The organism is Aeromonas sp. s11 (assembly GCF_040907945.1).
GTDB classification, from domain to species: Bacteria; Pseudomonadota; Gammaproteobacteria; order Enterobacterales; family Aeromonadaceae; genus Aeromonas; species Aeromonas veronii.
The window spans coordinates 1-57671 of sequence record NZ_JBFOCU010000040.1 but is presented as its reverse complement, the minus strand read 5'-3'; the positions used below and the strand labels follow the sequence as shown (position 1 = coordinate 57671).

46 protein-coding genes and 4 tRNA genes (1 of these 50 running past the window's edge) are annotated in these 57671 nt (G+C 58.9%); 28 read left to right on the top strand and 22 right to left on the bottom strand.

Annotation, left to right across the window (positions count from 1 at the left end; genetic code table 11):
* The 4 genes from frdA to mscM form a co-directional block, all read right to left on the bottom strand.
* On the bottom strand, positions 1-798 hold the beginning of the coding sequence (frdA, locus tag AB5Y84_RS11580) for a fumarate reductase (quinol) flavoprotein subunit (RefSeq protein ID WP_005362288.1). Its footprint begins 987 nt before the window's first position; 798 of the gene's 1785 nt are visible here — the first part of the coding sequence; it begins with the start codon at positions 796-798; the stop codon falls past the left edge of the window.
* A gap of 509 nt (positions 799-1307) precedes the next feature.
* Complete coding sequence (locus AB5Y84_RS11575) at positions 1308-3185, bottom strand: methyl-accepting chemotaxis protein (protein WP_106842805.1); 1878 nt, start codon at positions 3183-3185, stop codon at positions 1308-1310.
* Between the two features lie 154 nt (positions 3186-3339).
* Entirely contained in the window at positions 3340-4023 is a 684-nt protein-coding gene (locus tag AB5Y84_RS11570) for a glycerophosphodiester phosphodiesterase (protein WP_257725274.1), read from the bottom strand.
* A gap of 24 nt (positions 4024-4047) precedes the next feature.
* The gene (mscM, locus tag AB5Y84_RS11565; protein WP_368176973.1) at positions 4048-7329 is read right to left on the bottom strand and encodes a miniconductance mechanosensitive channel MscM; all 3282 of its coding nucleotides are present in this window, start codon (positions 7327-7329) and stop codon (positions 4048-4050) included.
* A 155-nt stretch (positions 7330-7484) separates the two neighbouring features.
* On the opposite strand from mscM, the gene AB5Y84_RS11560 reads away from it, so the two are divergent.
* Positions 7485-8822: an MATE family efflux transporter gene (locus AB5Y84_RS11560; protein ID WP_100647208.1), complete on the top strand. Its 1338-nt coding sequence runs from the start codon at positions 7485-7487 to the stop codon at positions 8820-8822.
* Positions 8823-8895: 73 nt separating this feature from the next.
* On the opposite strand, the gene AB5Y84_RS11555 is transcribed toward AB5Y84_RS11560, so the two are convergent.
* Positions 8896-9717, bottom strand: a complete 822-nt coding sequence (locus tag AB5Y84_RS11555) for a peptidoglycan DD-metalloendopeptidase family protein (RefSeq protein ID WP_100653144.1) — start codon at positions 9715-9717, stop codon at positions 8896-8898.
* Positions 9718-10019: 302 nt separating this feature from the next.
* Here AB5Y84_RS11555 and AB5Y84_RS11550 point away from each other — a divergent pair, with 302 nt between their 5' ends.
* Positions 10020-10799 (top strand): BPSS1780 family membrane protein, encoded by a 780-nt coding sequence (locus AB5Y84_RS11550; RefSeq protein ID WP_368176972.1) that lies wholly within the window; start codon positions 10020-10022, stop codon positions 10797-10799.
* 65 nt (positions 10800-10864) lie between these two features.
* Here AB5Y84_RS11550 and AB5Y84_RS11545 read toward each other — a convergent pair whose 3' ends face one another.
* On the bottom strand, positions 10865-11764 hold the full coding sequence (locus AB5Y84_RS11545; RefSeq protein WP_204419451.1) for a LysR family transcriptional regulator: 900 nt from the start codon (positions 11762-11764) through the stop codon (positions 10865-10867).
* Between the two features lie 126 nt (positions 11765-11890).
* Here AB5Y84_RS11545 and AB5Y84_RS11540 point away from each other — a divergent pair, with 126 nt between their 5' ends.
* The 4 genes from AB5Y84_RS11540 to oxyR all read left to right on the top strand — a co-directional run bounded on the left by AB5Y84_RS11540 (position 11891) and on the right by oxyR (position 16341).
* Complete coding sequence (locus AB5Y84_RS11540; RefSeq protein ID WP_368177000.1) at positions 11891-12751, top strand: Vmh family MBL fold metallo-hydrolase; 861 nt, start codon at positions 11891-11893, stop codon at positions 12749-12751.
* Positions 12752-12826: 75 nt separating this feature from the next.
* Entirely contained in the window at positions 12827-13471 is a 645-nt protein-coding gene (locus AB5Y84_RS11535) for a DsbA family protein (protein WP_368176971.1), read from the top strand.
* Positions 13472-13647: 176 nt separating this feature from the next.
* Positions 13648-15285 carry a methyl-accepting chemotaxis protein gene (locus tag AB5Y84_RS11530; protein WP_021229786.1) on the top strand — a complete coding sequence of 546 codons (1638 nt, stop codon included), beginning with the start codon at positions 13648-13650 and terminating at the stop codon, positions 15283-15285.
* A 156-nt stretch (positions 15286-15441) separates the two neighbouring features.
* On the top strand, positions 15442-16341 hold the full coding sequence (oxyR, locus tag AB5Y84_RS11525) for a DNA-binding transcriptional regulator OxyR (RefSeq protein ID WP_257725279.1): 900 nt from the start codon (positions 15442-15444) through the stop codon (positions 16339-16341).
* A 49-nt stretch (positions 16342-16390) separates the two neighbouring features.
* Here the strand turns inward: oxyR and AB5Y84_RS11520 are convergent, their stop codons facing one another.
* Positions 16391-18862 (bottom strand): penicillin-binding protein 1A, encoded by a 2472-nt coding sequence (locus AB5Y84_RS11520; protein WP_257725280.1) that lies wholly within the window; start codon positions 18860-18862, stop codon positions 16391-16393.
* 300 nt (positions 18863-19162) lie between these two features.
* On the opposite strand from AB5Y84_RS11520, the gene tapM reads away from it, so the two are divergent.
* The 19 genes from tapM (at position 19163) to AB5Y84_RS11425 (ending at position 37470) form a co-directional block, all read left to right on the top strand.
* Complete coding sequence (gene tapM / locus AB5Y84_RS11515) at positions 19163-20224, top strand: PilM family type IVa pilus assembly protein TapM (RefSeq protein WP_308218875.1); 1062 nt, start codon at positions 19163-19165, stop codon at positions 20222-20224.
* Positions 20212-20790 carry a PilN family type IV pilus biogenesis protein TapN gene (gene tapN / locus AB5Y84_RS11510; RefSeq protein ID WP_005353997.1) on the top strand — a complete coding sequence of 193 codons (579 nt, stop codon included), beginning with the start codon at positions 20212-20214 and terminating at the stop codon, positions 20788-20790. Before tapM ends, tapN begins: the two co-directional genes overlap by 13 nt.
* Complete coding sequence (gene tapO, locus AB5Y84_RS11505; RefSeq protein WP_019446350.1) at positions 20787-21386, top strand: PilO family type IV pilus biogenesis protein TapO; 600 nt, start codon at positions 20787-20789, stop codon at positions 21384-21386. The genes tapN and tapO overlap by 4 nt, the downstream gene beginning before the upstream one ends.
* A complete protein-coding gene (locus AB5Y84_RS11500) occupies positions 21383-21916 on the top strand; it encodes a pilus assembly protein PilP (RefSeq protein ID WP_005335020.1) in 534 nt (177 codons plus the stop codon). Before tapO ends, AB5Y84_RS11500 begins: the two co-directional genes overlap by 4 nt.
* A gap of 16 nt (positions 21917-21932) precedes the next feature.
* Positions 21933-24164, top strand: coding sequence for a type IV pilus secretin PilQ family protein (pilQ, locus tag AB5Y84_RS11495; protein WP_257725282.1), 2232 nt, complete (start codon positions 21933-21935; stop codon positions 24162-24164).
* Between the two features lie 191 nt (positions 24165-24355).
* Complete coding sequence (gene aroK, locus AB5Y84_RS11490; protein ID WP_005335014.1) at positions 24356-24874, top strand: shikimate kinase AroK; 519 nt, start codon at positions 24356-24358, stop codon at positions 24872-24874.
* Between the two features lie 14 nt (positions 24875-24888).
* Positions 24889-25971, top strand: coding sequence for a 3-dehydroquinate synthase (aroB, locus tag AB5Y84_RS11485; RefSeq protein WP_005335012.1), 1083 nt, complete (start codon positions 24889-24891; stop codon positions 25969-25971).
* The gene (locus AB5Y84_RS11480) at positions 25961-27541 is read left to right on the top strand and encodes an SPOR domain-containing protein (RefSeq protein ID WP_368176970.1); all 1581 of its coding nucleotides are present in this window, start codon (positions 25961-25963) and stop codon (positions 27539-27541) included. The genes aroB and AB5Y84_RS11480 overlap by 11 nt, the downstream gene beginning before the upstream one ends.
* A gap of 70 nt (positions 27542-27611) precedes the next feature.
* The gene (locus AB5Y84_RS11475; RefSeq protein WP_005335008.1) at positions 27612-28484 is read left to right on the top strand and encodes a Dam family site-specific DNA-(adenine-N6)-methyltransferase; all 873 of its coding nucleotides are present in this window, start codon (positions 27612-27614) and stop codon (positions 28482-28484) included.
* 188 nt (positions 28485-28672) lie between these two features.
* Entirely contained in the window at positions 28673-29347 is a 675-nt protein-coding gene (gene rpe, locus AB5Y84_RS11470) for a ribulose-phosphate 3-epimerase (RefSeq protein ID WP_005335006.1), read from the top strand.
* Positions 29334-30002 carry a phosphoglycolate phosphatase gene (locus tag AB5Y84_RS11465; RefSeq protein WP_257725285.1) on the top strand — a complete coding sequence of 223 codons (669 nt, stop codon included), beginning with the start codon at positions 29334-29336 and terminating at the stop codon, positions 30000-30002. The genes rpe and AB5Y84_RS11465 overlap by 14 nt, the downstream gene beginning before the upstream one ends.
* Before the next feature lie 42 nt (positions 30003-30044).
* Positions 30045-31049 (top strand): tryptophan--tRNA ligase, encoded by a 1005-nt coding sequence (gene trpS, locus AB5Y84_RS11460; RefSeq protein ID WP_005362251.1) that lies wholly within the window; start codon positions 30045-30047, stop codon positions 31047-31049.
* A 118-nt stretch (positions 31050-31167) separates the two neighbouring features.
* Positions 31168-31383: a hypothetical protein gene (locus tag AB5Y84_RS11455; RefSeq protein WP_005334997.1), complete on the top strand. Its 216-nt coding sequence runs from the start codon at positions 31168-31170 to the stop codon at positions 31381-31383.
* A gap of 21 nt (positions 31384-31404) precedes the next feature.
* Positions 31405-31986 carry an aminodeoxychorismate synthase component II gene (locus AB5Y84_RS11450; RefSeq protein WP_064335705.1) on the top strand — a complete coding sequence of 194 codons (582 nt, stop codon included), beginning with the start codon at positions 31405-31407 and terminating at the stop codon, positions 31984-31986.
* A gap of 276 nt (positions 31987-32262) precedes the next feature.
* Complete coding sequence (locus AB5Y84_RS11445) at positions 32263-33480, top strand: aspartate aminotransferase family protein (protein WP_058055649.1); 1218 nt, start codon at positions 32263-32265, stop codon at positions 33478-33480.
* A 76-nt stretch (positions 33481-33556) separates the two neighbouring features.
* A complete protein-coding gene (gene astA / locus AB5Y84_RS11440; protein WP_005334994.1) occupies positions 33557-34576 on the top strand; it encodes an arginine N-succinyltransferase in 1020 nt (339 codons plus the stop codon).
* A 72-nt stretch (positions 34577-34648) separates the two neighbouring features.
* Positions 34649-36118: a succinylglutamate-semialdehyde dehydrogenase gene (gene astD, locus AB5Y84_RS11435; RefSeq protein ID WP_368176969.1), complete on the top strand. Its 1470-nt coding sequence runs from the start codon at positions 34649-34651 to the stop codon at positions 36116-36118.
* 59 nt (positions 36119-36177) lie between these two features.
* A complete protein-coding gene (locus AB5Y84_RS11430) occupies positions 36178-36975 on the top strand; it encodes a DUF1338 domain-containing protein (protein WP_368176968.1) in 798 nt (265 codons plus the stop codon).
* 234 nt (positions 36976-37209) lie between these two features.
* Positions 37210-37470, top strand: coding sequence for a hypothetical protein (locus AB5Y84_RS11425; RefSeq protein ID WP_139410741.1), 261 nt, complete (start codon positions 37210-37212; stop codon positions 37468-37470).
* A gap of 85 nt (positions 37471-37555) precedes the next feature.
* Here AB5Y84_RS11425 and AB5Y84_RS11420 read toward each other — a convergent pair whose 3' ends face one another.
* Positions 37556-38158 (bottom strand): HAD family phosphatase, encoded by a 603-nt coding sequence (locus AB5Y84_RS11420; RefSeq protein ID WP_182963402.1) that lies wholly within the window; start codon positions 38156-38158, stop codon positions 37556-37558.
* 173 nt (positions 38159-38331) lie between these two features.
* Between AB5Y84_RS11420 and AB5Y84_RS11415 the strand changes: the two genes are divergently transcribed.
* The gene (locus tag AB5Y84_RS11415; RefSeq protein WP_368176967.1) at positions 38332-39708 is read left to right on the top strand and encodes an MDR family MFS transporter; all 1377 of its coding nucleotides are present in this window, start codon (positions 38332-38334) and stop codon (positions 39706-39708) included.
* A gap of 111 nt (positions 39709-39819) precedes the next feature.
* Here the strand turns inward: AB5Y84_RS11415 and nifJ are convergent, their stop codons facing one another.
* The 3 genes from nifJ to AB5Y84_RS11400 form a co-directional block, all read right to left on the bottom strand.
* Positions 39820-43365, bottom strand: a complete 3546-nt coding sequence (gene nifJ, locus AB5Y84_RS11410) for a pyruvate:ferredoxin (flavodoxin) oxidoreductase (protein WP_368176966.1) — start codon at positions 43363-43365, stop codon at positions 39820-39822.
* Between the two features lie 227 nt (positions 43366-43592).
* Positions 43593-45233: an alpha-glucosidase gene (locus tag AB5Y84_RS11405; RefSeq protein WP_368176965.1), complete on the bottom strand. Its 1641-nt coding sequence runs from the start codon at positions 45231-45233 to the stop codon at positions 43593-43595.
* Positions 45234-45433: 200 nt separating this feature from the next.
* The gene (locus AB5Y84_RS11400) at positions 45434-45823 is read right to left on the bottom strand and encodes a DUF1622 domain-containing protein (RefSeq protein WP_368176964.1); all 390 of its coding nucleotides are present in this window, start codon (positions 45821-45823) and stop codon (positions 45434-45436) included.
* 189 nt (positions 45824-46012) lie between these two features.
* On the opposite strand from AB5Y84_RS11400, the gene AB5Y84_RS11395 reads away from it, so the two are divergent.
* Entirely contained in the window at positions 46013-47686 is a 1674-nt protein-coding gene (locus tag AB5Y84_RS11395) for an Hsp70 family protein (protein ID WP_368176963.1), read from the top strand.
* Here the strand turns inward: AB5Y84_RS11395 and AB5Y84_RS11390 are convergent.
* The 7 genes from AB5Y84_RS11390 to pnuC form a co-directional block, all read right to left on the bottom strand.
* The gene (locus AB5Y84_RS11390; RefSeq protein ID WP_368176962.1) at positions 47683-50454 is read right to left on the bottom strand and encodes a J domain-containing protein; all 2772 of its coding nucleotides are present in this window, start codon (positions 50452-50454) and stop codon (positions 47683-47685) included. The two genes, AB5Y84_RS11395 and AB5Y84_RS11390, sit on opposite strands and share 4 nt — an antisense overlap.
* Before the next feature lie 3 nt (positions 50455-50457).
* Positions 50458-51207, bottom strand: coding sequence for a DUF1266 domain-containing protein (locus AB5Y84_RS11385; protein WP_257725293.1), 750 nt, complete (start codon positions 51205-51207; stop codon positions 50458-50460).
* Positions 51208-51280: 73 nt separating this feature from the next.
* Positions 51281-52201, bottom strand: coding sequence for an alpha/beta hydrolase (locus AB5Y84_RS11380; RefSeq protein WP_257725294.1), 921 nt, complete (start codon positions 52199-52201; stop codon positions 51281-51283).
* An 87-nt stretch (positions 52202-52288) separates the two neighbouring features.
* The gene (yqfB, locus tag AB5Y84_RS11375) at positions 52289-52615 is read right to left on the bottom strand and encodes a N(4)-acetylcytidine aminohydrolase (protein WP_150995642.1); all 327 of its coding nucleotides are present in this window, start codon (positions 52613-52615) and stop codon (positions 52289-52291) included.
* Positions 52616-52657: 42 nt separating this feature from the next.
* Entirely contained in the window at positions 52658-53329 is a 672-nt protein-coding gene (locus AB5Y84_RS11370) for a Crp/Fnr family transcriptional regulator (protein WP_257725295.1), read from the bottom strand.
* Positions 53330-53434: 105 nt separating this feature from the next.
* Entirely contained in the window at positions 53435-54160 is a 726-nt protein-coding gene (locus AB5Y84_RS11365) for a nucleoside phosphorylase (protein WP_257725296.1), read from the bottom strand.
* A gap of 3 nt (positions 54161-54163) precedes the next feature.
* Positions 54164-54880 (bottom strand): nicotinamide riboside transporter PnuC, encoded by a 717-nt coding sequence (gene pnuC / locus AB5Y84_RS11360; RefSeq protein WP_236319162.1) that lies wholly within the window; start codon positions 54878-54880, stop codon positions 54164-54166.
* Between the two features lie 263 nt (positions 54881-55143).
* Here pnuC and AB5Y84_RS11355 point away from each other — a divergent pair, with 263 nt between their 5' ends.
* The gene (locus AB5Y84_RS11355; RefSeq protein ID WP_342401071.1) at positions 55144-56976 is read left to right on the top strand and encodes an SLC13 family permease; all 1833 of its coding nucleotides are present in this window, start codon (positions 55144-55146) and stop codon (positions 56974-56976) included.
* A gap of 219 nt (positions 56977-57195) precedes the next feature.
* Here AB5Y84_RS11355 and AB5Y84_RS11350 read toward each other — a convergent pair.
* The 4 genes from AB5Y84_RS11350 to AB5Y84_RS11335 form a co-directional block, all read right to left on the bottom strand.
* Positions 57196-57279, bottom strand: a tRNA-Leu gene (locus tag AB5Y84_RS11350).
* Positions 57280-57287: 8 nt separating this feature from the next.
* Positions 57288-57364, bottom strand: a tRNA-Met gene (locus tag AB5Y84_RS11345).
* A gap of 39 nt (positions 57365-57403) precedes the next feature.
* Positions 57404-57478, bottom strand: a tRNA-Gln gene (locus AB5Y84_RS11340).
* Positions 57479-57488: 10 nt separating this feature from the next.
* Positions 57489-57565, bottom strand: a tRNA-Met gene (locus tag AB5Y84_RS11335).
* Between the last annotated feature and the right edge of the window lie 106 nt (positions 57566-57671).

Genomic DNA, 57671 nt, shown 5'->3' with positions numbered 1-57671 from the left:
GTCTTGCAGGTAGCGGTAGCCATCCTTGTTGAGCAGAACGCCACCCTCACCACGACAACCTTCGGTCATCAGGATGCCGGTACCCGGCAGACCAGTCGGGTGATACTGAACGAATTCCATATCACGCAGCGGTACGCCGTGACGGTAGGCCAGTGCCATGCCGTCGCCGGTGACGATGCCACCGTTGGTGTTGTAGCGATAGACACGGCCAGCACCGCCGGTTGCCACGATCACGGATTTGGCCTGGATGAAGCGGGTGATACCGTTCTGGATGTCGAAGGTCAGTACGCCCTGAACGCGGCCGTCGTCCACGATCAGATCAAGACAGAAATGCTCGTCGAAGCGCTTGATGCTCGGGTATTTGACGGAGGTCTGGAACAGGGTGTGCAGAATATGGAAACCGGACTTGTCTGCGGCGAACCAGGTACGCGGAACCTTCATGCCACCAAACGGACGCACGTTGGCTTTGCCATCCGGCTTGCGGCTCCAGGGGCAACCCCAGTGCTCCAGCTGGATCATCTCTTTGGTTGCGTTGTTGACGAAGTATTCCACTACGTCCTGCTCGCACAGCCAGTCACCACCGGAGACGGTGTCGTTGAAGTGGTTTTCGAGGGAGTCGTCATCACGGACGACACCGGCGGCGCCGCCTTCTGCAGCAACCGTGTGGCTGCGCATCGGGTAAACCTTGGAAATCAGGGCGATGTCCAGGTCTGGCTGTGATTCGGCTATAGCGATAGCGGCGCGTAAGCCGGTACCGCCAGCACCGATGATGGCCACATCGGTCTTGATAATATCCACATCTGCCTCCTTAGGGATAGATTTGCTGGGCACGATTTTGCTCTATGAAAAAAATTCAGGCTTGATGCAAGTCAAACTGCTAGGTTTTATTCCCTTTTTATTGGTTATTTTTCTATAAAACACCCAAATCCCTGGATGAAAATGTCGTTATTATCGTCATTTTTTGGTGTTACTGAGCAGTTGAACACCTAGCTACGAGTACTTTAACTTCTGGATTGTACGTAGTTTTCTTTCAATAAAATGCGAATCACCTCTCTTTTTAGGTACTCGCGAAAAAAATTTTAAGTTTTTTATTGTAATTTTTTAATGAGAATTATTGGCATTCATTTGTTCGAATAAGATTATGTAATCCTAAATTCGGCAATGACCACGGCGGTGATTTGATAATTCCAGACGAATAGCAAGGATTTCAAGGCGGGGAATTTAGCGGGTAATATGAGATTACTCACTGAAAATTAAGCGCTATTTAGAAAAATAAAAGGGGCCTGTACGGCCCCTTTTGCTCATGCTCAAATGCGGAACATGCCGACCTGATTGCTCAGTTCACCCGAAATATTTTTAAGTTGTTCAGAGAGATGGCGTGAGCTGTCTGCATCCACGGCCAGTTCGTCCGAGACATCTTTCACCGCCTGAATGTTGCGGCTTACCTCGTCGGTGACGGCCCGCTGCTCTTCAGCCGCGCTGGAGATCTGGGTCGCCATGTCGGAGATCTGGTTGATCGAGGTGGTGATCTGCTCCAGCGCATGGGTGGCGTTGTTGGCGTCATCCACGCTGTTCTGGGCCAGCAGCTGGCCTTCGTGCATGGTGCTGACCGCCCCCTGGGTATTGCGTTGCAGGGTTTCGATCATATTGCGGATCTCGACGGTAGAGCTGTGGGTACGCTGTGACAGGACGCGCACCTCGTCGGCAACCACCGCAAAGCCGCGGCCCTGTTCACCAGCACGTGCCGCTTCGATGGCGGCGTTGAGTGCCAGCAGGTTGGTCTGCTCGGCGATGCCCTGAATGGTGGAGAGGATGGTGTTGATCTCCTGAGCGTTTTTCTCCAGTTCCTGAATGATGTTGGAGGCCTGTTCCACCTGGGTGGCCAGATCGGTGATGGAGCGCTGGTTGCGGGCGATCACCTGTTTGCCATGCTCGCAGCTGCTGGAGGAGCTGCGGGCCGCTTCGGCGGTCTGCTCGGCGTTGCTGGCAACCTCGACCGCGGTGGCCGACATCTCGTGTACCGCAGTGGCGATCTGGGAGATCTCGTTTTGCTGGCGTGCCAGCCCCTGATTGGCCTTCTCCGCCATGCTGTGGGAGGACTTGGCCTGCTGATTGAGTTGGCCGGAGGAGTTGGAGATATCCTGCACCATCACATGGATCCGCTCGATGAAGGTGTTGACGTGTTTGGCAACCGCACCCACCTCATCCTCACGTTCAATCTTGATGCGGCGGGTCAGATCGCCGTTGCCACGGGAGAGATCGGCAATCGCTTCGCCCAGGGTTTTCAGAGGGGCCAGCGAGCCGTTGATGGCGACATAGGAGAAGCCTGCCACGATCAGTATGGTGATAAGCCCCTGAATGAGGGAGGAGGTAACCATGCGGCGTACCGACTGGTAGGCGATCTCTTCATCCACCATCATGCCGTAATACCAGTTGGTATTGGGAATGGCATTAAAGTCGTAGACCTCTTTCTTGCCGCTGATCACCAGCTCGTTGATCATGCCGTCATGGGCGACCTGATTGATGTAGGCTGCAGTCAGCTCCGGTGCCAGTGCGGTGGCGGATTTCAGGCTCAGGGAGGCATCGGGGTGCGCGATGATGGTGCCATTGCTGTCCACCAGCATGGCGTAGGTGCCCTCGGTGGTGACCGCCAGAATGTCCGAGATCAGTGAGCTGATGGAGACGTCACCGGCGATGACCCCCTGGGTATTGCCACGCTGGAACGGCTCGGCAATGGTGACAATCAGCTGGCCGGTGGAGATGTCGGCATAAGGGGAGGTGATGGTCATCTTGCCAGCAGCCATTGCGTCTTTGTACCAGGGGCGTTGACGTGGGTCATAACCGGCGGGCAAGTCGGTTGGTTTGCTCTGGATCATTTTGCCGTCTGCGGTACCGGCATAGACCAGGTCGAAGCCACCGGCATTCATGGACTGGGCCAGATGACTGATGGGCTCATCTTCTTTGGCGAATGCTTCCTTGGTGGTGCTGACCATGCTGATCCGGGCGTCGACCCAGCGGGAGATCCCCTTGACGTTGGCCATGGAGCTTTCGTCGATGATGTTCCAGACCAGTCGCTGGGTCTCGCTGCGCAGTTGCGAGGTGTTGTACCAGACCTGCAGGCCGGTGATCACCAGAATGATGACCCCGATAGCCAGAACAAGCTTGTTTTTAATGGATAAGTTCATAGTTACATCCTTGATGAGCGTCAGTCTGAAGTGTGTGGCATCTGATTATTGTTATAGCCTTGTTACTATCGGCCGTAGTCGAACTTTTTTTACCCCGGTCAACAAATTAAAGTTAGTGCCTAAATGGGGGCTTATCCATACGCGTATCGTCTCATCATGGTGAGATAAAGCGATCCGGTCGATTGGTGAAGATTCCATCGACCCCCATGCTAGAAAGCGTTTGATAATCTTCTGGATAATCAACGGTATAAACCAGAACTTTGAGCCCCCGGCGATGTGCATCATCGACCAGCGCGGCGTCGATGAAATCAACATCGCAATTGATGGACCAGGCCCCCAGCTCGTCGGCAAACTGCGCCAGGTTGAGCGGCAGGTTGGCGGTCAGGGCTCCGAGCCGGATATCGGGCCGCGAGGCGGCAAATCGGGCCAGCTCCGGGTGATGGAAGGAAGAAACCACCCACTGCCCGGGAGTAAAGCCCAGCTCGGCCTCTGCCCGTCGGGTCAGGGCTGCCACCGCATCGGCGGTATGGGTGCCTTTGAGCTCGATGTGCAGCTCGCAGCGTCCGGCGATGATCTCCATCACCTGCCACAGGGTCGGGAGCACCTCTCCCTCACCGGCATCGAGCTGCTCCAGATAGGAGCGCGATTGCTCGGTCAGCACCCCCTTGCCATTGGTGCAGCGCTCCAGCCGCCGGTCGTGGAAGACCCACAACTCGCCATCGGCCGCCTGCACGTCGATCTCGATGGCTGATGCTCCCAGCTCCAGCGCTTTGGCCATCGCCTTGAGGGTGTTCTCCGGTGCCAGACCGCTGGCGCCACGGTGGGCAATAATCTGCATGTTCTGCTCCTTTTACCTCGCGGATCAGCCGCGGCTCAGGTGAATGTCGATCTGTTGATGGGGCAGGGGAAGTCCCTGCTGCTGCATCTTCTCCAGCACCAGCGAGTGAACCTCGTGAGTGATGGGCATCCGGTGATCCATGTTGTTGACGTAGAGGCGGATCTCGTAGATCAGTGCCGAGTCGGTGAATTCGATCAGGAAGACCTCTGGCGTCGGCGTCTCCAATACCAGGGTCGATGCCTGGATGGACTCCTCCAAAATGCGCTGCACCAGTTTCGGATCCCGGGTCAGGCCAATCCGGATCCGCAGTTTGACCCGGGTGATAGCATCGGAGAGCGACCAGTTGATGAACTGTTCGGTGATGAAGGCCTTGTTGGGCACGATGATCTCCTTGCGATCCCAATCCACTATGGTGGTGGCCCGGGTTTTGATCTTGGTGACGGTGCCGGTGAGATCGCGAATGGTGACGGTGTCACCGAGCCGGATCGGCTTCTCGAACAGGATGATGAGGCCGGAGACAAAGTTGGCGAAGATCTCCTGCAGACCGAAACCCAGCCCCACCGAGAGGGCGGCGACCAGCCACTGGGTCTTCGACCAGTCGATGCCGAGCATGGAGAAGCCGGTGAGGGCGCCGATCAGGATCACCAGATACTTGCTGGTGGTCGTGAGGGCAAAGCCGGTACCCGGGGAGAGGCTGAGGTGTTGCAGCAGGGTCAGCTCCATCAGCCCCGGCAGGTTGCGGGCAGTCACCACGGTCAGAATGAAAACGAAGGCGGTCAGCATCAGATCCTGCAAGGTGATGGCCGAGAGCTGCTCGATGCCGCCAATCTTGCTGCTCACCTGCCACACCTCGATATTGCTGAGGAAGCTGAAGGCGGAGTTGAGATCCGACCATTGCACTACCACCAGCATGGTAAAGCCCAGCATCAGCAGGGTGCGCACCAGTCCCAGCGACTGGGCGCTGATGGTATCGAGATCCAGTTCAGTCTCTTCCACCACGTCCGGGGTCTCGGAGCTGAGCTCGTCATGCCCCTCTTCCCGGCCGCGCTGGGCCAGGATCTCGGCCCGCTTGCTCTTGGCGCGCTCGAAGGCAAGGCGGCGGCGCTGGATCAGCATCCAGCGTCTGGCCAGATAGTAGACCAGCAGGCAACCCAGCCCCATCAGCAGGCTAAGCTCCAGCTGGCGTAGCAGGGTGCGCGAGGTATAGAAGTAGCCAAACAGGGCGCCGATCACTGCCAGCAGCGGCGCCAGCATCAGGCTGTTCCAGATGAAGTGGTGCAGCAGATGGGGCTTGGTCATGTCGGTCTGGCCCCAGGTGAGCGGCAATCTCTCTCGGTTGAGGCGGGCGAAGAAGAGCAGCAGCCAGAGTGCGCCGATCATGAAGGCCATCCGGCCGAGGGAGTCGTAGAAGGCGTGCTCCTGATAGCTGTTGGCCATCCCCTGCACGAAGAAACTCGGGATCAGCACCAGCAGCAGGGTGCGAAACTGCCCCCACACCTTTTGCACCTGTTCCCGGGGCCAGCGGAAGTGGTGGATCAAAATCCCCCGCTCCAGTGTCAGGTGGCGGGCCATCACCAGCGCCAGCAGCAGGAACCAGATCTCGCCAAGACCACGCGCCACCGCCACCGCAAACGGGTATTGCCAGGCCCCTTCGAGCAGGCCGCGCACCATCAACACCATGGCGGGCAAGGGGAGGGCGGCAAGCAGGGAGCGCAGCAGCAAGCGGCTGGTGAGGCTGAATTTGTCCTGAGTTACCTTGCCGATCCGCGGCGCAATATGGTCGCAATAGAGGTTCAGGTGACGGGCCAGTTTGAACCAGCTCCAGGCCAGCACCAGCAGACCAATACCGGCCAGCGTGAGGCTCAGCGGGCTGTTCTCGGCGATGGCGTAGGGCAGTTGCAGCCAGTTATCCGGGTTGAAGGCCAGGGTCAGCGCGGCAGGAATGCCGAGCATGACCTGCGGGGTAAAGGGGCGCACATCCGGCATCCAGAACAGGTGGCTGGCGCTTATTTCGCGGATCTCGTCGATCTTGCTGTTCTGGCGGCTGTAGAGCAGTTTGAGGCGGGTCTGCTCCTGAATGAGGGTGTCGGAGGCGTCGTTGAGCCGGGTCAGCAGTTGGCGCCGGGCCTTGAGCAGGTTGTCGAGCACCGCTTGCTGTGGCCGATCCAGCGTCACCTCCTCTTCGGCCATCAGCTTGTCGCGCAGCTGGCGGGTATCCTTGAGTCCATCCTGCTCGCTCTCGTACTGGTACTTGGCCATGCGGGCGCTGACGATGGCGGACTCCAGCTTGTCGAGGGGGAACTGGGGAGGCAGATCGGAGAGTTTGCTGCGCAGGTTCTCGCCGTAGGCATTACTGATCTGCAGCCACTCCAGCTGTTCGCGCACCGAGTTGACCAGCTCATTCAGCTCAAACAGATTCTTGTCGACGCTGCGCTGCTCGTCCTGCACCCGCTCAATCTGATCTTCCAGTGTGCCGAGCTGGATGGAGAGCGCCTGATTCTGCTGTTGCTGCTCCAGCAGCAGCGGCATGTCGGTGGTGAGCTGTTTGCGCAGCCGCTCGCTCTCCTCCAGCGCCTGCTCGGTCTTCTCCCGCCGCAGTTGGTTCTGCTGGGTCAGCAGGCTGGCTTGCCACTCATCCTCGTCGGCGATGGCCAGATTGAGCTCCTGCAGCTTCAACTTGCCGAGATCGTTGCGCTGCTGGGCCGAGAGCTGCTCCAGCTCCAGCATCTGGATCCGGTCGGAGAGGCTCTGCTCCTTCATTCTGGTCAGCAGCAGTTGTGCCTCCTGCTGGCGATCCGATTCGCTGCTGAAGCTCAGTCGCTCCAGTTGGCTGCGGGTCAGTTGCAGCTGTTTGCGCAGATCGTCCACCCGCAGGTGATACTCCTGCCCGGTGCTCTCCAGCTGGTTGAGGCTGTCCATCACCCCCTGCCGCTCCTTGCGCAGGTTGAGCTGGCGGTTGCTGCTCAGGCCTATGGCCTGGCGCAGCGCCTCCTCCTTGAGACTCGCCAGCGGCGGGCGAGCAGCGGGCTGATAGTTGTGCAGGCTCTCCTTGAGCCGTGCCGACTCCTTGGGGTAATCGATAAGGATCTGCTGATAGGCTTTACTCTGCTCCCGGTAACGCTCGGCCTCTCTGGCAAATTGCAGCGCCTGCTGGTAGCTCTCCCGCAGCTTCTGGTTTTCCGGTGTATCGCTCTTGGGCACGCTCTGCAACAGGGATTCGGCCTGGGCAATGGCATCGTCGGCGCGCACGGCTGGTGACAACAAGATAAGGGAGAGCAGCAAGAGGGTGAGCAGGCGTTGCAACATGAGGCTCGTTTCCGTTCAGAAGAGGTGGCCCTAGCCTAAAACAGGGCAGGGAGGCGGGTAAAGCAGTCTATATTAATGATTCATAACACAAATAACAGGAAGTCGTGCTGCTGTTTCGCTATGATCCCGGCCGCTTTCTCTCCACCGAGTCGAATATGTCAGCTGTTGATCTGGGCACAGCCCCGCTATCTCGCCTTTTCTGGCGTTACGTAACCCCGACCGTGGCGGCCATGCTGATCACCGGCATCTATGTCACCATCGATGGCATCTTCGTTGGCCATGTGCTGGGTCAGGATGGCATGGCCGGTTTGATGCTGGCTTATCCCATCTGCGCCGTGCTCTATGCGGTGGGGGCGCTGATCGGCATGGGGGCCTCGTCGCTGGTCTCCTTCTATCTGGGGCAGGGCAACCCGGCCAAAGCCCGCCATATCGTCGGCAATGCGCTGGTGATGGTGTTGCTGGCCTCGGCACTGCTCAGTTTTATCGGGATCCGTTATGGCGAGCCCATGTTGGCCTGGATGGGAGCGGAGGGGGAGATCTTCACCGCCGGGCTCTCCTACCTGCAGGCCTACGCCTGGCTTGGCGTCTTTGCGGTGCTGTCGATGGCGTTCAGCTCGCTGCTGCGCAACGATGGCCGCCCTGGGTTTGTCACCCTCATCATGGTAGTCGGGGGCCTGCTCAACGTGCTGCTCGATTATCTGCTGATGGTGGTGTTTCCGTTCGGACTGGCCGGGGTGGCGACCGCCACCATGCTCTCTCAGGCCGTGACGGGCCTTGCCTGCCTGTGGCACTTCTTCACACCGCGCAGCCAGCTGCGGATAAGCTGGGATACCTTGCGCCCCGACCTGCGGCTGATGGGCGAGACGGTGCGCCTCGGGATTTCCAGTTTTCTGATGTACCTCTATCTCTCTGTGGTGTTGGCACTGCACAACAAGGCGTTGCTGGCGGTGGGTACTTCGCTGCATGTGGCGGCCTACGGGGTGATCAGTTACACCGAGGCCTTCTTCTATCTGGTGTTCGAGGGGATCGCCATGGGTATCCAGCCCATCGCCAGCTTTAACGCGGGCGCCGGTCACTGGCGGCGGGTGCTGCGGATCCGCAATCTGGCACTCGGAGTGACGTTGGGGATCGCCCTGTGCGCCATGTTCCCGCTTTATCTGTGGCCGGAGGCGGCGGTCTATCTGTTTGCCGGCGACAACGCCACCCTGCTGCCGGTGGCGAGTCTCGGGATCTGGCTCTACTTCTGGGGGCTGCCGATGGAGGGCTTGCTGCTGGTGGGGGCTACCTACTTCCAGGCCATCAATCGGGCCCGCATCGCCTCCCTGCTCACCGGCGGCAAGCTGGTGCTGATCGGCGGTTTCTTGTGGGGATTCTCGACCCTGTGGGGCGTGCCCGGGGTCTGGCTGGCATTGCCAACGTGCAGCTCGCTGCTGGTGTTGGTGATGTGGCGTGCGATGCGTCGGGAGTCTGGCGCCCACGCGCTGGCCGGATAGGTAATCAGGCTCGACGTGCAGATAGCAGACAGGCAGCCATGGGCTGCCTGTTTTGTTAACGGGCTCTGCCGATTCAGGGCTTGAAGGCACCGATAAAGATGGCGGGATCGACCCGGGTGTCGTTGAGGCTGACGTTCCAGTGCATATGGGGGCCGGTAGCGCGGCCGGTTGAGCCGACTCGCCCGACGATGCCGCCACGCGGCAGGCTCTGACCGAGCTTCACATCGATCTTCGACATGTGGCAGAACATGCTGATGAGCCCCTGACCGTGGTCGACAAAGACGGTATTGCCATTGAAGAAGTAGTTGCCGATCAGGATCACCTTGCCGGCGGCGGGGGACTTGATCGGGGTGCCGGCGCCCACGGCGAAGTCGAGGCCGGAGTGGGGGTTGCGCTCCTCGCCATTAAAGAAGCGACGCAGGCCAAACGGGCTGGAGAGGGGGCCGTTGACCGGCTTGTCGAACATCAGGTTGCTCGGCTGGTTGGGGCTGAAGGTCTGGTAAGCTCGGGTTTGCTCCGCCAGCTCGCGGTTGATACGGGTCATATCTTCGGCGAGCGGATTGACCTGACGGCTGTTCTTGAGCTTGATGTGCTGCTCGCGGTAGTGCTTGGGGGTCACGGTGAAGTCGAGAGTACGGCCATCACCTGTGGTCAGTTGCTGGGCGCCGGGCGTGCTTTTCAGAGAAATGCCGACGATGGCGATCCACTGGTTGTCTTCGCGCACTACCAGCACGGGTTTGTCGTGATAGCGGGCCGTGGGGGCAGTGGGTGACGCGCCAAGAGGGATCACCGCAACGCCACCCGGCACCGGATGGTTGAGCAGGCGACTGATAAAACCCTCGGCCAGGGCTGACTGGCTGGCCAGTAACAACAACAGACAACAAACAACTCTCATGACGATACCACTCGATGTTAAAGCGCCCGGGATGGCGGGATGACAACCCCCTGTCCGGCATTCGTCGATCACTAAAGGATGATCACGGCACGCTGGCCACGACAGGTGCGGCTGGGGGAGGGAGCAGATTGTGCCTCGTTATAGTCGGTGCAGCCAGAGGCGGGGCGTGGCTGACGCCCCTTTTGTGCATAGCTGCGTCAGGTTTTATGTCGTGGTCGGGCCGCTTCGCCATTGAGTCGCCCCCGCCCTGGCTCTAGAATCGGCTTCCGGCACTGATGCCACCGACACTCCGAGGAGACGATATGAACGGATTACCCCCTTTGCGCACCACTCCGGCCCGGTATACGACAGGTCGTGGCTGCCTCTGGGTTCGCAGCGGGTTCGATATCTTCAACAAGGGGATGGGGATCAGCGTGGCCATGGTGCTGGTCTGGTTTATGGTGGGCATGCTGCTGGAGCAACTGCCGGCGGGTGGCCTTATCTCCCAGCTGCTCTACATGGTGTGGGGCGCGGGTTGGGTGGCGGTCGCCGCTCGAGGTTATCGGGGGGAGCCGCTGCAGTTTGCCGATCTCTTCGCCGGTTTTCGCCACAAGTTGACCCCGCTGATGCTAGGCGGTCTGCTGGTGTTGCTGCTGTTCAGCCTGGTGGGCCTCGTCTGTCTCGGTCTGCTCTCCATGTGGGGGCTGCTCCCGCTGCTGACGCAGGATCCCGAGAGCATGGTGGTCTCTGCCAGCCAGTTGCAACAACTGCTGCTGGTATTGCTGGTGGGGATGCTGCTCATCATTCCCGTGCTGATGGGGGTCACCTTTGCTCCGGCGCTGATCTACCACCACGATATCGGCGTCTTACAGGCGGTACGGTTGAGCTTCTTCGGCTGCTGGCGCAATTTTTTTCCCTTCTTCTGGTGGGGGCTGCTCTCAGCCATGTTGTTGCTGTTTGGCGCTGTGTTGTTGCTGGTAGGTCTGCTGGTGGTGATCCCGGCGCTCAACTACTCCATCTATGTGGCTTATCGGGATATTTTCCTGGACGAGAGTGCGCAGCCGGAAGCGCCGAACTCAGAACCATTCGGATTTGAAGCCTGATCAAGGGATCAGAGTGAGAAGGGGCCCGCAGCGGCCCCTTCTTCATGATCGGGTTTGAGGTGTGCTTACTCCTGCCAGATGGGATCCACCGCCATGCGGGCCAGCAGAAAATCGAGGAAGCTGCGCAGTAGCGGCGACATCTGCTTGCGGGTGGCATACACCCCGTAGACCCCGAGGCGCTTGGGCTGCCAGTCGGTCAGCAGGGGCACCAGTTCCCCGCGCTCCAGATAGGGTTGTGCCGAGTAGCGGGGTTGCAGGCTGATCCCTGCGCCTTCCAGCGTTGCTTCCAGCAGCAGGTTGGAGATATTGGCGCTCAGGTTACCACTGACCGGCACTGACTCGGGACCGTCCGGTCCATTGAACTCCCACAGGCTCTTGCCGAAGTAGGTGTAGGTGAGGCAGTTGTGCAGCGCCAAATCCTGCACCTTGTGTGGTATCGGATGACGGGCCAGATAGGCCGGGCTGGCACAGACTACCGAGTGGCAGGTGCCGAGACGGCGCGCCACCAGATTGGGGTCGAGGTCGTTGGTGATGCGCACAGCCAGATCGATCCGCTCCTCTACCAGATTGACGGTTCTGTCGAGCAGCAGAATGTCGATGGCTGTCCCCGGGTATTGCGCCAGATAGTCGTTGGCAGCCCCGACCAGCAGCGCTTCTGACAAGGAGTAGCTGCTGGTGATCCGCAGTTGCCCCTTGGGGGCGTCATCCCCCTTCACGGCGATCTGCTCCATCTCTTCGCCGAGCGCCAGTATGGCGCGGGCCCGGTTCAGCGCCTCCTCTCCCGGTCCGGTCAGACTCAGACGACGGGTGGTGCGGTGCAGCAGGCGGGCGCCCATCCAGCTCTCCAGCTCGGCGAGATAGCGCGACACCATGGCGCGCGACATATCCAGTTTCTCTCCGGCGCCGCTCAGGCTCCCTTGTTCGACTACGCTGACAAAGACCCGCAATGCGGTCAGTCGATCCATGTATGGCTCTCCATATGTTCGATATGTGCAACAGTGATGCGCTTTTTATGCTGTATTTGCACCTTAAGTGATCCAATACACTGTGTCCATCAAATGAACCCCCGAATACTTAATGAGGAATAGATGATGAACAACACCCTGATCCGCAACCTGACTCTGGCTACCACCCTGTTGAGTGGCGCCGTACTGGCCGCCCCCCTGAGCGTGACCGTCTACAACCCTGGCGAGAAGGCGATCTTCCCGGTCTCCTCCTCACTGGTGACCGGTGACAAAGAGGCCATCCTGATCGATGCCCAATTCGACGTGCAAAATGGTCAGGCGCTGGTCGACATGATCAAGAAGAGCGGCAAGAAGCTAACCACTGTCTATATCAGTGCCGGTGACCCCGACTTCTACTTCGGTCTGGAGCCGGTCATGGCGGCGTTCCCGGATGTCAAAGTGCTGGCCGATCAGCATGTGGTTGACCATATCAACGAGACCAAGGATGCCAAGCTGAGCTACTGGAGCCCGATCCTTGGCAAGGGTGCACCGAAGAGCCTGACCGTGCCGCAAGTGATGACCGCCAGCCACCTGACGCTGGATGGCGAGAAGATTGAAATCAAAGAGATGAATACCCCGAATGCCTACCTCTGGGCCCCTTCCATCAAGACTGCTTTTGGCGGTGTGCCGGTTTACCACGGGGTGCATGTCTGGATGGCCGACAGCCAGAACAAGGCGGCCCGCAGTAACTGGGTCAAGGCGCTGGATAACCTGCTGGCCCTGAAACCCGAGCGTGTGGTACCGGGCCACTTCCTGGGGACTGCTCCCAAAGGCACTGCTGCTGTGAGCTTTACCCGTGACTATGTAGAGCGTTTCGAACAGGAGCTGGCCAAGGCGAAAAACTCTGGTGAGCTGATTGAGGCTCTGAAGAAGGCCTATCCGGCACTGCCGGTTGACGATGGTCTGGCCATCGGTGCCAAGGTCAATACCGGCGAGATGAAGTGGTAAGCCACTGAGCCTGCTTTCCCTGTGTTTTTTTACCGGGCCTAAGGGCCCGGTTTTTTATCCGAGATCGAAGTGAGAATGAAGATGAGCGAACAACAAACCACCCTCCATTATGTCTATGACCCGCTCTGTGGCTGGTGCTACGGTGCCACCCCCCTGTTGCAGGCGGCAGCAACTATTGCTGGACTCAAGATCGAGCTGCATGCGGGCGGTCTATGGCTGGGTAGTCGCCGTCAGCCGATGGGCGAGGCATTGCGTGATTATGTGCGCCCCCATGATCAGCGGATCGAAGTGCTGACCGGCCAGCATTTTGGCGAACGCTACTTTAACGAACTGCTGCTGCGGGAAGGCTGTCTGCTGGACTCCGAGCCGCCGATCCGTGCGGTTTTGGCCGTCACGGCGTTGGGGGGCGATGGGCTGGTCATGTTGCACCGGATCCAGCAATCCCACTATCGGGACGGGATCTGGATTGGTGAGCCGGCATTTCTCGCCACGCTGGCGGCAGAGCAGGGGATTTCAGCCGAGGCATTCCAACAAGCTTATCTGCAGGCCCCCTTGCTGCAACATCTGGCAGATAGCCAGGGCTGGATGAAACGGCTGGGCGGTCAGGGTTATCCTACTTTGGGTATAGAGCGAGGGGGAAAACACGAAAGGATAGAGGTCAACCAGTATCTGGGGGAGCCGGAGTTGCTGATCCCACGACTGTTGCGGGCAATAGAGTAAACAGTTAATAGTCTGCGGTAGTTAAAGTGGCCCTCTCTGCGTGTCGATAGCGATATATGGTGCTTATGCAAACTACAAAAGCACAGCTCTACGGCTATGCTCAATTACAAAAACATGAACACATAGCTCCTATCAAAACCGACATTAAACGATGACACGCAGTTAAGGATGAATCTATGCTCCAGAATATGTCCATAGGTCAAAAGTTGAGTACTGGCTTTGCGGTGCTGGCACTTTGCGTATGCCTGCTTGCCGGGTATGGCGTCTCGCGACTGTCGTATCTCAATCAACAAAACACTGTATTGGCAGAGAACCTTATCCCTTCTGTTCGCTATGCAAGTCAGATGCATATCGCACTGCTTGATGCTCGGCGTTTCCAATTATCTATGGTGATCGCGATGGGCTACAACGACAGTGCGGATATTGAACGAACCCAACAAGGTGTGATGGATTCAAAGGCACGTTTTGAGCAGGCTGCGGCTAATTACGGCGGATTGGCTTTTAATGCTGCAGATGAAGAGCAAACCTTTAACGCGTTGAAGACTGCCGGAAATGCCTTTTTTACAGCGCATGACCCGCTATATCAGGCGGTGAAACAGAGTAGTGACAAGACAAGAGAGATTTTGCAAGGGAATCTCAGAACCACGCTGGAGCAGGCAACAAAATTAACGATGGATTTGCGTGAGATAAATGAGCGTATTGGCAAGGAGATGGATGCCCAAGGTGAAGAGGCATATACCAGCTCCAAATTCCTCAGTATCTTGACTGGCGCAGCGACTCTTATTTTCGTGGTGTTGATTGCATGGTATTTGAGTCAGCAAATCAAACGACCCGTTAATCGCTTGCTGGAACTTGTTGGTAGCGTCGCGGCTGGTGATTTGACTCATCGTGTGGAGTTGAATGCGTTTAATCAGGATGAATTAGGACAACTGGCGAAAGGCTTTGCGCAGATGCAAGAAAACTTGCGCAAACTGGTTGGTGAGGTATCCGGTTCTGTTGTACAGATGAGCTCTGCGGTAGAAGAGATCAGTGCCGTAGCAAGGCAGTCAGCCAACAACATGAATGCTCAGCAACATGAGTTGAATCAGCTGGCAACGGCGATGAACGAGATGCAGGCTACGGTGCAGGAGGTCTCTCGCAACACCAGCGATGCGGCCAGTGCTGCCACCTCGGCCAGTGAGACGGCCGAACTTGGTGCGCAAACGGTGAATGACTCCATTCAACGTATTGAACGGGTCGCCGGTGCCATCGAGAGTACCGCGGTGGTGATCCGCCAACTGGGCGATGACAGCCGCAATATCGGCATGGTGCTGGAGGTGATCCGCGGCATTGCCGAACAGACCAACCTGCTGGCATTGAACGCCGCCATTGAAGCGGCCCGTGCCGGTGAGCAGGGGCGGGGGTTTGCGGTGGTGGCCGATGAGGTGCGTACTCTGGCCAAGCGCACTCAGGACTCCACCTCCCAAATCAATACCATCATTGCCGAGTTGCAGCAGCGTGCCGAACAGGCCGGCAGTACCATGCAACAGAGTCAGGAGCTGATGAACACCACAGTTGCTACCGCGCGGGAAGCGGGCGAGTCTATCTCCCAGATCAGTGGCTCGGTCAGCAGCATCTCCCACATGAACATCCAGATTGCAACGGCCACCGAAGAGCAGGGGGCGGTGAGCGAGGAGCTCAACCGTAACGTGGTCAATATCAGCCATGCTTCCGAAGAGGTGGCCGCCGGTGCCACCCAGATGGCTCAGGCGTGCAACGAGCTGAACCATTTGGCTACCCAGTTGCAGGATATGGTGCGCCGTTTCAGGGTGTAATCCCTCGGCGAGCCAAACAGCCCGATTACCGCAAGGTGATCGGGCTTTTTTGTTTTGGAGGGGCAGCCAGAGAGGTTCACCGCGAGCGGATGACTTGTCCCGCCGGACGATATTGTGCATGCTGATGGCCCATTTTCCAGGCAGGACTCTTGCTGTATGAATCTTCGCGATCTCGAATATCTGGTGGCGCTGGATGAGGAAAAACATTTTCGCAAAGCCGCTGAACGCTGCTTTGTCAGTCAACCCACCCTGAGCGGCCAGCTGCGCAAGCTGGAGGATGAACTCGGGGTCATTCTGATCGAACGTACCTCGCGCAAGGTGCTGTTTACGCCTGCTGGCGATGCCATGGCCCATCAGGCGCGTCGGGTGCTCAAGGAGGTGCGCGAGCTCAAGAACATCGGTCAGCACTTCTCCGAGCCTATGTCCGGGGAGATCCATATCGGTTTTATTCCGACCGTGGGCCCCTACCTGTTGCCCCGCATTATCCAGACCCTGCGTGAGCGTTTTCCCCAGCTGGAGTTCTACCTCTACGAGGAGCAGACTCAAACCCTGCTCAAACGGCTGGAAGAGGGGGAGCTGGATTGCGTCATTCTGGCCGAGATGCCGGGGATGGAGGGGTTTGGTTCAATCCAGCTCTATCATGAGCCGATGTGGCTGGCGGTGCCTTGCCATCACCCCGAAGCACAGGCTAGACAGGTGCCGCTTGGTAATCTCAAGGGCAAGAAATTACTGATGTTGGCCGATGGTCACTGTTTGCGGGATCAGGCGATGGGGTTCTGTTTCGCCGGCGGGATAGGTGAGGATCAACGCTTCAAGGGCACCAGTCTCGAGACCCTGCGCAACATGGTGGCTGCCGGTAGTGGCATGACCCTGGTACCAAAGCTGGCCGTACCTGCCGATCATGATGAGGGCGGGGTGAGCTATCGACCTGTGGTTGACCCTGTGCCGGGGCGTACCATCTCGCTGCTCTATCGCCATTACTCGGTGCGTCGCCCCTGTTTCAATGAGCTGGCGGCCTCGATCGCCACGCTGATGAGCAAGCAGTTGGCCCAATAAAAAAACCGGCAGCCAAGGCTGCCGGTTTTGCTTCTGCCGCGATAACGACTTAGAAAATATCGTCGGTAGAGACAGGCCCTTCCACATCGGGGTTGTCACCGCCGTAGACCTGATTGCCATCCGAGCTCGGTGCTGCGTAGCGGGTCGGCTCGGTCCCTTCCTTGAAGTATTCGTCGGTGCCGCCACTGGTTGCCAGCAGGCCGGTTTCGCTATCAATCTTCACCGTCATGATCCCCTCGGGAACCGGCATCTTGTGCTCAGGCAGCTTTTTGAGGGCGACTTTCATGAAGTCGATCCAGATAGGCTGCGCGGCGCCACCGCCAAACTCGGCACGGCCAAGACCACGCTGGTGGTTGTCAAAACCGATCCAGGAGGTAGCAACGATGTCCGGGGTGTAGCCGGAGAACCAGGCATCCCGCGATTCGTTGGTGGTACCGGTTTTACCGGAGATGTCGTGACGTTTCAGGTCGCGGGCTGCACGCCAGCCGGTACCACGCCAGCCGTTGCCACCCCAGATGGCTGTGCTCAGGGTGTCGGTGATCAGGAACGCACTCTGGGCACTGATGGTATGCGGGGCGATGGTTGGCGCGAGAGGGGTCTGCGTGCCATCTTGTGCGGCACCATCAACAGTTGGCTCCGGCAGTGTGCTCTGCTCGGGGGCGGCCTGCTGTTCGCAGGTGGTGCAAGCAATAGCAGGATTGGCCTGATAGAGGGTGTTCTCCAGGCTGTCGGTCACTTTGTCGATGAAGTATGGGGTCACCAGGAAGCCACCGTTGGCCAGTACCGAGTAACCACGCACTACCTCGAGGGGGGTGAATTCGGCAGCCCCCAGTGCCAGCGACTCATGGGGAGAGATGAAGTCGCGAGGGAAACCAAAGCGGGTCAGACCGTCGATATAGGTATCCAGACCGATGGCACGCATCAGTCGAACCGACATCACGTTCTTGGACTTGGCCAGACCCAGACGCAGCGGGGTGGGGCCATCATAAACGGCCGGGGAGTTCTTGGGCTGCCACATGGGCCCTTTTGATGGATCCCACTGGTTGATCGGCGCATCGTTGATGAGCGACGCCAGGGTATAGCCATGCTCCAGCGCGGTCGCATAGAGGAAAGGCTTGATATTGGAACCGATCTGGCGACGCGCCTGATCGACCCGGTTGAATTTGGAGAGTTCGAAGCTGAAACCACCGACCAGCGCTTCCAGTGCCCCATTTTTTGGGTTCATGGCAACCAGCGCAGCATTCACATCCGGGATTTGGGCCAGCAGCAACTCTTCGCCCTCTTCCCGCACCCAGATCTGTGCGCCGACTTTCAGCACATCGCGCGCCGATTTCGGGGCATAGCTCTGGCGGTCGTCGGTAATAAAGGAGCGGGCCCATTTAATGCCGTTCCAGCCGAGCTCTGCTTCCTTGCCATTTTTCAGTACCAGCGTGGCGCTGCGATCACCGAGCTTGGTCACGACCGCCGCCATCAGCGGATCGTAAGTGGGTTGCTTGCCAAGGTGAGCGACAATCTGCTCGTAATCCCAGGCTGGCTCGCCAGCCTTCCACAACTGAGCCGTCGGGCCGCGATAGCCATGGCGCATGTCATAGGCAAAAACGCCATCCAGCAGCGCCTGTCTGGCTGCCCGTTGACGTTCGGCAGAGACGGTAGTGTAGACGTGCAGGCCCATGGTGTAAGCATCTTCACCGAACTGCTCGACCATCTTCTGGCGCACCATTTCACCGAGATAAGGGGCGTGCAGGGTCACTTCGGCGCCGTGAAAACGGGCCTTGATAGGCATTTTGGACGCTTCGTCAAACTGGGCCTGGGTGATCTTGCCGGTTTCCAGCATCCGGCCCAGCACAACGTTGCGGCGCGCAAAGGCCCGCTCGGGGGAGCGGATGGGGTTGAGCATGGAGGGAGCTTTCGGCAGACCGGCAATGATGGCGATCTCGTCCAGTCCCAGATCCTTGACCTCTTTACCAAAGTAAACCTGTGCCGCAGCACCGATCCCGAAGGAGCGATAACCGAGGGGGATCTTGTTGAGGTAGAGTTCGAGGATCTCGTCTTTTGAGAGATTCTGCTCGATCCGCCAGGCCAGGAAGACCTCCTTGATCTTGCGGATGATGGTCTTCTCATTGCTCAGGAAGAAGTTGCGGGCAACCTGCTGGGTGATGGTACTGGCCCCCTGACGGGCATGGCCGGAAACAGCCCAGACGGATGCAGCTCGAATGATACCTATCGGGTCAATGCCCGGGTGCTCATAGAAACGTGCATCTTCGGTCGCCAGTACGGCATCGATCATGGGTTGCGGAATTTCGTCCAGACGCAGCGGAATGCGACGAATTTCGCCATATTGGGCGATCAACTCCCCATCCCGGCTGTAAACCCGCATCGGGGTTGCCAGCTTGACGTCACGCAGTGCGGTGACATCGGGCAGTTGGGGTTTGATATAGAAGTAGATACCGATGAGGCTGGCAACACCCAGCACAGCACCCAGCATCATGACAATAAACAGGCGAACGAGCCATTTCAGCATGGAAGAACTACCAATCGTCTTAAAATTAGCCAACGGGCGCAGAGTATAGCCCTTTTGCCATCGGGAATTCGAGGTTTTCCTGTGGCGAGCCACCCACCTCAAAAGGATGCGAGAGGTTAGCACTACAGGGAGCAATAACCAAGGAGGGCCACTTGCCATGAAGAAAGCGAGATGGGTCACTTTTCGGCATAAACTTTATGACATTGATAGTTAGAGCATTTAGGATGAGTGAAGCACTCCTCTGATCGGGTGTCCTACACTCTGTTCAGGAATAAAACCAAATAACGCATGGATGTGTATATGTTTGGGCTTTTTAACAAGGGATCCCTCCTCCCTCTGGTGGGCATTGATTTCGGCAGCCAGACCATCAAGGCCGTTACCCTCAGTGGCCGACCTGGCAAGCTTCATCTCGAATCGGTCGCCGATATTGCCACCCCGAAAGGGACGCTGGTTGACTATCAATTGCAGGATATCGAGCGCGTCAGCCAATCTCTCAAGACCCTCAAGCGCCTGATCCCAGCTCACAGCGACTATGCCGCCACTGCGGTGACCGGTTCCAACGTGATAACCAAGGTGATCCAGATTGATGCTCGCCTCAGTGACAAGGAGCTGGAGAGTCAGGTGCAGCTGGAGGCCGAGCAGATCATTCCCTTCCCCCTCGATGAAGTGAGTCTCGATTTTGAGGTGCTGAGCACCAACAACAGTGAAGATCGTCAGGATGTGCTGCTGAGCGCAGCCCGCACCGAGAGTGTCAACGGCCGGGTCAGCGCCCTTGCCGAAGCCGGTATTGCCGTCAAGGTGGTGGATGTGGGCGCCCATGCGCTGGGCCGTGCCGTGGTGGCCTGTCTGCCCGAATTACAGGAGAGTGAACGGCCGATCGGGGTGATCGACATTGGCGCCAGTGCCATGACCTTTGCGGCGCTGGTCAAGGGGGAGGTGATCTACTCCCGCTTGCAGAACTTCGGTGGCGATCAGTACAGCCAGGCGCTCTCTTCCTTTTATGGCATGACGCTGGATGAAGCTGAGCAGGCTAAAACCAAAGGTACCTTGCCTGTTGACCATGAGCTGGATGTGCTGATGCCCCACATCAACTCGCTGCTGCAGCAAGTGCGGCGCAATATCCAGCTGTTTTGCAGTTCATCCGGTTATCGCGACATCGCAAAACTGGTGCTGACGGGGGGAGGCAGTCTGCTACCCGGTTTGTTGGTACAGGTAAAAGAAGAGGTCAATTGCGAGGTGTTGCACCCGGATCTGTTCGCCCTGTTTGGCAAGCCGAAAGGGGAGGCCGAGCTGATACATGGCGCTAAATATATGACGGCATTCGGGTTGGCTCTGAGGAGTTTCACACCATGTCAAATATAAACCTTCTGCCCTGGCGTGAAGCCCGAGCCCAGCGCCAAAAGAAACAGTTCGGGGCGTTGCTTGGGATTTTTGTGCTGGCCACGGTCGCGCTGGGATTTTTTGCCAACTGGCTGGTTGATCGCCAGATCGTCGCCCAGCAGCAGCGCAACCAGAGGCTGGTTCAGGAGATGACTATTCTGGATGCCCAGCTGGGGGAGATCCGTCTGCTCAAAGAGCGTCGCAAGGAACTAATCGATCGGATGCAGCTCATCGAGCAGTTGCAGATGCGCCGCAATGTGCCCGTCCGCCTCTTCAATCAGCTTCCTTCACTGGTGCCCAACGGGGTTTACCTGAACACCCTTTCGATGCAGAACAATATTATTGATGTTAATGGCAAGACCGAAGCCTATGGTCGGGTGGCCAGCATGATGCGGCGGATTGATGGTTCCGGTTGGTTGGGTCAGGCAAAGATAAGCACTATTTTTGCGGCTGATGTTGCGCCAGTGTCATTGAGCCAGTTTTCCATGATGTTCCTGATCGCCAACAATGCTGCGGCTGCAGGGAATGTGGCCAAGGAGCAACAATGAACCTTCAGCAACTCAACGAGCTGGATATCAATGACATAGCAAGCTGGCCAAAATGGGCAAAAGGGGTCTTCATCTTTTTCTGCTGCGTGTTGACCGGCGGCGCCATCTACTACTACGTGATTGCCAACTCACTGACCAGTTTGACTCAGGAAGCGGGGAAAGAGACCGAACTGAAAGCCCAGTTTGAAAGCAAGGCGATGCTGGCTGCCAACCTGGGGGCATACAAGGCGCAAATGGTTCAGCTTGAGCAACTGGTCGATACCCAGCTCAAGCAGTTGCCCAATACCCATGAGGTCGCCGGTCTGCTGGACGATATCAGCTTTATTGCTACCGACAACGGCTTGAAATTGAACCGGATCAACTGGGAACCCGAGGTCAAGCACGAGTTTTCAACCGAGCTACCAATGCGTATCGAAGTCGTGGGCACTTACCATGAAATTGGCAAGTTTACCGCTGACATGGCCGCTTTGCCCCGTATCGTCATCCTTGACTCCTTCACTCTGGGTCAGAGCAAGGATGAAGGGGAGCTGATTTCGATGTCGATGCTGGCCAAGACCTACAAGTACAACGGTAAAACAGTGGAGCCGAAACAATGAGACGCATCTGCTGGTTATTGCCTGCCCTCTTGCTGGCGGCCTGTGGTGGTCAGGAGGACATGGATAGCTATGTCGCCCAGACCAAAGCAAGGCCACCCATACCTATCGAGCCCTTGCCCGAGCTGAAGCCTTTTGCCCCTATGCACTACCAGCAACGCGAGTTGCGCAGCCCCTTCATGGTTCCCCAGCCTGAGGCGACGGTCGGAAGTACAAGTACTGCCAAGGCCCAGCCGGATTGTGCACAGACCCTGATGGATCGTGAGAAAGAGGTGCTGGAAAATTATTCGCTGGCCAGTCTGTCGATGCATGGTTCTTTGGGTAAGGCTGGCCAGTTGTGGGCCTTGATCAGCACCCCGGATGGCAAATCGATGCGGGTCGGACTTAACCAGTATATGGGGCTTGATCAGGGTCGGGTCATCAAGATCACAGACACTGCCGTGGATTTGCTGGAAACCATTCCGGACGGGAAGGGGTGCTGGGTAACAAGAGAAACCCAGTTGGCGATGGCCAATGTGCAAGAAAAACAATAATCAGGGACGAACAGCAATGAGAACAACAATAGAGAGTGTATCCAAAGTGGCTTTGCTGTTTTGCGCCAGCGCCCTCAGTCAGGCGTGGGCAGTGGCAACCCTGCAGGAGATCAAGGTCAATCCGCTGCTGGCCGATCAATTGCTGGTCGAGCTCAGTTTTAGTGAGCCGGTCACGGGCTTTACCGATCGTCTCTCTTACCAACCCAATCAGCTGTTGTTGCATGTTCCCGGTGCAGTAGGGGCGCTGAAAGTGAACCCGCTGCCGATCCAGCGCTTGGGGGTAGATAATATCAAGGTTGAGGGTAAGGGCGCAGGTCTTGATATCAAGATCGCACTCGATCAGCTTGCTCCCTATCAGGTGCAGCAACAGGGGAACAAATTACTGGTGTCATTGGGCGAGGGGGCCTCTTCCGGGCTCATCAATGGTGAGAGCGCCCTGATTGCACCCGCACCCTCGGCTACTCCTGTGCCAGCGCCCTCTGCGATGGTGGCCACACCCTCTCCCTCGGCGCTGCTCAATCCTCAGGTTGTCGCTCGGTCGATGCCTGTTGCGCCCGTGACAACGCCGGTAGCAACACAGCCTGCCAGCAAGCCGGTGCTCAACAACTATCAGAGCAGTGGGGGCGGCGCCTATTTCAACTCGGTTACCGGTGTGGATTTTCATCGTGGCAAAGATGGCCAGGGGGAGTTTCTGGTCACGCTGGATAACAGCTCGGCCGCCGTCGATGTGAGCAGCCGCGGCCAGACCGTACTGGCCAAGTTTCATGGTACTCGGGTGCCGGATGGTTTGCTTAATCTGATCAATGTGCAGGATTTTGCAACGCCGGTCTCTCAGGTTGACGTCTCCCGGCAGGGGAGCGATACCCTGTTTGAACTGTCGATCAATGGTCAGTTTGATTACCGTTACGATCAGGCAGACAAGCTCTTCATTATCGAGGTGAAAAAGCGGACGACGGCCACGGCATCCAAGCAGTATCAGGGCAAGCCCATCTCATTGAACTTTCAGGATATTCCAGTCCGTACCGTATTGCAGCTTATTGCCGATTTCAACAACCTTAACTTGGTAACCACAGATTCGGTATCAGGCAATATTACCCTGCGTCTGGATGGGGTGCCGTGGGAGCAGGCGCTCGACATTATTTTGAAGGTGCGGGGTCTGGATAAGCGGCTGGATAACAACATCTTGCTGGTAGCGCCTGCAGAAGAGATCGCAACACGCGAGAAGCAACAGCTGGAGAGCCGCAATCAGGTCGCAGATTTGGCTCCGCTCTATACCGAGTATCTGCAGATAAACTATGCCAAGGCCTCGGAAGTGGCTGCCCTGCTCTCTTCCGAAAGTACCAAGTTGCTGTCACCCCGTGGTGCGGTGAGCGTGGACGAGCGAACCAACGTGCTGGTGGTCAAGGATACCGCCGATGTCATCAGCAGCATCAAACGGATGCTCGATATCCTCGATATTCCGGTCAAGCAGGTGGTGATCGAGGCGCGGATGGTGACCATTGACGACGGCTTTGATGAAGCGCTCGGGGTGCGGTGGGGAGTGACCAAAAACGATGGTCATGGCAACAGTACGTCCGGTTCTATCGAAGGCAATGATTCATCTGGTAATGATAATGGTAACTCTGCCATAACCCGGGACCCGGCTGCGTTGGATCAGCGTCTCAATGTCAATCTACCGGTAACCAATGCCGCTGGCACCCTGGCATTTCAGGTCGCTCGTCTGGCTGATGGTACCTTGCTGGATCTCGAGTTGTCGGCGCTGGAAAAAGAGAGCAAAGCTGAGATTATCGCCAGTCCGCGCGTGACCACGGCGAACCAGAAACCGGCATTGATCGAGCAGGGTACCGAGATCCCCTATGTGGAGTCCTCTTCCAGTGGTGCTACCTCGGTTACCTTCAAGAAGGCGGTATTGAGCCTGAAGGTTACTCCGCAGATCACCCCTGACAATCGGGTGATTCTCGACCTGACCGTGACCCAGGATACCAAGGGTGAAACGGTACCGACCGGTACCGGTGACGCTGTCTCCATCAACGCCCAGTCCATCACCACTCAGGTGTTGGTGAACAATGGCGAGACCCTGGTGCTGGGCGGCATCTATCAGCAGACCATCAAGAGCGATGTGACCAAGGTGCCGTTGCTGGGTGACATTCCCGGATTGGGGGCCTTGTTTCGCAAGACCACCAGCGAGAACAAAAAGCGGGAGTTGCTGATTTTCGTGACGCCGAAGATAGTCACCGACGCCTTCTGAATGCTTTACATGTGAGGGTAAAACACATATAACCTTACGCCCCAATGAGGCTGGGGCGTAAGGGCTGCGGTTGCCAGTCCCGATATCTATTGAGATAATCCCCCTCCTGATCCATCGCAAGATAAGGTTCATAGGTACCCCGATCCAGTATTCATCGGGGTCGTACAGTTTGTAATTACTAACGAAAAGACATGGCTGAGAAACGCAATATTTTCCTGATAGGTCCCATGGGTGCGGGCAAGAGCACCATAGGTAGACATCTGGCAGAACAACTGCATATGGAGTTTTTCGACTCAGATCATGAGATTGAGCGCCGCAGTGGTGCTGATATCGGCTGGGTGTTCGATGTTGAAGGCGAAGAAGGTTTCCGGATTCGCGAAGAGAAGGTGATCGGCGAATTGTCAGAGCAGCAGGGTATCGTGCTGGCGACGGGTGGCGGTGCCATCAAGAGTCGCGAAACCCGCAACAAGTTGTCTGCTCGTGGCATCGTGGTCTACCTCGAAACCACTATCGAAAAGCAGCTGGCGCGCACACAGCGAGACAAACGCCGCCCTCTGCTACAGACCGAAGAACCGGCACGCGAAGTGCTGGAACGTCTGGCACAAGAGCGCAATGCCCTGTATGAAGAGGTTGCCGACTTTGTTGTGCACACCGATGACCAGAGCGCAAAAATCGTTGCCAATCAAATTGTAAAGCTGATCGGTATGTAATCTAGAGGACGTCCATGGAACGGTTGAAGGTCGAACTGGGTGAACGCAGCTATCCCATCGAGATAGCTGCAGGGTTGTTGCAGCGCCCCGAGGCGCTGGTATCGACCATCAAGGGCAAGCGGGTGATGATAGTGACCAACACGGTCGTTGCTCCGCTTTATCTTGAACAGGTAACCGCTCTGCTGTCGGGTTTTCAGGTTGAACACCTGATCCTGCCTGACGGTGAGGCGTACAAGAGCCTGGCGACCTTTGAGCAGATCATGTCTGCTCTGCTTGAAACCAACCATGGGCGCGATACGACACTGATCGCTCTGGGGGGCGGCGTGATCGGGGATGTGGTGGGCTTTGCGGCAGCAAGCTATCAACGTGGCATTCCTTTTATCCAGATCCCGACCACCCTGCTCTCCCAGGTTGACTCCTCTGTCGGCGGTAAAACCGCTGTCAACCACCCCCTCGGCAAGAACATGATTGGGGCTTTTTATCAGCCCAAACAAGTTGTTATCGATACCGAATGTCTGAGTACCTTGCCCGCCCGCGAATTTGCCGCAGGGATGGCCGAGGTGATCAAGTACGGCATCATTTGGGATGCTGATTTCTTCAGCTGGCTGGAGCAGAACATGGTGCGTCTGCAACAGCTGGAACCTGCCGCGCTGGCCTACGCCATCAAACGCTGCTGCGAGATCAAAGCCGATGTGGTCGGTCAGGATGAGACCGAGCACGGCGTCCGTGCGCTGCTCAATCTGGGTCACACCTTTGGTCATGCCATCGAGGCCGAGCAGGGGTATGGCAACTGGCTGCACGGTGAAGCAGTATCCGCCGGCACCATGCTGGCAGCCTGGACTGCGCAGGCCCGTGGCGATATGAGCGAAGCGGACGTTGCGCGTGTGCGCGCTCTGCTGCTGGCCGCCAATTTGCCCATTCATGCGCCTGCCGAGATGGATTTCGCCGCCTTTATTCGCCATATGCGCCGTGACAAGAAGGTGCTGGAAGGCAAGCTGCGTCTGGTGTTGCCGGTTGGCATCGGCCATGCGCAGGTGGTGGGGGATGTGTCCGATGCCGAGTTGCTGGCGGTGATCGAGTCTGGTCGTGACGAATAAACTGCTAAAACTTCCTTCCCAGCGGCAGCTGGTTGACCGGCTGCTGCATCTGATTGAATTCAATCACCCTTTCATTTTTCTCTCCGGTAAACCCGGTTGTGGTCGCGGTACCCTGTGCGAATCCCTGCTCGGCGTGTTGCCGGAAAAAGTGCGGGTGGTGAGCCTGATTGGTACACCTGCCATGAAGATGGTGGATGTGCGCCAGCTGTTGCTGCCACAGGTGGTGGCGCGCCCGCTGTTCAATCCACAGGATGCGCTGGCGGAGAGCTTCTTTCGCATGCTGGAGGGGAGCAAGCCAGCCACCCTGTTGCTACTGATAGAGCGGGCCGACCAGTTGCCAGCCGAACTGCTGGGAGAGTTGTGGGCGATCATACGTCATAACGATACCCTGGCGGCGCCCCATCAGCTGGCCATTATTGTCTCGGGCAGTGACGTCTGGTGTCGTACCCAACGACCGCAGCTCAAAGGGCGTGCCATGCCAGCCCTTGAGCTGGAAGTGCCGCCCCTGAGCCCGCCCGAGCAGCGCATCTTCTTGTATGAGAAAGCCAAAGAGCTCAAGATCCCGGCGACCCTCTTGCCCAAGCCGCAAGTGGAGGAGATCCTGAAAACGGCGAACGGACATCCGTCCACCATCATGCAGTTACTGGAGGATATCATGACCGACAGAAGGCCCAAGAAGCGTCAGGCGGAGTTGCCTGTCAAGAAGATTGCCACCGCTATCGCGCTGGTCGCTGGCGGCCTGCTGGCGCTGAGCTACCTGCTGCCTGCGCTGTTTGACAATGAAAGCAAACCGGCGCTGCAGGATCCGGCGCAGAACACGGCATTGCCGATCCCGGTAGCGGGAGGCGATCCCCTCACCGCTGGCGGTTCGAATACAGATTCCGCTGCACAAGGCGCGCAAAACAGCGCTGCAGCCAGCAATCCCAACGGGGTAGTGAAGGATTGGCAGCCGGAGGCGAAAGTGCTGCCCAAATCGGTGGAGAGCGAAACTGTGACCACCGAATCAATCAATTACGAAGGGCGTCGGGTGGTGATCTCTGACGAGGTCGTGCAAAAGCTGATGACCGAACCCAAGGTGAGCGGCGCACTGCCTACTGACGTGGTGGACGAGCTGACCGGCAAGAACCCGAGTGGCACAGCCCCCAGTGGTGTAATCGCAACCACGGCGCCAGCCAGTACCTCCAAAGCACTGAATCCGGCGACAACCGCAACGCCTGCGGCCACCACCAAAACCGCCAGCAACGAGCCGGTTGCCGCGCCAGCACCCAAGGTGGAGCTCACGCCCGTGGCGACTCTCACTAAGAAGCCGCGCAACCACTACAGCGTTCAGCTGATGGGAGCGAGCAACACCAAGGCGGTGGATCAATTTGTTGCCGAGCATGGTTTGGCGGGCAAGGTATGGGTCTATCAGACCAAATTCCGTGGCAGCCCCTGGTATGTGGTGCTGCAAGGGGACTATGCCGGTCTGACCCAGGCCAAGAGTGCCATTCGCAAGCTTCCGCCAGCCTTGCTGAAAGGCCAGCCCTGGCCCAAGTCGTTTGCACAGGTACAAAAAGAGCTGAAGCAATAGCCTTGATACCGGATAAGGGGGTAGAATCGTCCCCCTTTTTGGGTCTTGCCTTCTTACACACCGGATTTCCATGAAAAAAACACGCGCTTTTTTAAAATGGGCCGGGGGAAAATACTCCCTGGTTGAAGAGATTGCCGAGCGCCTGCCGGCCGGGCGTGTGTTGCTGGAGCCCTTCGTCGGGGCCGGGTCTGTGTTTCTCAACACCGACTACGACGCGTATGTGCTCAACGACATCAATCCGGATCTGATCTGTCTGTACAACCACCTCAAGCTGACGCCGGACAGTTTCATTGCCGAGGCGCGCAAGCTGTTTGTGGCAGAGCACAACCACAAGGCGGCCTATTATCGGCTGCGTACCCAGTTCAATCAGACCGAGACCACCTTCGAGCGGGCACTCTTGTTCCTGTTTCTCAACCGTCACGGTTTCAACGGACTGTGCCGCTACAACAAGAAGGGCGGCTTCAACGTGCCGTTCGGTTCCTACAAGAAGCCCTATTTCCCGGAAAAAGAGCTGTGGGCCTTTGCCGAAAAGGCGCAGAAGGCGACCTTTATCTGCGAGAGCTACGCCGACGCCATCAAGCGTGCCGAAGAGGATTGGGTTATCTATTGTGATCCACCCTATGCGCCGCTCTCCACTACGGCGAGCTTCACCACCTATGCCTCCGGCGGGTTTACCCTGGATGATCAGGCGATCCTGGCGCGACTGGCCCGTCACACAGCCGCTCACAAAGGGGTGCCGGTGCTGATCAGCAACCATGATATCGAGCTGACTCGTGAGCTTTATCGCGGTGCCCGCCTCGACGAGATCCTGGTCAAGCGCACCATCAGCCGCAACGGCGGCACCCGCAACAAGGTGGCCGAATTGCTGGCGCTCTATCCGCCCGGAATCGAACCGGAGCAGGGCTACTATCCCAGCGACAGTGAACTGCTGCCACTGACGTAACAGATCATGCGGCGCCCAGGGCGCCGTTTTTTATGGGCGCCCCTGGGCCCGTGCCGATGCCCCAAAACCTAGGTGGCTGGGGGAGGGGAGGCGATTGCCCCATTTACCCCGCATTCGAGTCGTTTTCGCCCGCCTTTTACGTTAAAATTGCGCCGCTTTTTCTCCCTGGCTGCCAATGGATGATGCTGATGAAAGACTTTCTGATTGCCCCCTCGATCCTCTCTGCCGATTTTGCCCGTCTGGGTGACGATGTAGCCAAGGTACTGGCTGCCGGTGCCGACGTGGTTCACTTCGACGTGATGGACAACCACTATGTCCCCAACCTGACCATTGGCCCCATGGTCTGTCAGGCGCTGCGTGACTACGGTATCGAGGCCCCCATCGACGTGCACCTGATGGTCAAGCCGGTGGATCGCATCATTCCCGATTTTGCCAAGGCCGGTGCTTCCCTCATCACCTTCCATCCGGAAGCGTCCGATCACGTTGATCGCTCTTTGGGCCTCATCAAGGAGATGGGCTGCCAGGCGGGTCTGGTGCTGAATCCGGCTACCTCGCTCTCCTGCCTCGAGTATGTGATGGACAAGCTGGATGTGATCCTGCTGATGTCGGTCAACCCGGGCTTCGGTGGCCAGAGCTTTATCCCGGGCACCCTCGACAAGCTGCGTCAGGTGCGTCGTCTGATCGACGAGAGTGGCCGCGATATCCGTCTCGAGATCGATGGTGGGGTGAAGGTCGACAACATTCGCGAGATCGCCGAAGCGGGTGCCGACATGTTTGTCGCCGGCTCTGCCATTTTCAGCCAGCCTGACTACAAGGCGGTGATCGACAAGATGCGTGCGGAGCTGGCTCATGTCACACGCTGAGCGCGCATTTGATTTGGTGCTGTTCGATCTGGATGGCACCCTGATTGACAGTGCCGCCCAGCTGGCGCTGGCGGTCAATCTGACGCTGACCGATCTGGGTCTGGAGCAAGCTGATGAAGCGGTGATCCGTACTTGGGTCGGCAACGGGGCTGACAAGCTGATCCAGCGGGCGCTCGCCTATCGTGAGGCCGATCCCGAGCTGTTTGCCAAGGCCCGCCCGATCTTTTTCCAGCACTACAACGCCTGCCTGCTGCAAGGGCTGGCTATGTATGACGGGGTGGCACAGAGTCTGCGTCGCCTGCAAAGCCTGGGCTACAAGCAAGCGATCGTTACCAACAAGCCGAGCGATTTCGTGGCCCCTATCCTCGATGCCCTTGGCATCGGTGATTGTTTCGAACTCTGGCTTGGTGGCAACTGCGTGCCGGTCAAGAAGCCGAGCCCGGAGCCCTTGCTGCACGCCTGCCAGGAGTTGGGGGTGAGCCCGGCTCGCACCCTGATGGTGGGCGACTCCGAAAATGACGTGCTGGCGGCCAAGGCGGCTGGCATGAAGGTGGTGGGTCTTACCTACGGCTACAACTATGGCCGTCCCATCGCCGACTCCCATCCAGACTGGGTATTCGAGCAGTTTGCCCAGCTCGATGCACTTTTGGTCTAATAGCGCAGCTGGGCTGGCTGAATAACAAGGATTAACACTCTCATGACTAAACCAATCGTATTGAGCGGAGCGCAACCCTCCGGTCAACTGACTATCGGCAACTACATGGGGGCCCTGCGTCAGTGGGTCAACATGCAGGATGAGTTCGACTGCCTCTACTGCATCGTCGACCTGCACGCCATCACCACTCGTCAGGACCCGGCTGCCCTGCGTAAGGCTTGTCTGGACGCAGCCGCCCTCTATCTGGCGGTCGGTATCGATCCCAAGAAGAGCACCGTCTTCATCCAGTCTCACGTGCCGCAGCACGCCGAGCTGGGCTGGATCCTCAACTGCTACACCCAGATGGGTGAGCTGTCGCGCATGACCCAGTTCAAGGACAAGTCCGCCCGTTTCGAGAACAACGTCAACGTCGGCCTGTTCGGTTATCCGGTGCTGATGGCCGCTGATATTCTGCTCTATCAGGCCAATCAGGTGCCGGTCGGCAACGACCAGAAGCAGCATCTGGAGCTGACCCGCGACATCTGCACCCGTTTCAACAACCTCTATGGTGAGGTGTTCACCATGCCGGAGCCCTTCATTCCGACCGAAGGGGCACGGGTGATGAGCCTGCAGGATCCGACCAAGAAGATGTCCAAGTCCGATGACAACGAAGCCAACTTCATCGGCCTGCTGGAAGATCCCAAGCAGATCGTCAAGAAGATCAAGCGTGCGGTGACCGACTCCGACGAGCCTGCGGTGGTGCGTTTCGATCCGGAAAACAAACCGGGTGTCTCCAACCTGCTGACCCTGATGTCCGGGGTGACGGGTCGCTCCATCCCCGAGCTGGAGCAGCACTTCGAAGGCAAGATGTACGGTCACCTCAAGACCGAAACCGCCGAAGCCGTGGTTGCGCTGCTGGAACCGATCCAGGCCCGTTTCCACGAGTTGCGTCAGGATGAGGCCCATCTGATCGCGATTCTGGCAGAAGGCGCACAAAAGGCGCGCGAAAGAGCTGAAAAAACCCTGACCAGCGTATATGATGTAGTCGGCTTCGTTCCTCGAGCCTGACATACTGGGAAGGTGTAGTAGAAGAGAGCTGGGTATTTGCCTGGCTTTCTTTATTTTCTGCCCGGCTATTTTGTTTAATTTCTTTATTTCAACCTGGGTAATATCCCCAAGAGAAAGCATGCCTGTTCAACCAACTATTTCTGCTGAAGAGCTGAGTGACAAAGGTCACTGGCTACGTAAATTTCGCAAGGCGAAAAACCTCAATACCCTGCAGTTGATGGTCTCCAATGCCATCGACAAGCACCATAAAACCCCTGCCGTTGCTGCCGCCATCTATCTGGCCGAGTGTCAGCGTGAACGGGAAATGGAACAGGGTCGTTATCTCGATCGTTAATTCTCCGCTGTTGGTTATCTCATGCTGTTGTTGATCGATAACTACGACTCTTTTACCTGGAACCTGGTGCAATATTTCGGCGCCCTGGGACAAGAGGTTGTGGTCAAGCGCAATGATGAACTGACGCTTGATGCCATAGCGCAGCTCTCTCCCCGTTTTCTGGTGATCTCTCCCGGTCCCTGTACGCCCAATGAGGCGGGGATCTCTCTCGATGCCATCAGCCACTTTGCTGGCAAGCTGCCCATTCTCGGCGTCTGTCTCGGTCATCAGTCGTTGGCGCAGGCCTTCGGCGCCCGCGTAATACGTGCCCGTCAGGTAATGCACGGCAAAACCTCGCTTATCCGCCATCGCAATGAGGGGGTGTTCAAGGGGCTCAACAACCCGCTGCGGGTGACCCGCTACCACTCCTTGGTGGTGGAGCGCGACACGCTGCCCGACTGCTTCGAGGTCACCGCCTGGAGCGAGCATGCCGATGGCTCGTTTGACGAGATCATGGGGCTGCGCCACAAGACGCTCCCTGTCGAGGGTGTTCAGTTCCATCCGGAGAGTATTTTGAGCGAGCAGGGCCATCAGTTGCTGGCCAACTTTCTGGCGCGTTCATAAAAAGTTGTGATCGCCTTCTCAAGTTCGAGAGAAGGCAAAAAAAATTTCCCTGACACTTTATTCACCCCCTCTCCTGCCCAAATTATCTCTTGCCAAGCCCCCCTGAGTCGTTATGCAATGCGGTTGCCTAAAATCTCAAGAGCAATCGAACATTGTTCCTTATAGGCCGTCTTGTTACAGACTTTTTACTTTATTTCTGTGATAATCCCGTCACGTTTACACGGATTTAACTTTTGGGCGGTGGATTATTCTGTCGCCGAATCGAAGGAGAGCTATATGTCAGAGTTGTTGGCAGTGACACGTGAAGTGTTTGATGAAGTGATGGTTCCCAACTATGCGCCCGCCAAGATCATCCCGGTGCGTGGTGAAGGGTCACGTGTCTGGGATCAGGAAGGGCGCGAGTATGTCGACTTCGCCGGTGGCATCGCCGTCAACGGTTTGGGTCACTGCCATCCCAAGCTGGTCGAGGCCCTGAAAACCCAGGGCGAGAAGCTGTGGCACCTCTCCAACGTCATGACCAACGAGCCGGCCCTGCGTCTGGCCAAGAAGCTGGTCGCCGCCACCTTTGCCGACAAGGTCTACTTCTGCAACTCCGGCGCTGAGGCAAACGAGGCTGCCCTCAAGCTGGCTCGCCGCTACGCCATCGAGAAGTTTGGCGAGCAGAAGACCCAGATCATCGCCTTCAATCAGGGCTTCCACGGTCGTACCTTCTTTACCGTCAGCGTCGGTGGCCAGGCTGCCTACTCAGATGGCTTCGGTCCCAAGCCCGGTGACATTACCCACGTACCCTACAACGATCTGGCGGCGCTGGCCGAGGTGATCTCCGACAACACCTGCGCCGTGGTGATGGAGCCGCTGCAAGGGGAGGGGGGCATCATTCGTCCTACCGACGAGTTTGCCAAAGGGGTGCGCGAGCTGTGCGACAAACACAATGCCCTGCTGGTGTATGACGAAGTGCAGTCCGGCGTCGGCCGGACCGGTGATCTCTATGCCTATATGGGTCTGGGCGTCACGCCGGACATCCTCACCAGCGCCAAGGCACTGGGAGGCGGTTTCCCCATTGGCGCCATGCTGACTACCAACGAAATCGCCTCTTACCTGAAAGTGGGCACTCACGGCTCTACCTACGGCGGCAACCCGCTGGCCTGTGCGGTCGCCGAGGCGGTGATCGACGTGATCAATACTCCGGAGGTGCTGGCTGGCATCAAGCAGCGCGAGCAGCTGTTCCGCGATGGTCTTGAAGCCATCAATGCCAAATACCACTGCTTCAGCGAGATCCGCGGCAAGGGTCTGCTGCTGGGCGCGGCCCTGAGCGATGCCTACAAGGGGCGTTCCCGTGACTTCCTGCTGGCCTCCATCGATCAGGGGCTGATGGCACTGGTGGCCGGTACCAATGTGGTTCGTTTTGCCCCTTCACTGGTGATCCCGGAAGCGGACATCAAGGAAGGGTTGGCCCGCTTCGAGAAGGCGGTTGCCCAGGTGGTTAACGCCTGATTCCAAATTGAGGTGGGGAGCTCTCCCGGCAGGAGCCGGGACCCCACCTGTCGTCAATGAAAGGGAGTTGTCATTTATGTTGGTTATCCGTCCCATCGAGCAAAAAGATTTTGCCGGGCTCAAGACCTGCGCCATCGAGTCCGGCACCGGCATGACCTCGTTGCCCGTCAACGATGAGCTGCTGCAGCGCAAGATTGACGCCTCTACCCAGACTTTTTCCGACAAGCCCGCCGGCAAGGGGGACTGCCTCTACTTCTTCGTGGCCGAGGACCTGGAGACCGGCGAGATGGTGGGCACCTGTGCCATCGATGCCGCGGTTGGCCTCTCCCAGCCGTTTTACAACTACCACATCGGCAAGGTGGTGCACTCTTCTCCCAAGCTCGGCATCTACAACGTCGTTGAAACCCTGACCCTCTCCAACGACTACACCGGCAACTCCGAGCTCTGCACCCTGTTTTTGCGCGAATGTGCCCGCGAGGGGCTCAACGGCCGCCTGCTCTCCAAGCACCGCTTCCTGTTTATGGCCGAACACCCCGAGCTGTTTGACGAGACCGTCTTCGCCGAGATGCGCGGCGTCTCCGATGCCAACGGCCACAGTCCCTTCTACGAGTGGCTGCAGACTCACTTTTTCTCGATGGATTTTCCAACCGTCGACTATCTGACCGGCATCGGCAAGAAGCGCTTTATCGCCGAGTTGATGCCAAAGTATCCCATCTACGTCAATTTGCTGAGCAAAGAGGCGCGGGCCGTTATCGGTCAGACCCACGAGAAGACCCGCCCGGCCATCAAGATGCTGCAGGACGAGGGCTTCGTGAACCGTGGCTACGTCGATATCTTCGATGCTGGCCCCACCGTCGAGTGTGACGTGAAGAATATCCGCAGCGTGCGCCGCAGCAAGAAACTGCGGGTGCTGGTGGGCGAGCCTATCGGTGGCAAGACCCACCTTATCTGCAACAGCCGTTTCGAACATTACCGCGCCTGCTACGGCAATATCCGGGTCGATCTCGACAAGCACGAAGCCATCATTCCGCCCAAGATGGCGGCGGCACTCAAGGTGCAGGATGGCGACATGGTGCGGGTGGTTGACCTCGACTGAGGTAAACAGGACAAGCAAATCGATTATCAGACAGGCAGCCGAGGCTGCCTGCCAGCGACAGGGAGTGAATGGATGAGCCAGTTAGTGCAATTTATCGACGGTCAGTGGCTTGCCGGTGAAGGCAAGCCGTTCGAGTCAACCGATCCGGCCAAGAACGAGGTGATCTGGCAGGGGGCTGCCGCCAGCGCGGCGCAAGTGGATGCCGCCGTCAAGGCCGCCCGTGCCGCCTTTTACCACTGGGCGGACATGAGCCTTGAGGATCGCCTGACTATAGTGCGTCGTTATGCCGACCTGCTCGGCGAGCAGAAAGAGGCGCTGGCCCTGACTATCGCCCGCGAAACAGGCAAACCGCTGTGGGAGACCCGTACCGAAGTAGCCGCCATGCAGGGCAAGATTGCCATCTCCATCCGGGCGCACGACGAGCGTACCGGCACCGTTGAAAATGCCATGCCGGGCGCCAAGGCGTTTGTCCGTCACAAGCCCCACGGTGTGGTGGCGGTGTTCGGCCCCTACAACTTCCCGGGTCATCTGCCCAACGGTCATATAGTCCCGGCGCTGATTGCGGGTAACGCCGTGGTGTTCAAACCCTCCGAGCTGACCCCCATGGTGGCCGAAGCCATGGTCAAGGTGTGGCAGCAGGCCGGATTGCCCAAGGGGGTGCTCAATCTGGTGCAAGGGGAGGTCGAGACCGGCAAGGCGCTGGCTGGCAACCCCGATATCGACGGCCTCTTCTTTACCGGCTCGTCTCGCACCGGTCATTTCCTCCATCAGCAGTTTGCCGGTCAGCCGGGCAAAATTCTGGCCCTCGAGATGGGCGGCAACAACCCGCTGATCGTGAAAGATGTGAGCGACATCGACGGTGCGGTGCATGCCATCATCCAGTCGGCGTTCATCACTTCCGGTCAGCGCTGCACCTGCTCCCGCCGTCTGTTTGTCGAGCGCGGCGAGCGGGGCGATGCCCTGGTCAAGCGACTGGTCGAGGTGGTCAGCCAGATCAAGGTCGGCCTCTATGACGCCGCCGAACAGCCGTTCATGGGCTCGATGATAAGCGAGAAGGCGGCCCTCGGCATGGTCGAGGCGCAAGCCAACCTGCAACAGCTGGGTGGCGAAAGCCTGCTTACCCTCAAGCACCTGGAAGCGGGCACAGGCTTTGTCTCCCCGGGCATTATCGACGTGACCTCAGTGAGCGCGCTGCCGGACGAAGAGTACTTCGGCCCGCTGCTGCAACTCATTCGCTATGATGATTTCGATGCCGCCATCGATCAGGGCAACGCCACCCGCTACGGTCTCTCGGCCGGTCTGTTGGGGGACAAGGAGGCGGACTGGCACCATTTCTTCAAGCGGATCCGCGCCGGTATCGTCAACTGGAACAAACCCATCACCGGCGCCTCCAGTGCCGCGCCGTTTGGTGGTATCGGTGCTTCCGGCAACCACAGAGCGAGCGCCTACTACGCGGCTGATTACTGTGCTTACCCAGTTGCCTCCGTTGAAGACAGCAAGGCTGCCATGCCGGATCAACTGTCGCCCGGCCTGCGCTTCTAATAACGACACGGGGCATCCAGCGGTGCCCCCATCTGTACCCGCAATCAAAGGAAAGAGAGATGCAAAAGGATATCGACACCCTGTTCAGCCATCTGTGGGACAACTACATCAAGGTGACCCCGAGCGCCCTCAAGGTGCACACCCTGCTGGGTGGCGGCGAGCCCATCGTCAACGATCACGTGGCGTTTCGTACCTACAACCTGCCCAAGCTGGGGCTGGAGAAGCTGGCAGCCCACTTCCTGGCGCTCGGTTACGAGCAGAAGGGCGAGTACGTTTTCAAGGCCAAGAAGCTCTACGCCAAGCACTTCGAGCATCAGGATCCGGACGCTCCCAAGGTGTTTATCAGCGAGCTGAAGGTGGAAGAGCTCTCCCCAGCGGCGCAGGCCATCATCCACAAGCTGGCGGATCAGGTGCCCGCTCATCTGACCGATACCCCGGCATTTCTCTACACCGGTGCCCCCTGGCAGGTCTCCTATGCCGATTATCAGACTCTGCTGGCGGAGAGCGAGTACGCGGCATGGATGGCAGCATGGGGCTATCGTGCTAACCACTTCACGGTCAATATCAACAAGTTGAAGGATTTCGACACCATCTATCAGGTCAATGCGGCGCTCAAGGCGGCGGGTTTCGTGCTCAACAGCGTGGGTGGCGAGGTGAAAGGGGACCCGCAGGTGATGCTGGAGCAATCCTCCACCATGGCGGACAAAGCCGAGGTGCCGTTCAGCGATGGGGTGCGTACCATCCCGAGCTGCTTCTACGAGTTTGCCCTGCGCTATCCGCAGGCCGATGGGGTGCTCTATCCGGGCTTTGTCGAGGCCTCGGCCGACAAGATCTTCGAATCGACGAATGCCATGTAACGGGAGCCACCCTGTTTCAGTCGCAACGCCTCCTTTGTGGAGGCGTTTTGTTTGGCGCAGAGTGACGGTATCGGGTGTTGTCTGACGCCGCGTGAAGAGGGGATTTGGACGGCGCCCAACAGGTGAGAATTTGTTGATAAAAATGTGAACGAGATCACTTGATACGACACAGATTGACGCTGGCGGCGGAGCAAAAAGGAGTAGAATGGCGCTTTATTTTTGCGGGGCCAATCGATGCCTAACTATCACTTTTTCAAGCAGGGTCAGGCGCTTACCTATCTAGATGCCAATGCACCCAGCTATAGCGATGAGCGTCGTCAACTGGTCGAACAGGGATTTGCCGCCATCGCCGCCCCCACCTTTGCAGATACCCCTGCCGAAGCCCTTGAGTTGCTTCGCACTCATCAGGCACTACAGGATGAGGCGCAGGCCAACGCCCTTTGTCTGACGGTTGCCACCATTCCGGCGGTGATCGCAACTCTGTCCGGGCACTGACGCTACCGCCATGCTCACCTGAATAAAAAATGGTGCCACTGTGATGGCACCATTTTATCGGTTTGCCTGCTTGCCCCTGAGCCGTTTAGCGCGGGTGTAGGTCACCTTCGATGACCAGCACGGTATCCATCCCTGCCGCCTTGCCTGCCTCAAGCCCGATCCGGGTATCTTCAAACACCAGACAGTTGGCGGGATTGGCGCCGAGCAGTTCGGCCACCTGCAAGAAGGTATCAGGGTGCGGCTTGTGGTTGGTGACATCATCGGCGCTCACCACCACAGAGATATAGGCATCGAGCCCGGTACTTTTCAGGATGGAGTCCGCCTGATTGCGCGGTGAGCCGGTGCCAATCCCCATCTTGACCTTGCCGTGATAGTGCCTGACCAGCTCCCACATCTTGGGAAAGACGCTGACCTTGTCGATATGTTCCATATAGAGGGCAATCTTGCGACGGGTAAAAGCCTCGACATCCACCGTCAGCCCCTGCTGCTCGGCCAGCATGGCGATGATCTTGCGGGTGGGAATGCCGCCATACTGATAGAGCTGATCCCGCTCGAAGGGGATGCCGAATTCGGCGCAGGTAAGCTCCCAGGCATCCAGATGAAGGGGCATGGAATCTACCAAAGTGCCATCCATATCGAAAATCAGGGCATCGTAGTGATCAAACCCGTACTGCTCACGCTCGCTCATGGGGGCTCCTTGAATCAAATAGAGCAGGCTAGCAGAAACGGTCGGCGTTTTGTGGGATCGGCCTCATGGTTGGGCAGATTGTGGCCGCCGTTTTTTCTATCTCTTGCTGATTTGTGAGACAATAATCCGTTCATTGCCGGATACTTTGGCATATCAGATCTGCGAGTCCGCTTATGACCTCGAAAATATCCCCCAAAACCATCTTCTCCAGTGTGGCGCTGGTGATCGCGCTCGGTTCACTGGAAAAGAGCATAGTTACCACCCCGCTGCCCATGATTGGCGCCGAGCTGCACGCCGGTGCCGCCCTCACCTGGGTGGTGACCGCCTATCTGCTGGCGGCTACCGCCGTGCTGCCCCTCTATGGCAAGCTGAGCGATCTCTTTGGTCGGGTGCGGATGCTCAATATCGGCATCGGCCTGTTTCTGGCGGGCTCGGTGGCCTGTGCGCTCTCTCAGGATCTGCCGACCTTGCTGGCAGCGCGGGTGCTGCAAGGGCTGGGGGGCGGCGGCCTGATTGCCCTCGCGTTTACCGTGATTGCCGACACCATACCGCCACGTGAGGTGGGCAAGTATCAGGGCTACATCTCAGCGGTCTATGCGGTCTCCAGCATCGCCGGCCCCTTGCTCGGCGGCTACTTCACCGAGCAGCTCAGCTGGCGCTGGATCTTCTGGATCAATCTGCCGCTCGGAGCGCTGGCTGTCTTTCTCATCAACCGCAACCTCAAGCAGCTCAACGTGCGTCGCCACAGTCGCTTCGATTGGAAGGGGGCGGGTCTGCTGATTACCGTCACTACGCTCACCCTGTTGCTGCTCTCGCCGGAAGCGGCGCTGCCCGCCGTCTGGCTTTCGGCGGCGCTGGGCGTTGCATTGCTGCTGCTGATTCTGATTGAGCGGCGTGCCCACGACCCCATTCTGCCTGCCCATCTGGCACGGCTGCCCGGTTATCTGGTGAGCGTGCTGCTGGTGATGCTCTCCCAGTTGCTGATGTTTGCCGTGCTGGTCTATCTGCCGTTGCAGATGCAGTGGCAGAAGGGGTTGAGCGCCAGCGAGAGCGGGATGAGCATGGTGATCTTCATGATCTGCATTACCGCCGGCGCCTTTATCGGCGGCAAGCTGATTGGCCGTACCGGTCACTACAAGAGCTTTGTTGCGGTGGGGTTTGGCCTCGCGGCGGTGGCTCTGTGGCAGATCCACTTCGATGCCTGGGTCAAGCTGGCCCTCGGGTTTGCCGGTATTGGTCTCGGTCTGGTGCTGCCCGCCCTCTCGGTGGTGGTACAAAATGCCCTGCCACGGGAAGATCGCGGCATCGGCATGTCGCTGTTCAACTTCGGGCGGGAGCTTGGCGGTGCCGTTGGCGTGGCCATCTGCTCCATGCTGTTTCATTTCCGCCTGCCAGCCGGCAGCGATGGCGATCTGAGCCGGCTCGCCCCCGATCTGCTGGCCCCGGGCTTCAGCGCAACCTATATCGGCATGGCACTGATAGCCACGCTGGCGCTGCTCATCACATTGCTGGCGTTGAAGCGCCACGAGTTGGCATCCATCAGCGCCTGATTTGGCCTGTGCCGACATTAGCTCACCATAGCTAGCATCAGGGCTCCCCGCGGGGAGCCCTGATTGTTATTTGGCGAATAGCGTGGCTGTTGCCATCAAGCCATGCGCGAGTTACTCCTGCGCCGGACTCTCCTTGCCTGCCAGCTGGCTCAGCCAGGCGAAGCGGCGATTAGCCTCCTGCTCTGCCTCTTCATAGAGCTGGCTGGCCACCTCAGGCAGCTGGCGCTCCAGCCGCTGGAAGCGGGGCTCGTGGCGCAAGGTCTCGGCCAGTGAGGTATTGGGTGCCCGCGAGTCGAGCGCCAGCGGCAGTTTGCCCTCGTCAGCGCGGCGCGGATCGAAGCGGTAGAGGGGCCAGAAGCCGGTGGCGGTCAGCTGTTTCATCTGCTCATGGCTCTCGGCCATGTCGTAGCCATGCTCCTCGCAGGGGCTGTAGGCGATGATGAGCGACGGCCCCGGGTAGGCTTCCGCCTCCTGAATCGCCTTCACTGTCTGGTTCATCTGGGCGCCGAGGGAGATCTGCGCCACATAGACGTGGCCATACATCATTACGCTGGCCCCGAGATCCTTGCGCGCCTTGCGCTTGCCCTGCTCGCCAAACTTGGTGATGGCCCCGAGTGGCGTCGCCTTCGACTGCTGGCCGCCGGTGTTGGAGTAGCACTGGGTATCGAGCACCAGCACATTGATGTTCTCCCCCAGACTCAGCACATGGTCGAGCCCGCCAAAGCCGATGTCGTAGGCCCAGCCATCGCCGCCGATGAGCCAGACCGATTTTTCCACCAGATAGTCCGCATCGCGAGCCAGTTCATGGGCCTCCGGAGTCTGGCTCTCCTGCAGCAGCGCTCGCAACTGCTGGATATGGGCCCGCTGCTCGGAAACCGGCAGGGTGGCATCGCCGAGCGCCTCGCGCAGCGCTGTCGGAATGGTGTCGCCCAGGCTTGCCAGCAGACGGCGTACCCGCTCCCTGTGCTGATCGACGGTGAGACGGAAGCCCAGTCCGAACTCGGCGTTGTCTTCAAACAGCGAGTTGGCCCATGCCGGCCCGCGCCCGTCGGCGTTGGTGGTGTAGGGGGTGGTAGGCAGGTTGCCGCCATAAATGGACGAGCAGCCGGTGGCGTTGGCAATCAGCAGCCGATCGCCATAGAGCTGGGTCAGCAGCTTGATGTAGGGGGTCTCGCCACAACCGGAGCAGGCGCCCGAGTATTCAAACAGCGGCGAGATGAGCTGGGAGGTGCGGATGTCGATGCGCTCCAGCTGCTCGGCGCTGCGCTCTGGCAGGTCGAGGAAGAAGTCGTAGTTGGCCTTCTGCTCGTCGAGGTGATCGAGGCGTGAAGCCATATTGATCGCCTTGCGATCCGGGTTGCTGCGATCCTTGGCCGGGCACACCTCTACGCAGAGGTTGCAGCCGGTGCAATCCTCCGGCGCCACCTGCAGCACGTACTGCTGGCCGCGCATGTCACGGGATTTCACATCCAGCGCATCCAGAGTGGCGGGAGCTGCGGCCAGCGCATCCGGTTCTACCACCTTGGCGCGAATGGCCGAGTGGGGACAGGCGGCGACGCAGTAGTTGCACTGGGTACAGAGCTCCGCCTCCCAGATGGGGATCTCCTTGGCGATATTGCGCTTCTCCCAGCGGGTGGTGCCGACCGGCCAGGTGCCATCCGGCGGGAAGGCGGAAACCGGCAGGCTGTCACCCAGTCCCGCCAGCATGGCGGCGGTGACGGTCTGGACAAAGTCGGGGGCCTTGGTCGAAACCACCGGTGGGCGGGGGCGGCTGGCGGGATCCTGCTCGCCAAGTTGCACCCGGGTCAGGGCGGCGCAGGTTGCCTCCAGTGCCTGCCAGTTGCGCTCGACTAGTGTCTGCCCCTTGCTGCCATAGCTGGTGGCGATGGCCTGCTTCAGCAGGCTGGTGGCCTCTGCGGGGGGAATGATGGCGCTGAGCTGGAAGAAGGCCATCTGCATCACGGTATTGATGCGGTTACCAAGTTGGCAGTCGCGGGCAATTTTGGCGGCGTTGATGATGTAGAAGCGCGCCTCTTTCTCGCGCAGGGCGTGCTGTACCTCGCTGGGTAGCCGTTGCCAGATCTCCGCTTCGCTGTAGGGGGTGTTAAGCAGGAAGATGCCGCCCGCTTTCAAGCGCTCCGTCATCCGGTACTTGTCGACAAACTGCCACTGATGGCAGCCGATAAAGTCCGCCTCTTCCACCAGATAGGCCGATTGCAGCGGCCGCTCGCCCACCCGCAGGTGAGAGACGGTGAGGCCGCCCGCCTTCTTGGAGTCGTAGACGAAATAGCCCTGCGGATAGAGGCCGGTGTGGTTGCCGAGGATCTTGATGCTGTTCTTGGCCGCCGAGACGGTGCCATCGCTGCCAAGGCCGTAGAAGAGCGCCTCCAGCTTGTGTTGCTGGCCGTGGATGGGGCTTTGCGAATTCAGCGCGGGCAGCGGCAGTGAGAGACCTGTGATGTCATCGAAGATGCCGACGGTAAAGCGCGGACGCGGGTTCTCCTGCGCCAGTTCGGCAAACACCGCCAGCGCGCAGGCGGGGCCGAACTCCTTGGAGGAGAGGCCGTAGCGACCGCCGATGACCCGCGGCAGGCTTGCCCGCTCGCCCCGGCTGACCGCTTCGGCCAGCGCCGTCATCACGTCGAGATAGAGGGGCTCGGCCTGTGCGCCCGGCTCCTTGGTGCGATCCAGCACGGCAATGGCGCGGGCACTCTCCGGAATCGCGGCCAACAGGTGCCCGGCCGAGAAGGGGCGGAACAGCCGTACCTTCACCAGACCTACCTTCTCCCCTTGGGCCAGCAGGCGCTCGATCACCTCTTCACAGGTGCCAATCGCCGAGCCCATTAGCACCACAATCCGCTCCGCCTGCGGGTGGCCGACATATTCAAACGGTCGGTAGTGGCGGCCGGTCTGCTTGCCAAAAGCCTGCATTGCATCGCTCACATGGCCATAGGCGGCGTCATACCAGGGGTTGCTCGCCTCCCGGCACTGGAAGTAGGTGTCCGGGTTGGCTGCGGTGCCGCGAATGACCGGTTTGTCGGGGGTGAGCGCTCGGTCGCGATGGGCACGGATGGCATCTGCGGGTAGCAGGGCACGCAGGGTGTCGTCAGCGAGCGGCGCTATCTTGGCGATCTCGTGAGAGGTACGAAAGCCGTCGAAGAAGTGGATAAAGGGGAGGCGGCTGTTGAGGCTCGCTATCTGGGAGATCAGGGCAAAGTCCTGCGCCTCCTGCACATTGCTGGCACAGAGCATGGCACAGCCGGTCTGGCGCACCGCCATCACGTCCGAGTGATCGCCAAAGATCGATAGCGCATGGGTCGCCACGGTGCGCGCCGCCACATGCAGCACGAAGGGGATGAGCTGACCCGCCAGCTTGTAGAGGTTGGGGATCATCAGCAGCAAACCCTGCGACGAGGTAAACGAGGTCGCCAGCGCGCCGGTCTGCAGGGCGCCGTGGACGGCGGCGATGGCGCCCCCTTCCGACTGCATCTCGACAACCCGAGGTACATCCCCCCAGAGGTTCTTGCCTCGCTCGCTCGACCAGGCCGACGACTGCTCAGCCATGGCCGAGCTGGGGGTGATGGGGTAGATGGCGATGACTTCGCTGGTGCGGTACGCCACCGAGGCGACTGCGTTATTCCCGTCTGTGGTGATCATCTGTTTTCCACTTTGCTATGCCAGTTTGAAGGCCGATAGTTGCATCGGCAATGGATAGGTCGCAGGCATAGTAAGAGGGGCAATAAGAGCGTATCAAACGGGATAAATAATCAATTAATAAGTCAGTAGTAGTGGTTAATTTAATCCCGCCGTGTGGGGGCGTGATTTTCTGCTGATAACCGGCGGGGGCGATTGACGGGCCATTGACATGGCCCGTTAGCACGGGGTTAACCCCGCTCCACTTGCAGCCAGATGGCGCACTGATAAGGGGCGAAGAGTGGCAGCGGTTCGTTTGGGTAATTGGCCAGCAGCAACCGCATCTCGTCTGTCACCTTGTCGAAGTGGGGCATCGTCAAGGGATTGGCCGTGAGATTGGCGAGCAGCAGCAGGGTGTGCCGATCTCCGCTTGCCGGATCCTGCCAGTGGCGGCGGTAGCCGATGCGCTCGGGGTCATCCCCATCCAGCAGTTCGAAATTGCCGCGGCGAACGACAGGGTGAGCCTTGCGCAGGGCTATAAGCTGGCGATAGCAGTGAAACGGCGAGTCGGGACGGGTCAGCTGTTCGTCAGCATTAATCTCGACGTGGTTGGCATTGAGGGCGATCCAGGGTGTGGCCGTGCTGAAACCGGCGTGGAGGCCAGCGTTCCACTGCATCGGGGTGCGGGCGTTGTCGCGGCCGATGGCATCGAGCCGCCGACTCAGCTCGGCAGGATCCAGCCCTGACTGGCTGGCGCGGTAGTTGATGGCCTCCACATCGCGCAGCTCGCCCGGCTGCCAGTGGCGGTTGGTCATGGCGAGCTCCTCCCCCTGATAGATGAAGGGGGTGCCCTGCATCATGTGCAGCACCATGGCCCATAGCCTGGCGCTGGTTTCACGCCACTCTGGCCTGTCATCGCCAAAGCGTGATACGGCGCGGGGCAGGTCGTGGTTGCCGAGAAACAGGCTGTTCCAGCCCTGACCGTGCAGCCCTTGCTGGTGGCGGGCCATGGCCCGTTTGAAGGCGAGGGGATCGAAGCGGGATGACCACTTGTCACTGCCGAGCCCCAGATGCTCGAAGTTGAACACCATGCTGAACTCGCTGCCATCGTGGTTCGAATAGTTCTGCATATGGGCGAGATCGGCTCCCCAGGTCTCCCCCACCGTAATGATCCCCTTGCCGCCGAAGCTCGCGGCATTGAGCTCGCGGATATAGTCGTGCAGGTGCGGACCGTTGCTCATGGCCAGTCGGTCCCACTCTTTGCTCACCATATCGATCACATCGAAGCGAAACCCCTTGATCCCTTTGCCCAGCCAGAAGTTGAGCACCTCTGCCATTTCGGCACGCACCGCCGGGTTGTCCCAGTCCAGATCGGCCTGACTGGGATCGAAGTTGTGCAGGTAGTAGCGATCAAGGGTTGGCACATACTGCCAGCCGCAGCCGCCAAAAATCGAGGTGATGGGGTGGGCGTCAACGAAGGCCTGGTCGCGAAACACGTAATAACTCTGATAACGGGGATCCCCGGCCAGTGCCTTCATAAACCACTCGTGCTCGGTGGAGGTGTGGTTGGCGACGATATCCATCATGATGCCGATGCCGTGGGTGGCCGCTTCGGCTATCAGCAGCTCCATCTCGGTCAGGGTGCCGAAGGCGGGGTCGATGGCACGGTAGTCCGCCACGTCGTAGCCGTTGTCCCGCTTGGGGGAGCGATAGATGGGGGTAAGCCAGAGCATATCGACCCCGAGGGTGGCCAGATAGTCGAGGCGCTGACGGATGCCGTTGATATCGCCCATGCCGTCGCCATCGCTGTCCTGAAAACTCATGGGGTAGATCTGGTAGATGACGCAGCTATCGAGGTCGATATCGGGCGTGTGGAGGGGTTGCGGGTTCATCAGCTTGGCCGGTTGGGGGAGGAGATTTTCTATCTTACCCAGATGAGCAGGCAGTCAACAGGGCAGGGGAAACCTTGAAAAGGGTTCCATTGTTGGCTGATTGCCAAAAGTGCGGGGAGGGTCACAAAGGTGCCATCCCGGGCCACGGCTGTGGTCGGGATGACACGGCACTTAGCGCTGATGCACCGCAGCGATACAGGCTATTGAGCGGCCTTGGCCTGCTCCTGCTGGCGTTCTGCCTTCTCTTGTTGGCGCTCCGCTTGTGCTTCCAGCTCCTTGCCGAGGAAGTAGTTCAGGAAGGTGCGGATCACCGCGATGATGGCGAGGCGGATCAGCTCCTCCTTGCTTGGCGCGACCGTGGTGGCCAGGATGTCAGCGGCGAGCTGGAACTCCAGCGCCAGAATGAGCCAGCTGCCAAAGCAGAGACGAATGCGCGGAAAGCCGGGCTGGTGATCCCGCACCCGCGCCGCCAGCCAGAGAGTTTTAAAGAGGCCAATGACCACACAGGCGATGGAGATGATCTCCAGCAGCAGCTGGAACAGCTCGACCCCGAGCATCATCCCCTCTTTCAGGCTCGCTATCTCAAACACTCGGGTCACCTCCCTGATTCAAAAGAGGACACTATTAACACATCGCTCGGCAAAGGCCAAATTGAAGCCACTTAATGCTTGTGGGTGAAATGAGCTGATGATCTAACGTTGGGCTCCACTTGACCACTTTTTGTATGCACAGCACAATCCTTGCTCTTTCATGTAGTTAAAAGGTGAAGAGGCATTTTCATGACGCAGACGCAGAACCCAGCCATTGGCATTGATCTGGGGACAACCAACAGCGCGATCGCAGTATGGCGTGAGGGCCAGGCTCAACTCATACCCAATGCCCATGGCGAGGATCTGACGCCGTCGATTGTCAGCATTAGTGAGGACAACACCCTGTTGGTGGGTCAGGCTGCTGCTACCCGCCTGCTGACGGACCCGGCCAATACAGCGTCTCACTTCAAGCGTTTTCTGGGTAGTGAGCGGCGTTATCGACTGGGCAAGGAGCAGTACACACCGACCGAGCTCTGTGCATTGGTACTGGGGAGCCTGAAGTCGGATGCCGAGGCGTGGCTCGGCCACCCTGTGCGCGAGGTGGTTATCTCGGTGCCAGCCTACTTTGGCGATCAGCAGCGCAAGCAGGTGCGACTGGCGGCCGAGTTGGCCGGGCTTGATGCGGTGCGCCTTATCAACGAGCCGACGGCAGCCGCCATGGCTTACAGCCTGCATGAGCAGCACAGCCGCCGTTTTCTGGTGTTTGATTTGGGCGGGGGGACCTTCGATGTGACCGTGGTGGAGTATCAGGATGGCATCATGGAGGTGCGAGCCTCGGCGGGAGACAATCGGCTCGGTGGCGAGGACTTTACCCAAGATTTGGTCGATGCGGTGCTTAGCAGGCTCAACACCGATCGCGGTGAACTGACGCTCTCCCAACTCGGGCAAGTTTATTTGTCTTGCGAGCGGGCTAAACGTCATCGCAGTGGTAGCGGCCTTGATGTCGAGCTTGGTGCAGAGTGGAACCGGAAATTCAGTTTATCCGAAAGCGAGCTGACCGAGATCTGGCGCGATACCCTCACCCGGTTACGTAAACCATTGAGTCAGGCGCTCTCCGATGCGCGCCTTCGGCCCGAGGAGGTGGATGAGCTGATCTTTGTCGGTGGAGCGAGCCGTCAGAGCGAGGTGCAACAAATGGCGGTGCGTCTGCTTGGTCGCTTTGGCCGCCACGAGCTGGATCCGGATCGGGTGGTCGCCATGGGCGCTGCTATCCAGGCTGCCTGCCGTTTGCGTGACAGTGCGGTTGAAGAACTCATCATGACAGACGTTTGTCCTTTCACGCTGGGCATCGCTGTCAGCCAGGGTGACCAGCACGGCATCTTTAGTCCCATCCTCGAGCGCAATACAGTTGTACCAGCTTCACGAGTGGAGCGTTACCGCAGTGGTCACGAACAACAGAGTGCTGTGTGCATCAGCATCTATCAGGGGGAGCGCTTCTGGGTGCGCGACAACCTGCATGTGGACGATCTCGAGATCCCGTTGCCGACCGGCAAGGGCATTCAGGAAGTGGATGTGCGTTTCAGTTATGACATCAACGGCATGCTGGAGGTGGACGTTACCCTGGTGAATTCGGGTGAGCAGTTCCAGAAGGTAATAGACAGAAGTCCGACTGGCGTGACCGAAGAGGGTAAGCACGAGAGTCGAGAGCGTCTGGCCCGTCTCAAGCAACATCCGCGCGATGCGTTGCCCAATCTGACCCTGAGCGAGCGATTACAGCAACTCTATGAAGAGAGCATCGGTGACGAGCGGCGTCAGATAGAGCAGTGGCTGCTGCAATTTGAACGGGTCCTGGCTGGCCAGGACCCGCAGCTGATCCGCTCATTTCGAGAAGAGATGAACGCTCTGCTCAAGCAGTTGCACTAGTCGAGAATGTCGCTCAGCGACATTCGGCCCTGTTTGTAGAACTCCCTGGGCCAGCCACGGCGCAGTGCGCCCGGCCTTAGCTGACTGCTCATGACTAGGTGGCCGAGCCACAGGGGGACCGCCAGCCAGGCGTTATTGATGTAGAACGCGATGGCTAGCCAGATCAGACTCCAGACCAGATAGTTCCGACTGGTGCGCGGACGTGTCTGAGCCCGGCAGATATGCCACATCAGATAGAGGTTCATGAACAGCATCGCTGCCATATCCAGACCGAGGGAATAATATTCCACCCAGTTGGGGGAGCCGGAGGCGAGGACTTCGCGCAGGGATGGTTCCAATGGAAACGCGAAGTAGGGCAGGATGGCGGACAATATGCTGACGAACATCAGCTGTGAACCGCTTTGTAGCCTGAAACGCTTTTTGGCGTGTGCCCTGTCATGTTCAAGTTGGGCGTTGAGCTTGTCCTCCAGATAGCTCTGTACCAGAGATCGCACCTCCTGCTGGGCTGGCGTGAGGCCATCCGGTTGCTTGTAAAGCGGGTCTAGTTGACGGGCCTGAAAGCCATTTCTGCCAAAATCATGAGCCAGCATGGCCAGGGCATAACAAACGGGATAGACAAACCTGGCTGCCGCTTCGTTCGGGCGGTGTTTCTCAAGTTCTTCCAGCGTGGTGATATTGTCAGGGTCCTGTTGCAGGTAAGCGTAAATTAGTGACTCTTCGGCATAGGGGTAGACTTCCAATGCTAATCCCTGTGCCTGGCGCAGTTTTTCGAGCCGTTCGCGCAGTGGCGTCAAAATATAGCCATAGGACTCATTGCTTGCCTTGTGGCTGAGCAGCAGGTTCCACAGCACAATGGTGCAGGCCAGATCCGGTTCGTTATCCAGTCGTCGATCGATCAGGGCTGCCAGTGCGGGTAGTTCGTTCAAGCGGGCTCGTTCGAGAAGCACCTCGTCGCTGACATCAGAGTGTTTAAGAAGTTCTGCCTGGTTGCGCAGTTCCAGCGACAACACGTACTGGTGCGGCCAGCGGGCGCAGGCGTCCATGATGGCAGCTTGGTATAGGGTGGGTTGGGCACAGAGACGCAGGAGGGTGGAGAGCGGTGTGTCCTCCTGACTGGTTGGCAGTGAGCCCACCGACTGGCGAATGGCGTCGAGATGCTGTTTCGGCGTCCAGGGTTTGGCATAGTAGAATTGCGCCCAGCGAAAACAGCCTGGCCAGCTCTCGCCATGCCAGGCATCAGCGAGCGCCGTATCGCTATAGAAGCGTTGATGAGAGAGACGAGCGCCCAGATGCATCCCCAGCATCATCCGCTCATCCCATCCTTCATTGCTTGCGCGCTGGGCGATTGCTTTGAACCAGGAGTCAGGCAGCAGCGGATAGCGGCGCAGGCAATCGAGCCACTGCTCCGGCGTGGCGCAGGCAATCTGCTCGGCACTGGGGGGCGCGATACTCAGCCAGTCATCGCTGCCATAGCGGGCAAGCAGTGCGTCAAGCAGGGGCAGTGCTGGCCGCTCGGCCAGTTTGCGGCGAGCGTGGCGTTGCAGCAGGTGTGCGAGGTACCGCCAGCCGCCCTCGGCCTCGGCCAGCTCGGGTTGTGTCAGTGCTGCTTCCAGTGCCTGCCAGGTGCCATATTCGCTGTGCCACCAGAGGCGTGCCAGGGCACCACGTGTGCCGGGTAGCGCGTCCAGCGCCAGGGCGGTGAGCGGCATATTGTCAAACCCCAGCATCTGGTCGTGCAGCCACTCTTCCACCGGGTCCGGCTGCTGCCAGGGCAGCATCAGCCACTGGGGTTCCCAATAGGCGCTGCGTGAGGTTGGCCACTTCTGGGCTGTGGCGAATGCCTGCAGCCAGCGGGACAGCTCCTGATCGCTGTCTAGATGCCACTGGATAAGGTGATTGGCGAGCAGCGCCTCGTATTCCTGCTCTTCCAGTGCCTCGGCGACCTGCATCACCAGCTGTTCCTTGCCGCAGCGCAGGCTGGCGTCGGAGAGCAGGTGCCAGTCATCTTCACTGAGGTGATCCTGCTCCAGCAGAGCAAGTGTGAGCGCAAGACGGTGGGTGGGATCACCGTCAGTACCGGCGGCATGGAGCGCGCGCAACTGCAGCCGGAGCAGATCCGGGTGGTCACCGACGATGGGGAGGGCTGAGTGATAGATGAGCCCTAACACGCTGTTGCGATCACCTGCCTCGAGCGATAGCAGCAGTGGCTGATAGAAGGCCAACACGGCGCGTTGACGGGCATGGTCCAGGGTGGCAAGCCACTCCAGAGGGGCTGCCAGCGGCGCCTGACGCCACCAGTCGAGAAATTCCCCCTTCTTTTGCATGTCGCCGGTAAGACGCAGTAGTGACGCCCAGTCGAGCGCTTGCCAGAGACGCTCGATCACCGGTGCTGGCAACCATTGCCATTGGAAGATGTGTTGCAGCACTTCGTCCGACAGCCGGCTCTGCTGAACCAGCGAAAGTGACTGCAGTGATGTCTGCCACTTATCCCATTCGGTCATTACAAATCGCCGACTGGCATCCCCAAGCAGTTCAAGCAGGGCGGTCAGTTCAGCGGCGTCGGCCGGACGAACCAGCTCGGTCTGTGGCTTCGAGGCGTCACTCATGGCTGGACGCGGCTGGCTGGCCTCTTCATAAGCCTCGCGCAGCAGGCGGAAGCCTTCGGGATCGTCTTCCGGGTGGCAGTCACGCAATTTGATATGATAGGCGCGCTTGATGGCGGCCAGATCGTTGGTCTCTTGAAGACCGAGACGTTGCCAGATATCCATGTTTTATTCCTGTGGATCGCTGTTGAAGAGGTCAATGAGGCTTTGGGGTTGTTCTATGTCGGGTAGGGGGACCTCGTACCAGCTTTGTCCGTGGATTGGGTTCTCCTTATCCCTGAGCGCATCGGCCAGCATTGTCCTCATATCCCTTGCAATCCAGCCGTGTAGCAGAGCCTGGGCGGCTTGCTCCGGCTCCCCCTCTTCATGACTGAATTTCCATAGGCAGCGGCCGGCATACCAGGCCTGGGTGTACTGTGCCCAGGAGTGGTAACGCCGACGAGCCTGGTGGGCGAGATGGTTGTGGATAAAGCCGAACTCCTCCTCGCTGACCCAGCCAAAACGCAGCCCCTCCCGGGTGAGGTACGAGGCGCGCCCATAGTCCCATGCCTGCACACCATGAGGGCCGATATAGGGGGCGGTACGAGCTACGAAGTCGAGTGAGGCGCGGTGACGCGGCGAGGTCGCACGCTCTCGCATGGCTTGCCATTGGCTCGGTTGCAGGCAGTGAAAGGCGGCGTACTCCTCAAGCATGAGATGCCCGTGACAGTCGCCAAAGGCCAGCTGACGGACTTGCCGGTGCAAGTCGAGGCGATTCTCAATGCCCCAGTCGTCGGCGAGTGCATTCCTCTCCTCCAGGCCATCTCGCAGGGAGGTGGGTTTGAGATACTCGCGCCACTCGGTCTGGAAGGCGATCTGTGGGGAGGTTAAAGTCAGCCACCATCGTTCGTGTGGGGCAAGATTGGCACTATCTAACATGATTTCACCGGGGGGCATTTGAGTCAGCTGGTAACTATAAAGGCGTGCGAAAATGGATGCAATTGATCCTCTGTTACTGGTTACGCAACCAGTCGGAGAGTTGTTCAATGAGCTGACGCGCAGCGGGGCTGACTCCGGCCAGTTGGAAGAAGCCGTGTATAACACCCAGTTGCCGCTGACAGGTAGCCGTGACACCGGCTTGCAGCAGTTTGCGATAGAAGGCTTCCCCCTCATCGCGCAGCGGATCATATTCCGCCGTTACGATATGGGTCGGCGGCAATCCTGACAGGGCGGGATGATGGAGCGGACTGGCTTCGGGGTGAGTGACGGGCTGCTCCCCCAGATAGGCGTGAAAACCGCTTAACAGCATGTCGCGGGTGATGAGGTAGTCATCCCCTAACTGCCGATAGCTGTCACTGTCGCCAGCAGCATCGAGCATCGGATAGATGAGCAGTTGGGCAGCAGGCAAGGGGGCGCCTCGCTCCTTGAGTCGCAAGGTGGTGATCAGGGCTAGGTGGCCGCCAGCACTGTCGCCCGCAAGGGCAATCCTTGCCGGATCCCCATGCCATTTCTCCACATCGGCCATGATGGCGAGCGTGGCTGACAGTGCATCGTCATGTGCTGCAGGATAGGTATGTTCAGGGGCAAGGCGGGTATGTACCGCGAACACCAGTGCTTCGGCGCGATTGCAGAGCATGCGCATCTGGCGGTCGTGAGTGTCGAACTCACCGCTGACAAAACAGCCGCCATGAAAGTAGATCAGGGCCGGACGGCTTGCACTTGAGGTGGACGCTGGCTGATAAAGGCGAACGGAATAATGGCCGTTTTGCCACTCTTCGACAGCGCCAACCTCCTCCTGTTCACCACCCAATATGGCTGAAGCAAGATAGCCTTCACGCCGCTCCTGCCAGCTCAGGCTGCTCGCCTTGGGGCGGCCTGCTGCAATGAACTCTGCCAACATGGCCGCAATGGCCGGTTCAAGTTGTGTATCCATAACGCACCAATGACTGTATATAAAAACAGTCATTTTGCGCTTTTAGCCAAAGAGCGCAACCGGCGTTAGCTGAGGCAGCTCACAAAATCAGGCTTCAATCAGCACGAATTCAATCACATAGAGCGGTGGCAGAGCGGGGTAGATGTCGCGGATCACCTGTTTGAGCTCGGGGAGGGTCATGTTCTCCTGACGGGCGTGCTCGTCGTTCAGTTCATCGAAGGCGACCGCCTTGACCGAGAGTACCTCTATGGTGCCAAAGGGCTGGTGCTCCGGGTTGGTGAACAGCGCCAGCCGCTGGCCGGGTTGCCAGTTGGCCTCGCTTTCGTCGCGGATGGTGATGGTCTTGCGGCCCGCCTGAATATCGGCAACGAAGCGGCTGAAGAAGGTGAATTCGGGATAGGGATGGGCAGACATGGTGACTCCTGGCTGGGTGAATCGAAATGAGGTGAATGGAAATCAAAGATCGAGATAGGCGCGCAGCCTGGCCAGATCGGCGATAACGGGGCCATTGCTGCCGTCGGCAACTATGCCCTGTTCGACCAGCTCCTTGAGGGCGCGGCGATAGACCCGCTCGGTGGTGCCGAAGCGCGCCGCCTCATGGGCCCGCTTGCGTGACCCCAGCATGGGGGTGCGCTGGCGTTCTCGCCACAGCTCATAGGCGATGTTGTAGGCAATGGGGTGGAGCAGCCGGCTGGTGGTGATCTCCAGGGTATCGAGATAGTCGCTGGCAAGTGCGGCGGCGAAAAAGAGGGTCAGCTCGGGTTCGGCCAGCAGCCGCTGGGCCAGCTTGTGGGCGCAGATGACCCGGGCGTCCAGCTCGGTCTCGGCCACCACGTTCCACTGCACCGGGGTGGCGCTGAAGAACTCCATCTCACCGAAGATCTGGCTATGACACTCAATCTCGCCGAGCTGGAAGCGGCGGCCAGAGTGTACCGTGCTGTTGAGGGAGACCCGGCCATGTTCGACCAGATAGAGCTGCTCGCTCTGCTCCCCCTGCCGCATGATCAATTCGCCCGGCAGGTAGCGGCGCAGAAACAGGGTGCAGGTGTCGAGCGCCGCGGCAAAGCGGGGTTCAAGCTGCTGGAGTTCGGCGTGAAAACGGCCGAGAGGGTAGGGCTGTTGCTGCATGACTTGCCTGTCGCACCGGATGACGAGGGCCATGAGGCTAGCAAGAGTGCGGGCCGGATACCAGCCCGCCTCCCGTCGAATGTGCCGTGAGTAACGGTTTGCGGATTATTGCACCAGGGCGTGGAGGGCGGCGGCGATGGCTTGCTGCTCACCGGCCATCATCGCCTGTTCGGCGCTGGTGTAATCCGCCACCCCTTGTTGCACATCCTGCTCGAACAGCACCACGTTGCAGAGCACGGCGGCGACCCGTACCTTGCGCAGGCGACCCACCGTCAGCAGGGAGGCAGTCTCCATGTCAGCGCCGAGCACGCCACGGGCATGCCAGTAGCGGCACACCTCCTGCTCGTCATCCCGATAGAAGCTGTCGTGGGAGCGTACCAGCCCGTGCCAATGAGGCTGGCTGCCGGTTGCCACATGGTTGAGCAAGGCGGCCTGCAGCCAGATATCGGCGCAGGCGGGGTACTCGGCGGGCAGATAGGCCTGTGAGGCCCCCTCATTGCGCACAGCGCCTTCTACCACGATAAGGTCGCCCAGCCCGATGTCGTGTTGCAGGGCACCGGCGGAGCCGACCCGAATGAGCGAGCGGGCGCCGGCTTGCACCAGCTCTTCCAGCGCGATGATGGCCGAGGCGCCGCCGATGCCGGTGCTGCAGACCGTGATGGGCAGCCCCTGATAGCGGCCGTTGATGAGGCGAAACTCCCGGTTTTGCCCCAGCACCTCACACTGCTCGAGCTGGCTGGCGATGCGATCGACCCGGGCCGGGTCGCCGCATAGCACCACCCGCTCGGCAATCTGGTCGGGGCGGCACTGGAGATGGGGTAACAGACTCATGGCTTACAGACCTTGTGGCTGGCGCTTGGCGGCAATCACCCAGAGGCGGGTGCCGTTGGCGGCGATAAACAGCAGGATCAGGTATTCGAGCGACATGGCGTAGACGCCCTGCGCGGCATAGACACCGATGCTGATGATGTTGATGACGACCCAGAGGATCCAGTTTTCCACGTATTTGCGGGTCATCAGGATCTGGGCGACCACCGAGAGCACCGTCATGCTGGCATCCCAGAAGGGGAAGGCATCGGGGGAGGGCTCGGGGGTGGCAAGGTTGGCACCAAACAGGTTGAGCAGGGAGACCGAGGTGCGTGCCAGGGTGGCGAAGACCGGGTCGATATAGCGGGTCAGCAGAGCGATGGCCAGCACGCTCACCACGGCAGTGACGATGAGCTTGGATTTGCTGAGCCAGCGGATCTGCAGGGTATCCCCCTGATCGTTGGCCGGGCGGGTCCAGGCGTACCAGCCGTAGACGTTGGCGCAGAAGAAGAACAGCTGCAACATCAACAGTCCGTAGAGCTGGATCTGGAAGAAGATGATGGCAAACAGGCTGACGTTGATCAGACCAAACAGGTAGTTGATGGTTTTCTCCTGACTGGCAAACCAGATGCAGGCCAGCCCGAACAGGGTGCCGATGGCTTCAATCCATGACATGGCATAGCCGCCACCCAGCGGTATGGTCACTAGCGTGTTATTGATGCTGAACAGCTCGAATATGCTCATTTTCTGATCCTTGGGCATGAGGGTTAGTATGCGAGGGCGCCATTCTAAGGGGTGAGGGGGAGGAGGGGCAGGACTTTTGTCCGCCCCGGGCTTGGCCCATATCAAAGAAATCGCCGCTGCTGCCCGGTTATTCCAGCAGTGATGGGTTATGGGGCCCCGGCGGGCCGGACTTTATTGATATGTAGCAAGATGATAGCGCCATGGCTGTGGTCTGATAGAGTCCACTCTCCGGGAGGAGAATCACGTGATAAAAGGAGGTTGCATTGAATTCCGAGCTTGTCTGGGTGCTCTGTCTGCTGGCTGGCGCCATCTATCTCTTCATGACCAACAAGGTGCGCATGGACGTGGTCGCCTTGGGCGTGGTCATCCTGTTTGTGCTGAGCGGCACCCTCACCCTGCCAGAGGCGCTGGCGGGCTTTAGCGATCCCAACGTCATTCTGATTGCCGCCCTGTTTGTGGTGGGTGAGGGGCTGGTGCGTACCGGCATCGCTTATCAGGTGGGGGATGCATTGGTGAAGGTGGCGGGTAGCAGCGAGACCAAGCTGCTGGTGCTGCTGATGGTGGCGGTGGCGAGTCTGGGGGCTGTGATGAGCAGCACCGGAGTGGTGGCCATCTTTATCCCGGTGGTGCTGAGTGTGGCGAACCGGATGGGGATCCCGGCCGGTCGCCTGATGATGCCCCTCGGTTTTGCCGGGCTGATCAGCGGCATGATGACGCTGGTGGCCACGCCCCCCAACATGGTGGTCAACAGCGAGCTGATGCGCCACGGCATACATGGTTTCGGGTTCTTCGATTTCACCCCCATGGGCGTGCTGATCCTGGGGCTGGGCATCCTCTACATGCTGCTGGTGCGCGGCTCCTTGGTGGGCGAAGGGGAAGAGGGCAAAGGCAAGCCGGCCGGGCGCCGCACCCTGCGCGATCTGATCCGAGACTACCGATTGGCCGGTCGGGCCCGTCGTCTGGCGCTGCGGCCGGACTCCCCGCTGATTGGCCATACCCTGGATGAGCTGCAACTGCGTGCCCGTTATGGTGCCCACGTCATCGGGGTGGAGCGCTGGCGCAAGTTTCGCCGGGTGATGGTGCCGGTGTCCGGGATCAGTGAGTTCCAGGCCAAGGATGTGCTGCTGATCGACATGTCAGACCCCGAGGTGGATGTGCGGGCGTTTTGCAGCGAGGCGCGGCTCGAGCCGATGATCCTGCGCGGGGAGTATTTCTCCGATCAGGCGCGGGAGGTGGGGATGGCCGAGGTGTCGCTGATCCCAGAGTCCAAGCTGCTGGGTAAAAGCGTGCGTGAGGTGACCTTCCGCTCCAGCTATGGTTTGAGCGTGGTGGGGCTGCGCCGCGACGGTGAAGCGCTGGCAGGCAAGCTGGTGGACGAGCCGCTGCAGATGGGGGACACCCTGCTGGTGGTAGGGAACTGGAGCCACATCAGACAGTTGCAGACCCATAGCCGCGACTTTCTGCTGATGGGGCTGCCCGCCGAAGTGGACGAGATGGCCCCCGCCCGCAGTCAGGCGATCCATGCCCTTATCTGCCTCGGGGTGATGATCCTGCTGATGGTGACCGATCCGGTGCCCAACGTGATTGCGGCGCTGATCGCCTGTCTGCTGATGGGCAAGTTTCGCTGCATCGACATGGAGAGTGCCTACAAGTCGATCCACTGGCCGACCCTGATCCTCATCGTCGGCATGCTCCCCTTTGCGCTGGCGCTGCAAAAAACCGGCGGGGTGGATCTGATCGTCGGTGGTCTGATCAATGCGGTAGGGGAGATGGGGCCGCGGGTCATGCTGGCCAGCCTGTTTGCCCTTTGCGCGGTGATCGGGCTCTTTATCTCCAACACCGCCACCGCAGTGCTGATGGCGCCCATTGCGCTGGGCACGGCCCAGCAGATGGGGGTATCGCCCTATCCGTTTGCCATGACCATTGCCATCGCCGCCTCGGCCGCTTTTATGACGCCGGTCTCGTCACCGGTCAATACCCTGGTACTGGGGCCGGGCAACTACAAGTTTGCCGATTTTATCCGTATCGGGGTGCCATTCACCCTGTTGGTGATGGCGGTGAGCGTGGTAGCGATCCCCTGGTTCTTCCCGTTCTGATAACCGGGATGATGAATGTGTGCACCAGCGGCCTGCGGGCCGCTTTTTTATGGCCGGGAGACAAGAGTGGCAAGGCGTGCTCGGAATCAGTGAAGAGTGATGTGGACGGGAATTAACGTGGAGATTGGTTAAATAGAGGAGCGAGAGAAAAACTAGGGAGAGGCAAATTTCAGATACAAAAAAACCAGCGTGAGCTGGTCTGTTTGGTACTGCTATTAATGGTGCGGAAGGAGAGACTCGAACTCTCACGCCTAGGGCGCCAGAACCTAAATCTGGTGCGTCTACCAATTTCGCCACTTCCGCAATATTAATGGTGGCTATGACGGGATTCGAACCTGTGACCCCCGCATTATGAGTGCGATGCTCTAACCAACTGAGCTACATAGCCGTTTGTTATCGACCACTGATGTGGAAGAGAACAGAAAAATGGCTGGGGTACTAGGATTCGAACCTAGGGATGGCGAGATCAAAACCCGCTGCCTTACCGCTTGGCGATACCCCAACAGAAATAATGGTGGCTATGACGGGATTCGAACCTGTGACCCCCGCATTATGAGTGCGATGCTCTAACCAACTGAGCTACATAGCCGTTTGTTATCAACCACTGATGTGGAAGAGAACAGAAAAATGGCTGGGGTACTAGGATTCGAACCTAGGGATGGCGAGATCAAAACCCGCTGCCTTACCGCTTGGCG

What these genes read in the sequence shown, in the direction of transcription:
- astD (WP_368176969.1), top strand. Translation starts at nt 34,649, where the DNA reads ATGAGCCAGTTAGTGCAATTTATCGACGGTCAGTGGCTTGCCGGTGAA.
- AB5Y84_RS11540 (WP_368177000.1), top strand. Translation starts at nt 11,891, where the DNA reads ATGAACAACACCCTGATCCGCAACCTGACTCTGGCTACCACCCTGTTG.
- AB5Y84_RS11545 (WP_204419451.1), bottom strand. Translation starts at nt 11,764, where the DNA reads ATGGATCGACTGACCGCATTGCGGGTCTTTGTCAGCGTAGTCGAACAA.
- AB5Y84_RS11405 (WP_368176965.1), bottom strand. Translation starts at nt 45,233, where the DNA reads ATGAACCCGCAACCCCTCCACACGCCCGATATCGACCTCGATAGCTGC.
- AB5Y84_RS11530 (WP_021229786.1), top strand. Translation starts at nt 13,648, where the DNA reads ATGCTCCAGAATATGTCCATAGGTCAAAAGTTGAGTACTGGCTTTGCG.
- rpe (WP_005335006.1), top strand. Translation starts at nt 28,673, where the DNA reads ATGAAAGACTTTCTGATTGCCCCCTCGATCCTCTCTGCCGATTTTGCC.
- AB5Y84_RS11370 (WP_257725295.1), bottom strand. Translation starts at nt 53,329, where the DNA reads ATGCAGCAACAGCCCTACCCTCTCGGCCGTTTTCACGCCGAACTCCAG.
- AB5Y84_RS11570 (WP_257725274.1), bottom strand. Translation starts at nt 4,023, where the DNA reads ATGCAGATTATTGCCCACCGTGGCGCCAGCGGTCTGGCACCGGAGAAC.
- oxyR (WP_257725279.1), top strand. Translation starts at nt 15,442, where the DNA reads ATGAATCTTCGCGATCTCGAATATCTGGTGGCGCTGGATGAGGAAAAA.
- AB5Y84_RS11455 (WP_005334997.1), top strand. Translation starts at nt 31,168, where the DNA reads ATGCCTGTTCAACCAACTATTTCTGCTGAAGAGCTGAGTGACAAAGGT.
- AB5Y84_RS11425 (WP_139410741.1), top strand. Translation starts at nt 37,210, where the DNA reads ATGCCTAACTATCACTTTTTCAAGCAGGGTCAGGCGCTTACCTATCTA.
- trpS (WP_005362251.1), top strand. Translation starts at nt 30,045, where the DNA reads ATGACTAAACCAATCGTATTGAGCGGAGCGCAACCCTCCGGTCAACTG.
- AB5Y84_RS11550 (WP_368176972.1), top strand. Translation starts at nt 10,020, where the DNA reads ATGAACGGATTACCCCCTTTGCGCACCACTCCGGCCCGGTATACGACA.
- astA (WP_005334994.1), top strand. Translation starts at nt 33,557, where the DNA reads ATGTTGGTTATCCGTCCCATCGAGCAAAAAGATTTTGCCGGGCTCAAG.
- yqfB (WP_150995642.1), bottom strand. Translation starts at nt 52,615, where the DNA reads ATGTCTGCCCATCCCTATCCCGAATTCACCTTCTTCAGCCGCTTCGTT.
- AB5Y84_RS11430 (WP_368176968.1), top strand. Translation starts at nt 36,178, where the DNA reads ATGCAAAAGGATATCGACACCCTGTTCAGCCATCTGTGGGACAACTAC.
- tapO (WP_019446350.1), top strand. Translation starts at nt 20,787, where the DNA reads ATGAACCTTCAGCAACTCAACGAGCTGGATATCAATGACATAGCAAGC.
- AB5Y84_RS11390 (WP_368176962.1), bottom strand. Translation starts at nt 50,454, where the DNA reads ATGGATATCTGGCAACGTCTCGGTCTTCAAGAGACCAACGATCTGGCC.
- AB5Y84_RS11385 (WP_257725293.1), bottom strand. Translation starts at nt 51,207, where the DNA reads ATGTTAGATAGTGCCAATCTTGCCCCACACGAACGATGGTGGCTGACT.
- AB5Y84_RS11415 (WP_368176967.1), top strand. Translation starts at nt 38,332, where the DNA reads ATGACCTCGAAAATATCCCCCAAAACCATCTTCTCCAGTGTGGCGCTG.
- pilQ (WP_257725282.1), top strand. Translation starts at nt 21,933, where the DNA reads ATGAGAACAACAATAGAGAGTGTATCCAAAGTGGCTTTGCTGTTTTGC.
- aroK (WP_005335014.1), top strand. Translation starts at nt 24,356, where the DNA reads ATGGCTGAGAAACGCAATATTTTCCTGATAGGTCCCATGGGTGCGGGC.
- AB5Y84_RS11365 (WP_257725296.1), bottom strand. Translation starts at nt 54,160, where the DNA reads ATGAGTCTGTTACCCCATCTCCAGTGCCGCCCCGACCAGATTGCCGAG.
- AB5Y84_RS11535 (WP_368176971.1), top strand. Translation starts at nt 12,827, where the DNA reads ATGAAGATGAGCGAACAACAAACCACCCTCCATTATGTCTATGACCCG.
- tapM (WP_308218875.1), top strand. Translation starts at nt 19,163, where the DNA reads ATGTTTGGGCTTTTTAACAAGGGATCCCTCCTCCCTCTGGTGGGCATT.
- pnuC (WP_236319162.1), bottom strand. Translation starts at nt 54,880, where the DNA reads ATGAGCATATTCGAGCTGTTCAGCATCAATAACACGCTAGTGACCATA.
- AB5Y84_RS11555 (WP_100653144.1), bottom strand. Translation starts at nt 9,717, where the DNA reads ATGAGAGTTGTTTGTTGTCTGTTGTTGTTACTGGCCAGCCAGTCAGCC.
- AB5Y84_RS11560 (WP_100647208.1), top strand. Translation starts at nt 7,485, where the DNA reads ATGTCAGCTGTTGATCTGGGCACAGCCCCGCTATCTCGCCTTTTCTGG.
- AB5Y84_RS11575 (WP_106842805.1), bottom strand. Translation starts at nt 3,185, where the DNA reads ATGAACTTATCCATTAAAAACAAGCTTGTTCTGGCTATCGGGGTCATC.
- tapN (WP_005353997.1), top strand. Translation starts at nt 20,212, where the DNA reads ATGTCAAATATAAACCTTCTGCCCTGGCGTGAAGCCCGAGCCCAGCGC.
- mscM (WP_368176973.1), bottom strand. Translation starts at nt 7,329, where the DNA reads ATGTTGCAACGCCTGCTCACCCTCTTGCTGCTCTCCCTTATCTTGTTG.
- AB5Y84_RS11395 (WP_368176963.1), top strand. Translation starts at nt 46,013, where the DNA reads ATGACGCAGACGCAGAACCCAGCCATTGGCATTGATCTGGGGACAACC.
- AB5Y84_RS11420 (WP_182963402.1), bottom strand. Translation starts at nt 38,158, where the DNA reads ATGAGCGAGCGTGAGCAGTACGGGTTTGATCACTACGATGCCCTGATT.
- AB5Y84_RS11520 (WP_257725280.1), bottom strand. Translation starts at nt 18,862, where the DNA reads ATGCTGAAATGGCTCGTTCGCCTGTTTATTGTCATGATGCTGGGTGCT.
- aroB (WP_005335012.1), top strand. Translation starts at nt 24,889, where the DNA reads ATGGAACGGTTGAAGGTCGAACTGGGTGAACGCAGCTATCCCATCGAG.
- nifJ (WP_368176966.1), bottom strand. Translation starts at nt 43,365, where the DNA reads ATGATCACCACAGACGGGAATAACGCAGTCGCCTCGGTGGCGTACCGC.
- AB5Y84_RS11475 (WP_005335008.1), top strand. Translation starts at nt 27,612, where the DNA reads ATGAAAAAAACACGCGCTTTTTTAAAATGGGCCGGGGGAAAATACTCC.
- AB5Y84_RS11500 (WP_005335020.1), top strand. Translation starts at nt 21,383, where the DNA reads ATGAGACGCATCTGCTGGTTATTGCCTGCCCTCTTGCTGGCGGCCTGT.
- AB5Y84_RS11465 (WP_257725285.1), top strand. Translation starts at nt 29,334, where the DNA reads ATGTCACACGCTGAGCGCGCATTTGATTTGGTGCTGTTCGATCTGGAT.
- AB5Y84_RS11380 (WP_257725294.1), bottom strand. Translation starts at nt 52,201, where the DNA reads ATGGATACACAACTTGAACCGGCCATTGCGGCCATGTTGGCAGAGTTC.
- AB5Y84_RS11450 (WP_064335705.1), top strand. Translation starts at nt 31,405, where the DNA reads ATGCTGTTGTTGATCGATAACTACGACTCTTTTACCTGGAACCTGGTG.
- AB5Y84_RS11445 (WP_058055649.1), top strand. Translation starts at nt 32,263, where the DNA reads ATGTCAGAGTTGTTGGCAGTGACACGTGAAGTGTTTGATGAAGTGATG.